33 protein-coding genes, 1 tRNA gene and 10 pseudogenes (1 of these 44 running past the window's edge) are annotated in these 57,671 nt (G+C 61.8%); 33 read left to right on the top strand and 11 right to left on the bottom strand.

Going from position 1 to position 57,671, the window contains the following annotated elements:
* The 6 genes and pseudogenes from ACFXS9_RS01200 to ACFXS9_RS01175 form a co-directional block, all read left to right on the top strand.
* Positions 1-493, top strand: partial view of a TetR/AcrR family transcriptional regulator gene (locus ACFXS9_RS01200; protein WP_392684216.1) — the 3' portion only. The gene continues 236 nt to the left of window position 1, outside the view; 493 of the gene's 729 nt are visible here — the last part of the coding sequence; its start codon lies off the left edge, out of view; it ends in the stop codon at positions 491-493.
* A 47-nt stretch (positions 494-540) separates the two neighbouring features.
* Positions 541-1,410 (top strand): amidohydrolase family protein, encoded by an 870-nt coding sequence (locus ACFXS9_RS01195; RefSeq protein WP_392684213.1) that lies wholly within the window; start codon positions 541-543, stop codon positions 1,408-1,410.
* A 13-nt stretch (positions 1,411-1,423) separates the two neighbouring features.
* Positions 1,424-2,119 (top strand): annotated as a pseudogene (locus ACFXS9_RS01190) (Bug family tripartite tricarboxylate transporter substrate binding protein); the annotation flags it as partial.
* Positions 2,120-2,246: 127 nt separating this feature from the next.
* Entirely contained in the window at positions 2,247-2,429 is a 183-nt protein-coding gene (locus ACFXS9_RS01185; RefSeq protein WP_392687155.1) for a hypothetical protein, read from the top strand.
* A gap of 55 nt (positions 2,430-2,484) precedes the next feature.
* Positions 2,485-3,210: a PIG-L deacetylase family protein gene (locus tag ACFXS9_RS01180; RefSeq protein ID WP_392684211.1), complete on the top strand. Its 726-nt coding sequence runs from the start codon at positions 2,485-2,487 to the stop codon at positions 3,208-3,210.
* Positions 3,207-3,899 (top strand): 4-carboxy-4-hydroxy-2-oxoadipate aldolase/oxaloacetate decarboxylase, encoded by a 693-nt coding sequence (locus ACFXS9_RS01175; RefSeq protein ID WP_392684209.1) that lies wholly within the window; start codon positions 3,207-3,209, stop codon positions 3,897-3,899. The genes ACFXS9_RS01180 and ACFXS9_RS01175 overlap by 4 nt, the downstream gene beginning before the upstream one ends.
* On the opposite strand, the gene ACFXS9_RS01170 is transcribed toward ACFXS9_RS01175, so the two are convergent.
* Positions 3,868-4,374, bottom strand: coding sequence for a hypothetical protein (locus ACFXS9_RS01170; protein ID WP_392684206.1), 507 nt, complete (start codon positions 4,372-4,374; stop codon positions 3,868-3,870). The genes ACFXS9_RS01175 and ACFXS9_RS01170 overlap by 32 nt on opposite strands.
* 13 nt (positions 4,375-4,387) lie before the next feature.
* Between ACFXS9_RS01170 and ACFXS9_RS01165 the strand changes: the two genes are divergently transcribed.
* The 4 genes from ACFXS9_RS01165 (at position 4,388) to ACFXS9_RS01150 (ending at position 8,561) form a co-directional block, all read left to right on the top strand.
* Positions 4,388-4,753 (top strand): hypothetical protein, encoded by a 366-nt coding sequence (locus tag ACFXS9_RS01165; protein ID WP_392684203.1) that lies wholly within the window; start codon positions 4,388-4,390, stop codon positions 4,751-4,753.
* 13 nt (positions 4,754-4,766) lie between these two features.
* Entirely contained in the window at positions 4,767-5,717 is a 951-nt protein-coding gene (locus tag ACFXS9_RS01160) for a catechol 2,3-dioxygenase (RefSeq protein WP_392684200.1), read from the top strand.
* A gap of 120 nt (positions 5,718-5,837) precedes the next feature.
* Positions 5,838-7,046: a cytochrome P450 gene (locus ACFXS9_RS01155; RefSeq protein ID WP_392684197.1), complete on the top strand. Its 1,209-nt coding sequence runs from the start codon at positions 5,838-5,840 to the stop codon at positions 7,044-7,046.
* A 297-nt stretch (positions 7,047-7,343) separates the two neighbouring features.
* Entirely contained in the window at positions 7,344-8,561 is a 1,218-nt protein-coding gene (locus tag ACFXS9_RS01150) for a transporter substrate-binding domain-containing protein (protein ID WP_392684194.1), read from the top strand.
* 217 nt (positions 8,562-8,778) lie between these two features.
* Here the strand turns inward: ACFXS9_RS01150 and ACFXS9_RS01145 are convergent.
* Both ACFXS9_RS01145 and ACFXS9_RS01140 read right to left on the bottom strand, forming a co-directional pair.
* A tRNA-Gln gene (locus ACFXS9_RS01145) sits at positions 8,779-8,852 on the bottom strand.
* A 111-nt stretch (positions 8,853-8,963) separates the two neighbouring features.
* Positions 8,964-10,184 carry a hypothetical protein gene (locus ACFXS9_RS01140; protein ID WP_392684192.1) on the bottom strand — a complete coding sequence of 407 codons (1,221 nt, stop codon included), beginning with the start codon at positions 10,182-10,184 and terminating at the stop codon, positions 8,964-8,966.
* 1,330 nt (positions 10,185-11,514) lie between these two features.
* On the opposite strand from ACFXS9_RS01140, the gene ACFXS9_RS01135 reads away from it, so the two are divergent.
* The 4 genes and pseudogenes from ACFXS9_RS01135 to ACFXS9_RS01120 all read left to right on the top strand — a co-directional run bounded on the left by ACFXS9_RS01135 (position 11,515) and on the right by ACFXS9_RS01120 (position 33,078).
* The gene (locus ACFXS9_RS01135; protein ID WP_392684189.1) at positions 11,515-23,352 is read left to right on the top strand and encodes a cadherin domain-containing protein; all 11,838 of its coding nucleotides are present in this window, start codon (positions 11,515-11,517) and stop codon (positions 23,350-23,352) included.
* Entirely contained in the window at positions 23,255-24,295 is a 1,041-nt protein-coding gene (locus ACFXS9_RS01130; protein WP_392684187.1) for a beta strand repeat-containing protein, read from the top strand. The genes ACFXS9_RS01135 and ACFXS9_RS01130 overlap by 98 nt, the downstream gene beginning before the upstream one ends.
* A pseudogene (locus tag ACFXS9_RS01125) lies at positions 24,292-24,360 on the top strand (hypothetical protein); the annotation flags it as partial. The gene ACFXS9_RS01130 and the pseudogene ACFXS9_RS01125, both read left to right, overlap by 4 nt.
* 15 nt (positions 24,361-24,375) lie before the next feature.
* The gene (locus ACFXS9_RS01120) at positions 24,376-33,078 is read left to right on the top strand and encodes a cadherin domain-containing protein (RefSeq protein ID WP_392684184.1); all 8,703 of its coding nucleotides are present in this window, start codon (positions 24,376-24,378) and stop codon (positions 33,076-33,078) included.
* Between the two features lie 647 nt (positions 33,079-33,725).
* Here the strand turns inward: ACFXS9_RS01120 and ACFXS9_RS01115 are convergent.
* The gene (locus ACFXS9_RS01115; RefSeq protein WP_392684182.1) at positions 33,726-34,724 is read right to left on the bottom strand and encodes an alpha/beta fold hydrolase; all 999 of its coding nucleotides are present in this window, start codon (positions 34,722-34,724) and stop codon (positions 33,726-33,728) included.
* Between the two features lie 165 nt (positions 34,725-34,889).
* Here ACFXS9_RS01115 and ACFXS9_RS01110 point away from each other — a divergent pair, with 165 nt between their 5' ends.
* Positions 34,890-35,180, top strand: a complete 291-nt coding sequence (locus ACFXS9_RS01110; RefSeq protein ID WP_392684179.1) for a hypothetical protein — start codon at positions 34,890-34,892, stop codon at positions 35,178-35,180.
* A gap of 377 nt (positions 35,181-35,557) precedes the next feature.
* Here the strand turns inward: ACFXS9_RS01110 and ACFXS9_RS01105 are convergent, their stop codons facing one another.
* The 4 genes and pseudogenes from ACFXS9_RS01105 to ACFXS9_RS01090 form a co-directional block, all read right to left on the bottom strand.
* On the bottom strand, positions 35,558-36,025 hold the full coding sequence (locus ACFXS9_RS01105; RefSeq protein ID WP_392684177.1) for a hypothetical protein: 468 nt from the start codon (positions 36,023-36,025) through the stop codon (positions 35,558-35,560).
* Between the two features lie 240 nt (positions 36,026-36,265).
* A pseudogene (locus ACFXS9_RS01100) lies at positions 36,266-36,443 on the bottom strand (integrase); the annotation flags it as partial.
* Between the two features lie 1,538 nt (positions 36,444-37,981).
* Positions 37,982-38,425, bottom strand: a pseudogene (locus ACFXS9_RS01095) (hypothetical protein); the annotation flags it as partial.
* Positions 38,426-38,470: 45 nt separating this feature from the next.
* Positions 38,471-38,677: pseudogene (locus ACFXS9_RS01090) on the bottom strand (hypothetical protein); the annotation flags it as partial.
* Positions 38,678-39,256: 579 nt separating this feature from the next.
* Between ACFXS9_RS01090 and ACFXS9_RS01085 the strand changes: the two are divergent.
* Together ACFXS9_RS01085 and ACFXS9_RS01080 are read left to right on the top strand one after the other, a co-directional pair.
* Positions 39,257-41,275, top strand: a complete 2,019-nt coding sequence (locus tag ACFXS9_RS01085) for a ParB/RepB/Spo0J family partition protein (RefSeq protein WP_392684174.1) — start codon at positions 39,257-39,259, stop codon at positions 41,273-41,275.
* Positions 41,276-41,975: 700 nt separating this feature from the next.
* Positions 41,976-42,128, top strand: a pseudogene (locus tag ACFXS9_RS01080) (DUF736 domain-containing protein); the annotation flags it as partial.
* Between the two features lie 135 nt (positions 42,129-42,263).
* Here ACFXS9_RS01080 and ACFXS9_RS01075 read toward each other — a convergent pair.
* Entirely contained in the window at positions 42,264-42,566 is a 303-nt protein-coding gene (locus ACFXS9_RS01075) for a DUF736 domain-containing protein (protein ID WP_392684172.1), read from the bottom strand.
* Positions 42,567-42,956: 390 nt separating this feature from the next.
* On the opposite strand from ACFXS9_RS01075, the gene ACFXS9_RS01070 reads away from it, so the two are divergent.
* The 6 genes and pseudogenes from ACFXS9_RS01070 (at position 42,957) to ACFXS9_RS01045 (ending at position 48,775) form a co-directional block, all read left to right on the top strand.
* The gene (locus tag ACFXS9_RS01070) at positions 42,957-44,183 is read left to right on the top strand and encodes a tyrosine-type recombinase/integrase (RefSeq protein WP_392684169.1); all 1,227 of its coding nucleotides are present in this window, start codon (positions 42,957-42,959) and stop codon (positions 44,181-44,183) included.
* Entirely contained in the window at positions 44,177-45,091 is a 915-nt protein-coding gene (locus ACFXS9_RS01065; protein ID WP_392684166.1) for a tyrosine-type recombinase/integrase, read from the top strand. Before ACFXS9_RS01070 ends, ACFXS9_RS01065 begins: the two co-directional genes overlap by 7 nt.
* Entirely contained in the window at positions 45,088-46,095 is a 1,008-nt protein-coding gene (locus ACFXS9_RS01060; protein WP_392684163.1) for a tyrosine-type recombinase/integrase, read from the top strand. The genes ACFXS9_RS01065 and ACFXS9_RS01060 overlap by 4 nt, the downstream gene beginning before the upstream one ends.
* A gap of 483 nt (positions 46,096-46,578) precedes the next feature.
* A complete protein-coding gene (locus ACFXS9_RS01055; RefSeq protein WP_275200839.1) occupies positions 46,579-46,875 on the top strand; it encodes a DUF736 domain-containing protein in 297 nt (98 codons plus the stop codon).
* A gap of 171 nt (positions 46,876-47,046) precedes the next feature.
* A pseudogene (locus ACFXS9_RS01050) lies at positions 47,047-47,211 on the top strand (DUF736 domain-containing protein); the annotation flags it as partial.
* 373 nt (positions 47,212-47,584) lie between these two features.
* On the top strand, positions 47,585-48,775 hold the full coding sequence (locus tag ACFXS9_RS01045) for a DUF932 domain-containing protein (RefSeq protein ID WP_392687152.1): 1,191 nt from the start codon (positions 47,585-47,587) through the stop codon (positions 48,773-48,775).
* Between the two features lie 189 nt (positions 48,776-48,964).
* On the opposite strand, the gene ACFXS9_RS01040 is transcribed toward ACFXS9_RS01045, so the two are convergent.
* The gene (locus ACFXS9_RS01040; RefSeq protein ID WP_392684159.1) at positions 48,965-49,213 is read right to left on the bottom strand and encodes a helix-turn-helix domain-containing protein; all 249 of its coding nucleotides are present in this window, start codon (positions 49,211-49,213) and stop codon (positions 48,965-48,967) included.
* 183 nt (positions 49,214-49,396) lie between these two features.
* On the opposite strand from ACFXS9_RS01040, the pseudogene ACFXS9_RS01035 reads away from it, so the two are divergent.
* From ACFXS9_RS01035 to ACFXS9_RS00995, 9 genes and pseudogenes are all read left to right on the top strand, one after another.
* Positions 49,397-49,691 (top strand): annotated as a pseudogene (locus ACFXS9_RS01035) (DNA -binding domain-containing protein).
* A gap of 131 nt (positions 49,692-49,822) precedes the next feature.
* A complete protein-coding gene (locus ACFXS9_RS01030) occupies positions 49,823-50,011 on the top strand; it encodes a transcriptional regulator domain-containing protein (protein ID WP_392684156.1) in 189 nt (62 codons plus the stop codon).
* A 139-nt stretch (positions 50,012-50,150) separates the two neighbouring features.
* Positions 50,151-50,591, top strand: coding sequence for a DUF2285 domain-containing protein (locus ACFXS9_RS01025; RefSeq protein ID WP_392684153.1), 441 nt, complete (start codon positions 50,151-50,153; stop codon positions 50,589-50,591).
* Positions 50,592-50,722: 131 nt separating this feature from the next.
* The gene (locus tag ACFXS9_RS01020; RefSeq protein ID WP_392684150.1) at positions 50,723-51,001 is read left to right on the top strand and encodes a helix-turn-helix transcriptional regulator; all 279 of its coding nucleotides are present in this window, start codon (positions 50,723-50,725) and stop codon (positions 50,999-51,001) included.
* Between the two features lies 1 nt (position 51,002).
* Positions 51,003-51,905, top strand: coding sequence for a replication initiator protein A (locus ACFXS9_RS01015; protein ID WP_392684147.1), 903 nt, complete (start codon positions 51,003-51,005; stop codon positions 51,903-51,905).
* A gap of 226 nt (positions 51,906-52,131) precedes the next feature.
* Positions 52,132-52,596: a DUF2840 domain-containing protein gene (locus ACFXS9_RS01010; RefSeq protein WP_392684144.1), complete on the top strand. Its 465-nt coding sequence runs from the start codon at positions 52,132-52,134 to the stop codon at positions 52,594-52,596.
* 23 nt (positions 52,597-52,619) lie between these two features.
* Positions 52,620-53,105, top strand: coding sequence for a S26 family signal peptidase (locus ACFXS9_RS01005; protein ID WP_392684141.1), 486 nt, complete (start codon positions 52,620-52,622; stop codon positions 53,103-53,105).
* Positions 53,106-53,597: 492 nt separating this feature from the next.
* A pseudogene (locus ACFXS9_RS01000) lies at positions 53,598-55,351 on the top strand (relaxase/mobilization nuclease domain-containing protein).
* Positions 55,352-55,596: 245 nt separating this feature from the next.
* Positions 55,597-55,665 (top strand): annotated as a pseudogene (locus tag ACFXS9_RS00995) (hypothetical protein); the annotation flags it as partial.
* 15 nt (positions 55,666-55,680) lie between these two features.
* Here the strand turns inward: ACFXS9_RS00995 and ACFXS9_RS00990 are convergent.
* The gene (locus ACFXS9_RS00990; RefSeq protein ID WP_392687339.1) at positions 55,681-56,013 is read right to left on the bottom strand and encodes a hypothetical protein; all 333 of its coding nucleotides are present in this window, start codon (positions 56,011-56,013) and stop codon (positions 55,681-55,683) included.
* A gap of 265 nt (positions 56,014-56,278) precedes the next feature.
* Here ACFXS9_RS00990 and ACFXS9_RS00985 point away from each other — a divergent pair, with 265 nt between their 5' ends.
* A complete protein-coding gene (locus ACFXS9_RS00985; protein WP_392684138.1) occupies positions 56,279-57,478 on the top strand; it encodes a nitrate/nitrite transporter in 1,200 nt (399 codons plus the stop codon).
* Positions 57,479-57,671 lie beyond the last annotated feature (193 nt).

Raw genomic sequence — 57,671 nt, 5'->3', positions numbered from 1 at the left:
GCGCGACATTCAGGACCGGCTGGAAGCAATCGTGCGCGCCTATGTGCAGCCGGCGTTTTCATCGAGCAGCGACCTTGCCGGCGGCGGGGCGCGATTCACGCGACTGCGCGCGGTGATGTCGGCCGAAGGCAACGCGGTGGTGGGACGCATCATCGCGGAAATCTTCGACGACACCACCAACGCGTTCATCGATGCCATCGCGGAAAGCCTGCCGCATCTGCCGCGCACGACGATCGTGTGGCGATCGCAGTTCCTGCTCGGCGCGCTCTATTACACCCTCGTCAATCCGGAGCGGGTGACGCGGCTCTCCCGCGGCGAAGCCGATGGCGCCGACATGGCGGAAGCGATCGAGCAGCTCGTCTCGGCAACGGTCGCCTCGCTGCAGGCATCCGACGTCGATCACATCATCGATGGCGCATCACGCCGTGCCAAGCCTGTTCAACCACGCGTCGTGGCCGCCGTTCGAAAGCGGAAAGAAAGTCCGACCGATTAGGTATCGCGGAAATTATCAAGCGCGAGCCAAACACTGCAGAAGGCATCATGCACAAGCCCACGATTCCCGGACCCGATCCCGACACGCGAACGCCGAAGTTCAAGCTTCCGGCGCAGGCGTGTGACGCGCATACCCACATCTTCGGCCCCGGCGACAAATACCCTTACGCATCCGGACGGCCCTATACGCCCCCGGACGCGCCGCTCGAGGATTTCCGGGCGCTGCACAGCAAGCTCGGAATCGGCCGCGCCGTCATCGTCAATGCCAGCGTGCACGGCACCGACAATCGCGTGGCGCTCGATGCCATTGCCGTCAGCAACGGGACTTTTCGCGCTGTCGCCAATATCGACGATACCATCACCGAGCGCGGCCTTCGCGAGCTGCACGAGGGAGGTTTCCGCGGCTGCCGCTTCAACTTCGTCCGCCATCTCGGCGGGGTGCCCGACATGGCGGCGTTTCACCGTATCGTCGCGATGGTCGCGCCGCTCGGCTGGCACATCGACCTGCATTTCGACGCGATCGACTTGCCTGAATATGCCGAGATGCTGGCAAAATTGCCGGTGCGTTACACCATCGATCACATGGGGCGCGTCAAGGCATCCGACGGTCTCGACCAGCATCCGTTCCGGACGCTGATCGACCTGATGAAGCGTGACGAGAAATGCTGGGTGAAGGTGTGCGGTTGCGAGCGGGTGTCCTCCAGCGGACCGCCGTTCCAAGACGCGGTGCCGTTCGCGCGCCGCATCATCGAGACAGCGCCGGACCGCGTCATCTGGGGAACCGACTGGCCGCATCCCAATGTGAAGGTGATGCCCAACGATGGCGATCTGATCGATCTGATTCCCCTGTTTGCACCGGAACCGGAACTGCAGCAGAAGATTCTGGTCGATAATCCGGCGCGGCTGTTCGAGTTTTGAAGGAGCGCGTGCGATGGCGAGCAAACGAAAGCAGTATGGCTTGAGCCGGCGCAGCGCATTGTTCGCCGGCATGGCGGCGCTGGCGGCAGCGCTGTTGCTGCCGCAATTCGCTGGCGCGCAAAGCTATCCGAACCGACCGGTGCGGCTGATCCTGCCGTTCGGCGCGGGCGGCGTCGCCGACGTCACGGCGCGGCTCGTTACCGAAAAACTCGGCGAAAAGCTCGGCCAGCGCTTCGTCATCGAGAACATGCCGGGCGCCGGGGGTATCAACGCAGCGCGCGCTGTGCTGTCCGCGCCCGCGGACGGCCACACGCTGGCGCTGTTCAGCAACGGCACCGCGATTTCCGTATCGCTGTTCAAGAACCTGACGTTCAATCCGGTGACCGATTTCGTGCCGGTTTCGAGCATGGGCTATTTCGACTTCATCTTCGTCACCCAGGCTGGCTCGCCGTATCCGACGCTGGCTGACTTCATCAAGGCAGCGAAGCAAAAGCCCGGCACGCTCAATGTCGGCACCATCAATGTCGGATCGACCCAGAACCTCGCCGCGCAATTGTTCAAATCGACCGCCGGCGTCGATGTTACGATCGTGCCGTTCCGCAGTTCGCCCGAGGTGCTGATCGCGCTGTTGCGTGGCGATATCCAGATGGCGATCGAAAATTACAGCGCGGTGCGATCGCATATTGCCGACAAGGCGGCGATTGCCGTGTCGTCTTCAGGGCCCGTGCGCACCACGTTCCTGCCCGACGTGCCGACCGTGAAGGAGGCGCGCGGAGGGGGATTTCGAGGCGCGGTCCTGGAACGCGATCTTTGCGCCGAAGGGCACGCCGCCGGAGGTGATCAGGACGCTCAACGCCGCGCTGCGCGAGGTGCTCGAGATGCCCGACTTGAAGAAGCGCGCGCTCGATCTCGGCATCGAGGCCAAGGCCAGCTCGCCCGAGGAAATCCAGGAACGGCTGAAGGCCGATATCGACAAATGGGCTGGTGTGATCGAGCGGGCGGGAATTGCCAAACAGTAGTCATGCTGCCGGCGCGGCCGGCAACGTGCAACAAGCGAAGGAGGAAATCCCGATCATGAGCAATGCTGGAAAAACGGGCCTTGTGGTTACCGCGCATCCCGGTGATTTCGTCTGGCGCGCGGGCGGCGCGATCGCGCTGCACGCCAGGAAAGGCTATCGCATCAAGATCGCTTGCCTCTCGTTCGGCGAGCGCGGCGAAAGCCAGTTCGCCTGGAAAGAGCCCGGCGCGACGATGGAGAAGGTGAAGGCCGGAAGGCGCGACGAGGCGCAGCGCGCGGCGGAGATGCTGGGCGCGGAAATCGAGTTCTTCGACGCGGGAGATTATCCGCTGCGGCTGACGGAGGCGCATTTCGACCGCATGGTCGATATCTACCGCGAGCTCAATCCGTCCTTCGTGCTGACCCATGCGCTTGAGGATCCCTATAATTTCGATCATCCGAACGCGGCGCACTTCGCGCAGGAAACCCGCGTGGTCGCCCAGGCAATGGGTCACAAGCCCGGCGCCAAATACACCTATTCGGCGCCGCCAGTGTTCCTGTTCGAGCCGCATCAGCCGGAGATGTGCAACTTCAAGCCGCAGGTGATCCTCAACATCGACGAGGTCTGGGATATCAAGCGCAAGACGTTCGAAATTCTCGCCGCCCAGAAGCACCTGTGGGCCTATTACGAACGGGTCGCGCTGCAGCGGGGCGTGCAGGGTGGCCGCAACACCGGCAAGCCGATGACCTATGGCGAGGCCTATCAGCGGCTGTTTCCGATGGCGATGGAGGAGCTGGCATGAAGACGGTTGTCGTCCGCAACATCAAGCGCACCGAGCCTGATATCGTGAAACGGCTCGGCGCACTCGGCGTAGCCACCGCGCATGAGGCCTACGGCCGCTTCGGGCTAATGAAGCCCTATATGCGCCCGGTGTGGAGCGGGGCAGAGACGGCAGGCACCGCCGTGACCGTGCTGGCGCAGCCCGGCGACAACTGGATGATCCATGTCGCGGTGGAGCAGTGCCAGCCCGGCGACATCCTGGTGGTCGGCTGCACGACCGACAACACCGACGGCATGTTCGGCGATCTGCTGGCGACCTCATTGATGGCGCGCGACGTCAAGGGCCTTGTCATCGATGCCGGCGTTCGCGACGCCAAATCGCTTCGCGAAATGGGTTTTCCGGTGTGGTCGAAGGCGATCTCGGCCAAGGGGACGGTGAAGGCGACGCTCGGCGCCGTCAACGTTCCCGTCGTTTGCGCCGGGATCAATGTGGTGCCGGGCGATGTGGTCGTTGCCGATGACGATGGCGTCGTGGTGATCGGACGCAAGGACGCCGCCGATGTCGTCGTCAAGGGCGAGAAGCGCGTCGCCGACGAAGACGGCAAGCGCAAGCAACTCGCTGCGGGCGTGCTCGGGCTTGATATGTACAAGATGCGCGAGCCGCTGGCGAAGGCCGGTCTCATCTATGTCGACGAGCTGGAGGAGGACTGAGGTGGCGATGCGCCTGCGCACCTTGCTCGGCGACCATCCCGGCACGACCGCGCTCAAGAACGGATCGATCAGGTCGGACCTGGTCGAGTTCGATTTCGCGCCGTACTCGCCGACCAACAAAGGCTTCAAGCCGATGGTCCGCGAGGGGGCGTTCGATGTCTCGGAGATGGCGATCGTCACTTATCTCATGGCAAGATCGTTCGGCAAGCCGATGGTGCTGCTGCCCGATGTCGTGCTGGCGCGATTTCAGCATGGGCATGCGCTTTACAATGCAAAGGCGGGCAAGCTTACGCCACGCGACCTCAGGGGCAAACGCGTCGGTATTCGTTCCTTCACCACCACGACCGGCGCATGGCTGCGCGGCATTCTCGCCAACGACTATGGTGTCGATCTCGATCTCGATCGAGTGGGTGACGTTCGAGGAGGCCCATGTCGCCGAATTCGTCGATACGACCAGGCGGGCGCCCGCGAGCAAGCAGATTGTCCAAATGCTGATCGACGGCGAACTCGATGCCGTGCTCGGCGAAAAATCGGATCATCCGGATTTGAAGCCGCTGTTTGCCGACGTTGCTGCTGAAGAGAAGGCTTGGTTTGGGAAGCAAAGGGTGGTGCCGATCAACCATATGGTGGTGGTGAGCCGCAGATTGTCAGAGGAACACCCGGACGCTGTGCGGGAGGTGCATCGGCTGCTTGCCGAGTCCGCCGCGGTCTCGCCGGCAGCGCCGCGCTTCACCGCGGATGAGATGCAGCGCTCACTAGAGCTGATTATCGGTTATTCAGCCCAGCAGAAGCTCATTCCACATGCGCTCAGCGTGAACGAACTGTTCGACGACGTGACGCGGGCGCTGCGCTAGGATGGAGACGACAATGACCCCCGAGCCGATCTTCGATCTCGCCCATCTCGGACACATGGAGCTGCTGACGCCGAAGCCGGACGAGAGCCTGAAATTCTTCGTCGACGTCATGGGCATGACCGTCAGCGGCCAGAAGGGCGAGTCGGTCTACCTGCGGGGCTGGGACGACTACGAGCGCTATTCGCTGAAACTGACGGCCTCGAAAACATCAGGCATGGAGCACATGGCGTTGCGCGCGCGCAGCCCGCAGGCGCTGGAGCGTCGCGTCGCCGCGCTGAAAGGCTCGGGATTCGACATCGGCTGGATCGATGGCGATATGGGGCAGGGGCCGACATTCCGCTGTCGCGACCCTGATGGTCATATCGTCGAGCTCTACTACGAAACCGAATGGTATCAGGCGCCGCCCGAACTCAAGCCGGCGTTGAAGAACCAGGCGCAGCGCTTTCCGGCGCGCGGCGTCAATGTCCGCCGGCTCGATCACCTGAATTGCCTGGCCGTCGACATCAAGGCGAACCGGCTCTTCTTCGAAAACTATCTGGGCTTGCGCACCACCGAGCAGATCGTGCTGAACGACGGTACAGAAGCCGCGATGTGGATGACGATGTCGAACAAGAGCTACGACTTCGCCTATACCCGCGATCACTATGGCAAGGCCGGCCGCTTCCATCACGTCACCTACGCGCTCGACAGCCGGGAGGAGATTCTTCGCGCTGCTGATATTTTTCTGGAGAACGGCGTCCACATCGAGACCGGTCCGCACAAGCACGCAATCCAGCAGACCTTCTTCCTCTACGTCTACGAGCCCGGCGGCAACCGTGTCGAAGTCGCCAATGCTGGGGCCCGGCTCATTCTCGCGCCCGACTGGAAGCCGATCGTCTGGACCGAGGAGGAGCGCAAGAAGGGGCAGGCCTGGGGACTGAGGACGATCGAGTCGTTTCACACCCACGGCACGCCGCCGGTGTAGGCGAGGTTTGCCTGCCATCGGCCAGCGGACGTCTAGAAAATGGGGAAGATGACCGGCCTTGCGGCCGCGATGTTACGCACCACCTTGATGCGAACGTGCGAATGACGTCGTGGGTGGTCGATGGCAGAGCTTGTGGATTTCTCCAGCGAGACCTTTCTTCGTGATCCCCAGAAAGGCGTGGCCCTGTTGCGGTCATCCGGACCTGTCGTCGCGACAAAGTTTCCCATTCTAGGCCGGCTCTGGGTCACCACGACCTATGAGGCGACGGCGCGCGTGCTGAAGGACAGCACGACCTTCACGCTGCGCAAGGAGGGTGGCTCGCTCGTCGGCTTGCCCTGGTGGATGCCGAAGCTAATCGGGGCACTCGCCAACAACATGCTCACAATGGATGAGCCGGATCACACACGGCTGCGCGACATCGTCGACGAAGCGTTCCGTCGCCGAGCCGTGATGGACATGGAACCACACATCCGCGCCATCGCCGATCGCCTCGCCGATGAGTTGTTTGCGGCGGGCAGCCCCGCCGATCTGGTGCAGCGTTATGCACGGATGTTGCCGCTTGCGGTGATCTGCGAACTACTCGGCCTGCCGTCGGCTGACCGGCCGAAGTTCATCGCCTGGGCCGATTCAATCGGGAATCTCAACAACGCGTTCGGCTTTCTGCGGTTGATCAGCGGAATGATGAAGATGCGGCGCTATCTGAAAGCGCGTCTGCAGGTTGCCCGGGAACAGGGCGGCGAAGGATTGATTGCCGAGCTTGTGCGGGTGGAGAAGGAAGGCGGGCGCATCACGCCTGACGAAATGGTCTCGATGGTATTTCTCTTGCTGGGGGCAGGCTCGGAGACCACCACCCATCTGATCAGCGGATCGGTGTTCGAATTGCTGAAAGATCCTGCGCGGCGGGATTGGCTGGTCGCGGACTGGAGCCGCGCTGGCCTTGCGGTGGAAGAATTTTTGCGCTTCGTCTCGCCGGTGCAATTTTCAAAACCGCGCTATGTGCGTCATGATGTCGATGTGGACGGCGTGAAGTTGAAGAAGGGTGATCGGGTCATGGCGATGATCGTCGCGGCCAATCTCGACCCGCAGGCGAACGAGGGTCCCGAACGCCTCGATCTCGAGCGGCGGCCGAACCGGCATCTCGCGTTCGGGACGGGAATACATTTCTGCCTCGGCCACCAGCTTGCGCGGATCGAAGGAATGTGCGCGCTGCAGGCGCTGTTCACGCGCTGGCCGCGGCTGAAGCTGGCGGTTGAGCCTGCGCAGATTCATTGGCGGAGACGGCCGGGCATTCGCATGATTGCGGAGTTGCCGGTGGTGGCGGGCGGGTGATGCGCGCGCCGTCGAGCACTGCGGTTCGAGATCGGAAAATCTGCTCCCGTCACATGCGCACCGACTCGTTACTGAAGGTAGGTCATCCGCTTGCCTCAGGCATGCGGTCCAGACAGCGCGTCTAAGTCATCGCGAACTTCCAGCACTGTTGCGCATGGTAGATGCCAGCAGGTGATCGCGGGGAAGGTGCCAAGGGGAAGGTTCCGCAATGGGCTAGCTGGTCGGCGCCCGCCGGCAGACGAAATGCCGCCAAATAGCAATGCTTTCGTCGGTCGATCTCGATAATTGAGGTCCGCTATGAGTTCGTTCGAGGAACCTGCTGCAGTTTCGCACCGCGGCGCATCTGACCGGCTGGATATCGCTCAAGAATCCGTTGGACGTTTTGAGCAGCGAGATCGGGCCTCTCAAGGCGAACCAGCGATCTCGTCACTTCGACCGGTCCTGCTATGCCTTCTGTTGCTGGCGGTGCTTGCACTCGGCTGCGGCGCGGTTCGAGCCCAAGGCACAATCCCTGACAGAGAGTTGGTAGTGGCGACCAAGGAAGCGCCGCCCTTCGCGATGAAGCAGCCGGACGGGAATTGGAGCGGTATCAGCATCGAACTCTGGAGAAAGATCGCTGCTGGAGCGCATCTACGCTTTCGCCTGGTCGAGACCCAGAACGTGCAGGATCTGCTGGATGAAATCGCGAAGGGCACCCTCGACGCTGGTGTCGCAGCGGTAACTGTGACCGCTGCGCGCGCACGCAGCGTCGATTTTACCCAACCCTTCTACAACACCGGACTCGGGATTGCGGTGCCGATCCATGAAAGTGCCTGGGTGTCGATCGGGAGGGCGCTTCTTTCCTTCGGGTTCTTCCAGGCTGTCACGGTACTGCTTTGTTTTGCGATGGCGGTCGGCTTCCTTATTTGGCTGTTGGAACGCCGGAAAACGGAACATTTCAGCGGGGGAGCCAAGGGGCTCGGCTCCAGCTTTTGGTGGTCGACCATTGCCATGACACAGGCAGGCGCCGCCCAGAATGCGCCAGCAACGCTTCCAGGGCGGATCGTCGCAACCGGGTGGATGATCGCTTCCGTTATCGCCATAGCTGTGTTCACCGCAGGCATCACCTCCACGCTCACGCGCCGAGGGCTAGAGGGCGCCGTTCACGGCTTCAACGACCTGCGATCCGTGCGCGTCGGCGCCGTCGCCAATTCTGCGACGACCGACTACCTCACTCGTCAGCAGCTTTCCTTTCGAGCGTTTCCAGACCTTCAAAGCGGCCTATCTGCATTGAGCCGTGGCACGATCGATGCCTTCGTCCATGACAAGCCGCTTCTGACCTGGGTCGCGCGGAAAGACTTCTCCGCCTCGGTTCGTATTGTCGACACCAGCTTCAGCAGCGAGAGTTATGCGATCGTGCTGCCGAAAGGCAGCACGTTGCGGCCCACGCTCGATCTCGCCGTGCTCGATCAGATCGAAAGCGATTGGTGGCGACAAACGCTATTCCAAACCCTTGGAAATGCGCGATCTCCCTAGGTGCCCCGTTGTGACCCCATCGGCTCTCTGTGGTCTCTCAACTTCCGCGCTGGCCTTATCCGACCGGAACAGTCGCATGCGTGAAGGGCCGTTGAGGCTGCCTCACCGGCGAGATAGGCGAGCGTGGTCCACGAATGTGGTCCACGATCAACTCGACGGTCCATCGTCTGCGGCGAAAAGCCCGTTCGGATCTAATCGTTGGTGGGATTGCCGAGTCTGGCTGGGGAACTAGGATTCGAACCTAGACAAACAGAGTCAGAGTCTGTTGTGCTACCGTTACACCATTCCCCACCTAAGACACTGATTTAGCATAACTTTTTCTGGAAGTTTTGCAATCAGAGCCAGGAGTTTTGCAAACCCGGCGATTTGCAGGGCCCATATAGCCGGGCCTGCGTTCGCGGTCTAGTCCTCCTTGTTGACAAGACGAAGTCGCTTTTGGCCGTCGGCGCCGACCTTCATCTGGTCGCGGAACCGCATGTAATGCTCGACGTTCTGGCGGGACATGCCGATGTCGTTGGCGATCTGGTCAATCTCATAGCCTTCCTCGGCGCGGGCGAGTATTCCGGTCCCGCGCAGCCCATGGATGGTCGGATGGTCGGCGTCATCAGGATCGATGTCCCAATCGTATTTCTTGACCTGGGCGCCAACCCATTCCTTCCACCGGCGGCAGACGACGCGGCCTTCGGGTGTATCGGCGAGCCATCGCCCCCAGCGCGCGCGAAGACCGTCGGCCGTGTATTGCGCGCCCTTGGGAGAGTAGAGATACAGATCCTTGCGGAAACGATCGATCGGCTTCAGCCAGCGGGAGTTCGTGAACGTCATCGGCGTTTCGGCCCAGCGGTCGATTTCGAGCGCGTCGGCGGTGGCAAGCGGAATGTGAAAGGCGCGCCTGCGCTTGCGGGTTTTCTTTGGCCGGCACCATAGGCCGTTGCGATCGCGATGCTCCGGACCCATGCGGATCAGATCGCTCCCGCGCTGGCAGGTCATAACCCCGAGCCGCGTCATGCGGACTAGGTCCGGCCACGCGTGCGCGCGAACGTGATCGATCACCCAGGACGGCCACGGCACATGCCCGCGGTCGGGGATGTCAAAGTCCTTCACCTTGTCGAAGGGATTGATTTTGGCGAGGTCGAGGGGGATGGCCCAATCCCAGATCGAGCGCCCGACCGACAGCATCTGGTTTGCCATCACCGGCGTTTCCTTCATGGCATCACGCGCAGTTTGGACTGCGAGCGGCGTCAGGTCTTTGACGGCCACCATGCCCCAGGTATCATGCGCCTCGAAGCGACGCATGGTCACTTCGTAATTCGATCGGGTGCCTTCCGATAGTCGCCTGAACTCGTCGCTGCGGCGGTAGCGCGCAATGAGATCGCCGATGGAGCCTGGCGGATATGTTGTCGGTTCTGATGTTTGGCGACGTTCGACTTCGGCCCAAAATGCCACCGGCTGAGTGTCGGCGTTCGGTAGTTTGACGCGCTCTCCCTCGCGATCGGTGCCGCGTCCGGGATTCCAATAGTAGTACGTGTAGACCTTGCCGTTCGGCTTGCGAACGCTGGTCTTCTCAACGCCCTCAGGCAGCGTTACGCCGGATTCCTTTTTCTTGCCAAAGTTCGCTGTCCCCAATACGGCCGCGTCGGTGTCCGCCGCTTTCTTCCCAGACAGTTTACGGTCTACGTCTTCCCAGCGCCAGCGGGGGTGCCCGAAGGGAACGTGTCGCACGGTGGGGGTAGGCGACCATCCTTCACCCATTGATCCCAAGTGTCTGTCGAAATTAGCAGTTCGGCCGCTCCGGTTTCCCGGTCGACATAGGCCGGCGTCCGATCGCCCCGCAGCAAGTTGTCCGACTTGCGCACTGTCATTCGAGCTTGTCCCCAGCGTTCGCGCTCAGGTCACCTGCGACCAGACGAGGTACATGCACTTGCGTTTTCGCCAATCGAGAAAATGTCGGACGTCTTGATCATCCCGAACATCATGCTCGGGCGAGACCGGAGTGGAACGGCGGCTACAAATTCATGGTACGATAGGGTGCCACAGCGAACAAAAAGGAGAGAAGCCGCCCGCGATTTTTGATTGTCGAATTTTTCGGCGTTAGGGGCGATGCGCGCAGCCCGCTCTGACCATGAAGGCACTTTCTCCGATACTTGAGGCGAGAGCCCACCGCGACCGCAAACAGGGTTTTGAACGGCTATCGATTTCGTTGTTTGTTTGGACAGCACTCGAACCTGCAGTCAGACCGTTATGAGCGGCAGCATATCAATTAGGTTCATTGATTTTGCTGCCTTTTCGTTTGAAATCGATCGCGTCCGTTGCGCTTTGGTCGGGACGTTTCTGGTGCGAAACTGGTGCGGTGACGCCTCGCTCGCGCAGAGGAGCCGGGATTGGCGTCCGCAGGTCTTTTACTGACTTCTCACTAGTGAGGCAGCCGACCCTTAATCAGCGGGTCCCAGGTTCGGAGCGGCCGCCAAGCCTTTTAAGCGCTTAGCGATGTTCGCCTTTGAGAGCCCTCAACTAGCAGACTGAGTCGGCATTCCCTGCCCGATCGTTGACTTAGGCGCGCGTCTCTTAGCCGTCCCATATTTGCGTATTGCTGGTCTAAAGCCGCCAAAGCCGGAATCAAGACGGTGTGGAGTGCAAGTGCGTGGGCCGGGCACCTGACGGAGCGGCCAAATTTCCCCTCGGAGTTCTCACCCGTATGGGTGTTAAATGTTCTGGAGCCTCCGAGATTGGGTCGGCGCATGAAGGTTAATCGAGGATATTCATGAGGATCGCTTGACGGTGCATTCGCGAGTCCCGTACCATCACAAAAATAGAAAAAAATTCATTTAACTTCATATTGGGTCAATTTCGGCCCGGGGGCAGTCGCCTAGTCTGATCATTCCCTCAGATCGCTCGCTTTGTCGTGCACCGTGTACGTGCACGGCGCGCTTTGTCATGCCTATTGCAGGAGCTTGAAATGGCAATCATCAACGGCACCAACGGAAACGATACGCGTAACGGGACAGCCGGTGATGATCAGATATTTGGCCTTGGGGGCAATGATGTCCTTGCGGGCTTGGGCGGCGCGGACCTGTTTGACGGTGGGGCCGGCATCGACACGGCGACCTATGCGGCCTCGCTGGCGGGGGTCAATGTCAGCCTGACGACGGGGGTTAGCAGCGGCGGTGACGCTGAGGGCGACACGTTTGTCAGCATCGAGAACCTGACAGGTTCAGGCCAGAACGACACGCTGGAAGGCGACGGCGGTAACAACGTGCTTGCCGGCGGGGCCGGTATCGACACGGTGTCCTACGAGCACGCCGGCGCCGGCGTGACGGTCAGTCTCACGCTGACCAGTGCGCAGAATACGGCAGGTGCCGGCACCGACACGCTGAGCGCCTTTGAGAACCTGACCGGCTCCGCGTTCGACGATAACCTGACCGGCAACACCGGCGCCAACGTGCTGACCGGCGGCGCGGGCAACGACATCCTGAACGGTAGAACGGGTGCGGACACGCTGATCGGCGGCACCGGCAACGATACCTATGTTGTCGATAACGCCGGCGACGTGGTGACGGAGGCCATGGACGAGGGGACCGATACGGTCCAGTCAACAGTCAGCTACACCCTGGGAGACAATGTTGAGAACCTGACCCTGTTGGGATCGGGCAATCTGAGCGGTACCGGCAATGCCGCCGACAATGTCATCACCGGCAATAGTGGAAACAACGTCCTTGCTGGTCTCGGCGGAGCCGACACACTCATTGGCAACACGGGCACCGACACGGCGACCTATGCGGCCTCGCTGGCGGGGGTCAATGTCAGCCTGACGACGGGGCTCGGCAGTGGCGGCGACGCCGAAGGCGATGCACTCGCCAATATCGAGAACCTGACGGGATCTGCGTTTGACGATACGCTGGAAGGCAATGGCGGAAACAACGTGCTTGCCGGCGGCGCAGGCACTGACACGGTGTCCTATGAGCACGCCGCCGCAGGCGTGACGGTCAGCCTGGCGCTGACGAACGCGCAGAACACGGGAGGCACCGGCAGCGATACGTTGAGCGGCTTCGAGAATCTTACCGGCTCGGCGTTCAATGACACATTGACGGGCAATGCGGGTGCCAACGTCATCGCCGGCCTTGACGGCAATGATGTTCTTGCCGGTCTAGGCGGTGCGGACGTCCTTGACGGTGGTTCCGGCATCGACACGGCGACCTATGCGGCCTCTTCGGCGGGGGTCAATGTCAGCCTGGTGACGGGGGTTGCCAGCGGTGGCGACGCCGAGGGCGATACGCTCATCAATATCGAAAACCTGACGGGTTCGGGCCAGAGCGACACCCTGGAAGGCAATGGCGGGGACAACGTGCTTGCGGCCGGTGCCGGCAACGACACGGTGTCCTATGAGCATGCTGACGCTGGCGTAACGGTCAGCCTGGCGCTGACAACCGCACAAAACACCATTGGCGCCGGCACCGATACGCTGAGCGCCTTTGAGAACATCACCGGCTCTCATTTTGACAATTCGCTGACGGGCGCGTCTGGGGCGAACGTTCTTACCAGCTTTGAAGGCAACGACACGCTGGATGGCGGTGCCGGTGCCGACACCCTGATCGGCGGCGCGGGCAACGATACCTATGTCGTCGACAACGCCGGCGATGTGGTGACGGAAGCGGCGGACGAGGGGACCGATACGGTTCAATCCTCGATCAGCTATACGCTCGGCGCCAATGTCGAGAACCTGATCCTGACGGGAGCGGGCAATCTCAACGCAACGGGTAACGCGGCCGACAACATCATTACCGGCAACGTCGGCAACAACGTCCTCGCCGGACTTGGCGGAGCCGACACGCTGATCGGCAATATCGGTACCGACACGGCGACCTATGCGGCTTCGCTGGCGGGAGTCAGTGTTAGCCTGGCGACGGGAGTCGGCAGCGGCGGTGATGCCGAAGGCGATACGCTCGCCAATATCGAGAACCTGACCGGCTCGGCCCAGAACGACACGCTGGAAGGCGATGGCGGCAACAACGTGCTTGCCGGCGGCGCTGGCATCGACACGGTGTCCTACGAGCACGCCGCCGCCGGCGTGACGGTCAGCCTCGCGCTGACGAGCGCGCAAAATACAACAGGCGCCGGCAGCGATACGCTGAGCGCGTTCGAGAACCTGACCGGGTCCGCCTTCGACGATACCCTGACCGGCAACACCGGCGCCAACGTGCTGACAGGCGGTGAGGGCAACGACGCCCTGAACGGCGGAACCGGTGCTGACACCCTGATCGGCGGCACCGGCAACGATAGCTACGTTGTCGACAACGCCGGCGATGCCGTAATCGAAGCCGTAGATGAGGGCACCGATACGGTCCAGGCGTCGGTCAGCTACACCTTGGGCACCGATGTCGAAAATCTGACCCTAACGGGAACGGGTGGTCTGACGGGCACCGGCAACTCTGGTGACAACCTCATCATCGGCAACAACGGCAGCAACGTGCTTGCGGGTCTTGGCGGTGCGGACGCCTTGGATGGCGGAGCGGGCACCGACACGTCGACGTATGCGGCGTCGGCGGTGGGCGTCAACGTCAGCCTCACGACGGGCCTTGGCAGCGGCGGTGACGCCGAGGGCGACACGCTCGCCAATATCGAGAATCTGACGGGATCTGCATTTGACGATACGTTGGAAGGCAATGGCGGCAACAATGTCCTCGCGGGTGGTGCTGGGACGGACACAATCACGTATGAGCGTGCGCTGGCTGGCGTCGCGGTCAGCCTTGCGCTGACGAACGCACAAAACACGACGGGCGCCGGCAGCGACACGCTGAGCGGATTCGAGAACCTGACGGGCTCGGCGTTCAATGACACATTGACGGGCAACGCAGGTGCCAACGTCATCGGCGGTCTTGACGGCAGTGATACATTAACCGGCCTCGGGGGTGCGGACGTCCTTGACGGCGGTTCCGGAACGGACACGGCGAGCTATGCGGCCTCCTTGGCAGGGGTCAATGTCAGTCTCGCAACGGGTGTCGGCAGCGGTGGCGATGCCGAGGGTGATACGCTTTCCAATATCGAGAACCTGACCGGTTCGGGCCAGAGCGACACCCTGGAAGGCGACGGTGGCGACAACGTACTGGCCGGCGGCGCCGGCAACGATACCGTGTCCTATGAGCATGCCGCTGCTGGCGTGACGGTCAGCCTTGCGCTGACGACGGCTCAGGACACGGGAGGCGCCGGTAACGACACGCTGAGCTCGTTCGAGAACATCACCGGCTCTCATTTTGACAATTCGCTGATGGGCTCGTCCGGCGCGAATGTCATTACCAGCTTCGAAGGCAATGACACGCTGGATGGCGGTGCAGGCGCTGACACGTTGATCGGCGGCACCGGCAACGACACCTATGTCGTCGACAACGCCGGCGACGTGGTGACGGAAGCGGCGGACGCGGGGACCGATACGGTTCAATCCTCGATCAGCTACACCCTCGGCGCCAACGTCGAGAACCTGACTCTGACCGGCGCTGGTAATCTCAACGGCACCGGCAATGCCGTCGACAACATTATCACCGGCAATGTCGGCAACAACTTTCTTGCTGGACTTGGCGGAGCCGACTCGCTGATCGGCAATTCCGGCACGGACACGGCGACCTATGCGGCCTCGCTCGCAGGGGTGAATGTCAGTCTGGCGACGGGCGCCGGTAGCGGCGGCGATGCCGAGGGCGATACGCTCGCCAACATCGAGAACCTGACGGGCTCGGGGCAGAACGACACGCTGGAGGGCGATGGCGGCAACAACGTGCTTGCCGGTGGAGCGGGTACCGACACAGTGTCCTACGAGCACGCCGTTGCCGACGTGACGGTCAGCCTCGCGCTCACGAGCGCGCAAAACACGGTGGGTGCCGGCACTGACACGCTGAGCGCGTTCGAGAACCTTACCGGGTCCGCGTTCGACGATACCTTGACCGGCAACACCGGCGCCAACGTGCTGACCGGCGGCGCGGGCAACGACGCCCTAAACGGCGGAACCGGTGCAGACACCCTGATCGGCGGCGCCGGCAACGATAGCTACGTTGTCGACAACACCGGCGATGTCGTTATCGAAGCCGTAGATGAGGGCACCGATACGGTCCAGTCGTCGCTCAGCTACACCTTGGGCAACGATGTCGAGAACCTGACGCTGACAGGGACGGGCGCTCTGACGGCTACCGGAAACGCAGCCGACAACATCATCGTCGGCAACAACGGCAGCAACGTGCTGGCGGGTCTTGGCGGCGCGGACGCATTGGATGGCGGGGCCGGCACGGATACGGCGACCTATGCGGCGTCGCTTTCAGGGGTCAATGTCAGCCTGACGACCGGTCTTGGCAGCGGCGGTGACGCCGAAGGCGATACACTCACCAATATCGAAAATCTCGTCGGCTCGCATTTTGACAATTCGCTGACGGGCTCGTCCGGCGCAAACGTTCTTACCAGCTTTGAAGGCAACGACACGCTGGATGGCGGTGCGGGTGCGGATACGCTGATCGGTGGTCTCGGCAACGACAACTACGTTGTCGACAACACCGGCGATGTGGTGGCCGAAGCAGCGATCGAGGGGACCGACACGGTTCAATCGTCGATCAGCTACACCCTTGGCGGCAATGTTGAGAACCTGACCCTGACCGGATCGGATAATATCAACGCGACGGGCAGCGCGGCTGATAACGTCATCACCGGCAACGTCGGGAACAACGTCCTTGCCGGGCTCGGCGGCGCGGATGTTCTTGATGGTGACGTCGGAACAGACACGGCGACCTATGCGGCCTCGCTGGCGGGAGTGAATGTCAGCCTGAGCACAGGTGTCGGCAGCGGCGGTGACGCTGAGGGCGACACGCTCGTCAATATCGAGAACCTGACGGGCTCGGGCCAGGATGACACGCTGGAAGGCGATGGCGGCAACAACGTACTCGCCGGCGGTGCCGGCATCGACACGGTGTCCTATGCGCAGGCCGCTGCGGGCGTGACGGTCAGCCTTGCGCTGACGACGGCGCAGAACACGGCGGGCGCCGGTAGCGATACGCTGAGCGCTTTCGAAAACCTGACCGGATCGGCGTTTGACGATACCCTGACGGGCAACACTGCCGCCAACGTGCTGATTGGCGGCACTGGCAATGACGCCCTGACCGGCGGAGCCGGCGCCGACATGCTGGTCGGCGGCACAGGCAACGACAATTTGACCGGTGGTACCAGCGCGGACACGTTTGTGTATGCGACAGGCGGCGGGTCGGATTTTGTCAGCGACTTCAATCGCGGTCAGGGCGACCGGATCGACGTCACCGGCATCAGCGGCATCTACAGCCTGGCGGACATCCAGTCCCGCGCGTCCACGCAGGGTTCGAACACCCTGATCGACTTCGGCAATGGCGATACCATCACGCTTGCGAACATCGCGGTGGGCAGCCTCGTTGCCAGCGACTTCATCTTCGCGGCCAACAGCACGCCGACCGACATTGCGCTGTCGAACACGAGCGTGGCCGAGAACAGCGCGGCCAATACGGTGGTGGGTTCGCTGTCGGCGGTTGATTCGGACGCAGGCGATACCGCGAGCTTCACGCTGGTCGACGACGCCAATGGTCTGTTTGCCATCAGCGGCGGCAATCTGGTGGTGGCGGGCGCGCTCGACTACGAGACTGCGACCTCGCATCAGGTGACGGTGCGGGTCACGGATTCCGCCAACCACACCTACGACAAGGTGTTCACGATCAACGTCTCCGACGTTGCCGGCGTCACGCTGACGGGCGACGACAACGTCAACACGCTGGTCGGCACCGGCGAGGCCGACACCCTGAACGGAGCGGGCGGCAACGACCGCCTGCAGGGCCTTGGTGACAACGACCAGCTCAATGGCGGGCTCGGCTTCGACCGGGCGGACTACAGCGATGCCACCGGCGGCATCACCGTTAACCTGGCGGCTGGCACGGTTACGGGTGCCGGCGTGGGCAGCGACACCTTGACCGGCGTCGAGGGCGTCATCGGCAGCGACTTTGCCGACACCTTCAATGCAGCCGCCTTCACGGGCTCGGCCGGCGTGTCGGGTATCGTAACTGGCCAGGACGACTTCGAAGGCCGCGGCGGCGATGACATCATCATCGGCACCGTGAATGCCCTGGGTCAGGCAGTTACCCGGGCCAACTACCTCAGCGCGACGGGTGCGGTGACGGCAGATCTTGCGGCCGGAACGGCAGACGGCGATGCCTCGGTGGGCCACGACACATTGTCCAATATCTCGACCCTCTGGGGCTCTGCCTACAACGACACGTTCTACGGCAGCAACAACGGCTTTGGGACCTATGAGACGTATGAAGGCCGTGGCGGTGACGACTACATCGACGGTCGCGGCGGCTTTGACCAGGTCAACTACAACAACGATCCGGCGACCACGTCGGGCGTCGTGATTCACCTGGCAGCGGGAACGGTGACGGGCGATGCCTCGGTCGGCACCGATACCATCCGCAACGTCGAAGCGGCGCGCGGCACTATCTTCGACGATATCTTCGATGCGACTGGCTATGGCGTGGCCGGCGCTCTCAATATCAGCACCACCAACGGCAACTTTAACGACTTCGGCGGCGCGGGCGGCAACGATACGGTGATCGGTAATGGCAACACCCGCCTCAACTACCAGAGTGCCGCGAGCAGCGTCAGCGTCGACCTCGAGACCAGCGCGATCGGCACGACCAACGCCGTTACTGTCGCAGGCATTGCCACGAGTGTCACCGAGGGAACCGACAGCCTCACCGGCGTCAACGCCGCGCAGGGCTCGATGTTCGGCGACACGCTGCGGGGCAGCAGCTTCAACAATACCCTTATCGGTTTGGGCGGTGACGACTTCATCGACGGCCGCGGCGGCTTCGACACCGCGGGCTACAACAGCCTCAGCACCGTTACCAGCGGGATCAGCGTCAATCTTGCGTCTGGCACAGTGGCGGGCGATGCCTCGGTCGGCACCGACACGCTGCGCAACATTGAGGGTGTCCAGGGCACCATGCTGGCCGACAGCTATGATGCGACCGGCTACGGCCAGCAGGGCGCACTCAACGTCAGCACCAGCAGCGGCAACTTCAACCAGTTCGAGGGGCTTGCCGGCAACGACACCATCACCGGCAATGGCAATACGCGGCTTGTCTATACCAACGCCACCTCCGGGGTGACGGTCGACATTGCGGCGGGCACCGCCACCGGCGATGCCTCTGTCGGCACCGATACCTTCAGCGGCGTCAACAGCGCAACCGGCTCGGCCTTCGCCGATACGCTCTCCGGAAGCGCGAACGGTGAGAACTTCACCGGCCTCGCCGGCAACGACGTCATCGACGGCCGGGGCGGCTTCGATACCGCCATCTATAACGCGTTCAATACGACCGGCGGCGTCAGCATCGACATGGCTTCCGGCATCGTCACCGGCGATGCGTCGGTCGGCGCCGACACCCTGCTGTCGATCGAGTCGATCCAAGGCACCAACTTTGCCGACACTTATGTCGCAACGGGCTTTGGCTCTTCGGGAGCCAATGTCGGCAACAATGGCACGTTCAACCAGTTCCAGGGAATGGGTGGCGACGACATCATCACCGGTAACGGCAGCACCCAGATCCAGTTCAACAACGCAACCGCAGGCGTAAACGTCAATTTGGCTACCGGCATTGCCACCGGCGACGGCTCGGTCGGCACCGACACCATCACCGGCGGTGTCAACAGTGTCTTCGGATCGAACTTCGGCGACACCATCATTGGCAGCAACGGCAACGACTCCCTGAACGGCGGCAACGGTGGCAACGACACGCTGAATGGCGGCGGGGGAGCGGACAATCTCTTCGGCGGCTTCGGTGCGGACACGTTTGTCTATGCGACAGGCGGCGGGTCGGATTTTGTCAGCGACTTCAATCGCGGTCAGGGCGACCGGATCGACGTCACCGGCATCAGTGGCATCTACAGCCTGGCGGACATCCAGTCTCGCGCCTCCACGCAGGGTTCGAACACACTGATCGACTTCGGCAATGGCGACACCATTACGCTTCAGAACATTGCGATCGAAAGTCTCGTCGCCAGCGACTTCGTATTCGCCGTGTCATCAAATGAAGCGCCGACCAATATTAACTTGTCGAACGCTTCGGTGGCCGAGAACAGCGCGGTCAATACGGTGGTTGGTTCGCTGTCGGCGGTCGATCCGGACGCAGGCGATACCGCGAGCTTCACGCTGGTCGACAACGCCAGCGGCCTGTTCGCCATCAGCGGCGGCGATCTGGTGGTGGCCGGCGCGCTCGACTATGAGGGCGCGACGTCGCACCAGGTGACGGTGCGGGTGACGGATTCCGCCAACAATACCTATGACGAGACGTTTACGATCAACGTCACCGATGTCGCCGGCGTCACGCTGACGGGCGACGACAACGTCAATACGCTGGTCGGCACCGGCGAGGCCGATACGCTGAACGGTCTTGGCGGCAACGACCGGCTGCAGGGCCTGGCCGACAACGACCAGCTCAATGGTGGGCTCGGCTTCGACCGGGCGATCTACAGCGACGCCACCGGCGCCATCACGGTCAATATGGCCGCGGGCACCATCTCGGCGTCCGGCGGCGGTAGCGACACGCTGAGCGGCGTCGAGGGCATCGTCGGCAGCGACTTCGCCGATACCTTCGATGCGACTGGATTCACCGGGAATAGCAGCATACCGGGAACGCCTATAGGCTTTAACGAGTTCGAAGGCCGGGGTGGCGATGACACCATCATCGGTGCCGTCAATGGAATTGGCGCCGCTTTGACCCGGGTTTCCTATGTCAACGCGACCGCGGGCGTCACTGTCGATCTCGCCGCTGGAACAGCGGATGGCGACAGCTCGGTAGGCCACGATACCCTGGTGGGGCCAGGCTTTATCGCCGCATGGGGTTCGGCATTCGACGATACGCTTAGCGGCAGTAACAACGTATTTGGCACTATCGAAGTATTCGACGGCCGCGCCGGCAACGACACGATCGACGGCCGGGGCGGCTTCGACCGGGCAGACTATAACAATGATCTGGCGCCTACGTCGGGCATTGTCGTCAATCTGGCGGCAGGCACCGTCGCGGGCGATGCCACGAGTGGCACCGACACACTCGTGTCAGTCGAAGCTGTCCGCGGCACCAACCTCGCCGACACGTACATCGCGACGGGCTACTCCAGCGGCTCGTTCGGCACCTTCAATGAGTTTACCGGCAACGGTGGTGACGACAGCATTACGGGTAATGGCAACACGCGCCTGGGCTTCAACAATGCGACCGCAGGAGTCGTTGTCGACATAGCTGCCGGCTTTGCCAGCGGGGATGCGTCGGTAGGAAACGACACCTTCACCGGTGTCAACGCCGTTCAGGGTTCGATGTTCACCGATACCCTTTACGGGAGTGGTTTCAACGACACGTTTACCGGCATTGGGGGCGATGACCTTATTGACGGTCGCGGCGGCTTCGACACGGCGGGCTACAACAACATCTATCTTTCCACCGGTGGAGTGACGGTCGACCTCGCAGCCGGCACGGCGACCGGCGATTCCTCGATCGGCACAGACACGCTGCGCAGCATCGAAGGCGTTCAGGGCACCATGCTGGCCGACACGTTCGATGCTACGGGCTACGGCCAACTGGGTGCACAGAACGTCAGCAGCACCAACGGCAGCTTCAACCAGTTCGAAGGTCTGGGCGGCGACGATAGCGTCACCGGCAACGGCAGTACGCGGGTGATCTACAACAACTCGACGGCGGGGGTGACGATCACGATCGGTGCCGGCGGCACCGGCTCGGCGCATGGGACGGCAGCCGGTGACACGGCCACTGTCGGCAACGACACCTTTGTCGGCGGCGTCAACAGCGCGATCGGCAGCAACTTTGCCGACGTCTATGACGCGTCCGCCTTCAACAACGGCTACAACTCGTTCCAGGGAAATAGCGGCAACGATCAGATCACCGGCAACGGCAGCACGCAGGTCCAGTACGGCAATGCCACTTCCGGCGTGACGATCGCGCTCGGCGCCGGCGGCGCCGGCTCGGCGTCCGGCGATGGCTCGGTCGGCAACGACACCTTTACCGGCGGCGTCAACAGCGCGATCGGCGGCAACGGGGCCGACGTCTATGACGCGTCCGCCTTCAACAACGGCTACAACTCGTTTCAGGGTAATAGCGGCAACGACCAGATCACGGGCAATGGCAGCACCCAGATCCAGTACGGCAGCGCGACCAGTGGCGTAAACGTCAACCTCACATCCGGTATTGTCACAGGCGATGGCTCGGTCGGCACCGACACCATCACCGGCGGCGTCAACAACGTCATCGGATCGAACTTCGGCGACACCATCATTGGCGGCAGCGGCAACGACTTCCTGAACGGCGGCAACGGCGGCAACGACACGCTCAGCGGCGGAGGGGGAGCGGATAGTCTGTTCGGCGGCTTCGGAGCGGACACGTTTGTCTATGCGACAGGCGGCGGGTCGGATTCTGTCAGCGACTTCACTCGCGGTCAGGGCGACCGGATCGACGTCACCGGTGTGAGCGGCATCTACAGCCTGGCGGACATCCAGTCCCGCGCCTCCGCACAGGGTCCGACGAACACCGTGATCGACTTCGGCAATGGCGATACCATTACTCTGCAGAACATCACGCCGGAAAGCCTGGTTGCCAGCGACTTCATCTTCGCGGTCAACAGTGCACCGACCGACGTTGGCCTGTCCAGCACCAGCGTGGCCGAAAACAGCGCGGCCACCACTATCATTGGTTCGCTGTCGGCCGACGATCCGGATGCGGGCGATACGGCGACCTTTACGCTGGTCGACGACGCCAGTGGGCTGTTCGCGATCAGCGACGGCAACCTGGTCGTGGCCGGCGCCCTCGACTACGAGACCGCAACCTCGCACCAGGTGACGGTGCGGGTGACGGATTCTGCCAGCCACACCTACGACAAGTTGTTCACGATCGACGTGACTGACGTTGCCGGCGTGACGCTGACGGGAGACGACAACGTCAATACGCTGGTCGGCACGGGTGAGGCCGACACGCTGAACGGCCTTGGCGGCAACGACCGGCTGCAGGGCCTGGCCGACAACGACCAACTCAACGGCGGCCTTGGCTTCGACCGGGCGATCTATACGGATGCTACTGGCGCCATCATGGTCAATCTGGCGGCCGGCACGGTCTCCGGCGCCGGTGTCGGCAATGACACGCTGAGCAGCGTCGAAGGCGTCGTCGGCAGCAACTTCGCCGATACGTTCAATGCAACGGGCTTTGCTGGCGTGAACGGCATCCCGGGTTCGACCATCGGCTTTAACGAGTTCGAGGGCGGCCGCGGCGACGATGTCGTCATCGGTGGCATCAATGCGCAGGGCCAGGCGCTGACGCGGGTTTCCTACCTCGGTGCGACGGGCGCAGTTGCGGTGGATATCGCCGCCGGAACAGCGGATGGCGACGCCTCGGTCGGCCATGACACGATCTCGAACATCGCCGCGATCTGGGGATCCGGTTTCAACGATACCTTGCTTGGCAGCAACAACGCCTTTGCCACCTTTGAGTTGTTCGAAGGTCGTGGCGGCGATGATTTTATCGATGGCCGCGGCGGTTATGACCAGGTGACCTACAACACCGATCCGACGACCACGTCGGGCATCACCGTTCATCTGGCGGCGGGGACCGTGACCGGCGACACCACGGTCGGCACCGACGCGATCCGTCGTGGAGGCTGTGCGCGGCACCCACTTCGACGACGTCTTCGATGCGACTGGCTTCGGCAGTGCAGGTGCTCTCAATGTCGGCTCGTCCGGGACCTTTAACGACTTCGGCGGCGCAGGCGGCAACGATACGGTTATCGGCAACGGATTTACCCGTCTCAACTATTCGAACGCGATTGGGGCCATCACTGCCGACCTTGAAATCAGTACCATCGGCACCACCAACGCGATTACCGTTATCGGCACCGCCACAGGAGCCGGCGAGGGGACCGACAGCCTGACCGGCGTCAACGCGGTGCAGGGATCGGTATTTGCCGACACCCTGCTGGGAAGCAGCTTCAGCAACACCTTTACCGGCTTGGGCGGCGACGACTATATCGATGGCCGCGGCAGCTTCGATACGGCAAGTTACAACAGCCTGGGCCTGGCGACAGCCGGAGTGAGTGTAAATCTGGCCGCCGGCATTGCAACCGGCGATGCCTCGGTCGGCACGGATACGCTGCGCAACATTGAAGGCGTCCAGGGCACCAACTTCGCCGACACCTTCAACGCTACCGGCTATGGCCTTGGAAGTGCGCTCAACGTCAGCACCAGCAACGGCAACTTCAACCAGTTTGAAGGATTGGGCGGCGACGACAGCATCACCGGCAACGGCAACACGCGGCTGATCTTTACCAACGCGACTGCCGGGGTGACGGTCGATCTTGCCGCCGGCACCGCGACCGGTAATGCCTCGGTCGGCAGCGATAGCTTCACCGGCGTCAACAGCGTCCAGGGCAGCAATTTTGCCGACACCTACAATGCCTCCGGCTTTGTCGGGTTCAACTCATTCACGGGGCTGGGCGGTGACGACACCATCACCGGCAACGGCAACACGCAAATCTTCTTCAACAACGTCACCGGAGGCGTGACCGTTAATCTGGCCACCGGCAACGTCAATGGCGATGCATCAGTCGGTCATGACACCATTACGGGTGGTGTCAACAACGTCCAGGGGACGAACTTCAACGATACGTTGGTTGGCGGCCTTGGTAACGACTCCTGAGCGGCAACGGCGGCAACGACACGATTCACGGCGGCGGGGGAGCAGACAGTCTCTTCGGCGGCGCCGGTGCGGACACGTTTGTGTATGCCACGGGCGGCGGTGCGGACTTCGTCGGTGACTTTAACCGCAGTCTGGGCGACCGGATCGACGTCAGCGGCGTCAGCGGCATCTACAGCCTGGCAGACATCCAGGCTCACGCCTCGCAACAGGGTTCGAATACCTTGATCGACTTCGGCAACGGCGACACCATTGCGCTTCAGAACATCGCGCCGGAAAGCCTGGTTGCCAGCGACTTCATCTTCGCGGCCAACAGCACGCCGACCGACATTGCGCTGTCCAACACCAGCGTGGCCGAAAACAGCGCGGCCAATACGGTGGTGGGATCGCTGTCGGCGGTCGATCCGGACGCGGGCGATACCGCGAGCTTCACGCTTGTCGACAACGCCAATGGCCTGTTTGCCATCAGCGGCGGCAATCTGGTGGTGGCCGGCGCGCTCGACTACGAGACGGCCCAGTCCCGTCAGGTCACGGTGCGGGTCACGGATTCCGCCAACCACACCTACGACAAGATATTCACCATCGCGGTGACCGACGTTGCCGGCGTAGCGCTGACGGGCGACGAAAACGCTAACACGCTGGTCGGAACGGGCGAGGCGGACACGCTGAACGGGCTTGGCGGCAACGACTGGCTGCAGGGCCTTGGTGACAACGACCCGCTCAATGGCAGTCTCGGCTTCGACCGTGCGGTCTATACGGACGCTACCGGCAGCATCACAGTCAATCTGGCGGCTGGCACGGTTACGGGCGCCGGCGTCGGCAGCGACACGCTGGGCGGCGTCGAGGGTATCGTCGGCAGCGACTTCGCCGACACCTTCAATGCAGCCGGATTCACCGGCTTGACCGGGCTGCCCGGTGTGGCTGCCGGTCAGAACGAGTTCGAAGGCCGCGGCGGTGACGACCTCGTCATCGGACAAACCAACGCCCTGGGTCAATCGGTGACCCGGGTAAACTATCTCAGCGCGACGGGTGCGGTGACGGTGGATATCGCAGCCGGGACGGCAGACGGCGATGCCTCGGTCGGCCACGACACGTTCTCGGGAGTCTCGACGGTCTGGGGCTCTCAACATAATGACACGATCTACGGTAACGACAATGCAGCCGCTACCTATGAGACCTATGAGGGGCGTGGCGGCGACGACTACATTGATGGTCGCGGCGGCTATGACTCGGTGACCTACAACAACGATCCAACGACCACGTCGGGTATCACCGTTCATCTGGCGGCGGGAACGGTGAACGGCGACGCCACCGTCGGTACGGACACCATTCGTAACGTCGAAGCGGCCCGCGGCACGAACTTTGATGACGTGTTCGATGCGACTGGCTATGGCCTTGCCGGTGCTCTCAATGTCAGCACCACCAACGGCAACTTCAACGACTTCGGCGGCGCGGGCGGCAACGATACGATCATCGGCAACGGCAATACCCGCCTCAACTACCAGATTGCGGCTGCAAGTGTCACAGTCGATCTCGAGAACAGCGTGATCGGAACGACCAATGCGGTGACCGTTGCCGGTAGCGCTGTGGGAGCCACTGAAGGGACCGATACCTTTACCGGCGTCAACGCCGCACAAGGTTCAATGTTTGGCGATACGCTGCTGGGAAGCAGCTTTAGCAACTCGCTTATTGGCCTGGGTGGCGACGACTACATCGACGGCCGCGGCGGGTTCGATACCGCGGGCTACAACAGCCTCAGCACCGTCACGGGCGGGATCAGCGTCAATCTTGCGTCCGGTACCGTGACAGGCGATGACTCGGTCGGCACGGATACGCTACGCAACATTGAAGGCGTCCAGGGCACGGGCTTTGCGGACACCTTCAACGCCTCCGGCTACGGCCTTGGAAGTGCTCTCAACATCAGCACCAGCAACGGCAACTTCAACCAGTTCGAGGGACTTGGCGGCGACGATGCCATCACCGGCAACGGCAATACGCGGGTGCTCTACAACAACGCGACGGCTGGGGTGACGATCATGATCGGTGCCGGCGGCGCCGGTTCGGCAACGGGCAATGGCTCGGTCGGCAACGACAGCTTCACCGGCGGCGTCAACAGCGCGATCGGCAGCAACTTTGCCGACGTCTATGACGCGTCCGCCTTCAACGGCGGCTACAATTCGTTCCAGGGCAATGCCGGCGACGACCAGATCACCGGCAACGGCAGCACGCAGGTCCAGTATGGCAATGCCACCTCCGGCGTGACAATCGTGATCGGCGCCGGCGGTGCCGGCTCCGCATCCGGCAATGGCTCGGTCGGCATCGACAACTTCGTCAGCGGCGTCAACAGTGCGATCGGCGGCAACTCGGCCGACAGCTACAATGCCTCCGGCTTTGCTGGGTTCAACTCGTTCCAGGGTCTTGCCGGCAACGACACTGTTACCGGCAATGGCAGCACCCAGATCCAGTACGGCAGCGCGACCAACGGCGTAAACATCAACCTCACATCCGGTATTATCACAGGCGATGGTTCGGTCGGTACCGATACCGTCACCGGCGGCGTCAACAACGTCTTCGGGTCGAACTTCGGCGACACCATCATTGGCGGCAGCAGCAACGATTTCCTGAACGGCGGCACCGGCGGCAACGACACGCTGAACGGCGGCGGGGGAGCGGATAATCTCTTCGGTGGCTTCGGAGCGGACACATTTGTTTACACGGACAGTGGCGGGGCGGACTTCGTCAGCGATTTCAACCGCGGTCAGAGCGACAAGATCGACGTCACTGGCGTCAGCGGCATCTATAGCCTGGCGGACATCCAGTCCCGCGCCTCCACGCAGGGCCCGAACACGCTGATCGACTTCGGCAACGGCGACGCCATTACGCTTCAGAACATCGTGCCGGAAAGCCTCGTTGCCAGCGACTTCATCTTCGCCGCGGCTCCCACCAACAGTGCTCCCACGGATATTGCGCTGTCGAACGCCAGCGTGCCCGAAAACAGCGCGGCCAATACGGTGGTGGGATCGCTGTCGGCGGTTGATCCGGACGCGGGCGATACCGCGAGCTTCACGCTTGTCGACAACGCCAATGGCCTGTTTGCCATCAGCGGCGGCAATCTGGTGGTGGCGGGCGCGCTCGACTATGAGACCGCGACTTCGCACCAGATAATCGTGCGGGTGACCGATTCGGCCAACCACACCTACGACGAGGTGTTCACGATCGGGGTGACCGACGTTACCGGCGTGACGACGGGCGACGACAACGCCAACACGCTGGTGGGAACAGGCGAGGCCGACGCGCTGAACGGGCTTGGCGGCAATGACCGGCTGCAGGGCCTGGCCGACAATGACCAGCTCAACGGCGGCCTCGGCTTTGATCGGGCGATCTATACCGACGCCACCGGCGCCATCACCGTCAATCTGGCGGTCGGCACGGTCACCGGCGCGGGCGTCGGCAGCGACACGCTGACCGGCGTCGAAGGCGTCATCGGCAGCGACTTCGCCGATACCTTCAATGCGGTGGGCTTTATGGGATCGACCGGCAATCCCGGGGTAGCTATCGGCCAGAACGACTTCGAAGGCCGCGGCGGAGACGACCTCATCATCGGCCAAATCAACGCGCTAGGTCAGTCGGTGGCCCGGGTAAGCTATCTCAGCGCGACAGGCGCGGTGACGGTGGATGTCGCCGCCGGGACGGGAGATGGCAATGCCTCGGTCGGCCACGACACCTTCTCGAACGTCGCTGCGGTCTGGGGATCTGCTTCCAACGACACGTTCTACGGCAGCGACAATGCGTTTGGTACTTACGAGGCATATGAGGGTCGCGGCGGCGACGACTACATCGATGGTCGCGGCGGTTATGACACGGTGACCTACAACAACGATCCGACGACCACGTCGGGTATCACCGTTCATCTGGCGGCGGGAACGGTGACTGGCGATGCTACCGTTGGTACCGACACCATTCGTAGCGTTGAAGCGGCGCGCGGCACTAACTTCGATGACGTCTACGATGCGACCGGCTTCGGCAGTGCAGGTGCACTCAACGTCGGGTCGTCCGGGACGTTCAACGACTTCGGCGGCGCGGGTGGTAACGACACGGTCATTGGCAACGGCAATACGCGTCTCAATTACCAGGTTGCGGCTGCCAGTGTCACCGTTGACCTCGAGACAAGCGCCATCGGCACGACCAATGCGGTAACCGTTGTCGGCATCGCTTCGGGCGCGACCGAAGGAACCGACAGCCTGACTGGCGTCAACGCCGCACAAGGTTCGATGTTTGCCGACACGCTGCTGGGAAGCAGCTTCAGCAACACCTTTACTGGCCTTGGCGGCGATGACTATATCGATGGCCGCGGAGGGTTCGATATCGCGGGTTACAACAGCCTCAGCACCGTCACGGGCGGGATCAGCGTCAATCTTGCGTCCGGTACCGTGACAGGCGATGCCTCGGTCGGCACGGATACTCTGCGCAACATTGAAGGCGTCCAGGGCACGGGCTTTGCGGACACCTTCAACGCCTCCGGCTATGGCCTTGGAAGTGCGCTCAACGTCAGCACCAGCAACGGCAACTTCAACCAGTTTGAAGGATTGGGCGGCGACGACAGCATCACCGGCAACGGCAACACGCGGCTGATCTTTACCAACGCGACTGCCGGGGTGACAGTCGATCTTGCCGCCGGCACCGCGACCGGTAATGCCTCGGTCGGCAGCGATAGCTTCACCGGCGTCAACAGCGTCCAGGGCAGCAATTTTGCCGACACCTACAATGCCTCCGGCTTTGTCGGGTTCAACTCATTCACGGGGCTGGGCGGTGACGACACCATCACCGGCAACGGCAACACGCAAATCTTCTTCAACAACGTCACCGGAGGCGTGACCGTTAATCTGGCCACCGGCAACGTCAATGGCGATGCATCAGTCGGTCATGACACCATTACGGGTGGTGTCAACAACGTCCAGGGGACGAACTTCAACGATACGTTGGTTGGCGGCCTTGGTAACGACTCCCTGAGCGGCAACGGCGGCAACGACACGATTCACGGCGGCGGGGGAGCAGACAGTCTCTTCGGCGGCGCCGGTGCGGACACGTTTGTGTATGCCACGGGCGGCGGTGCGGACTTCGTCGGTGACTTTAACCGCAGTCTGGGCGACCGGATCGACGTCAGCGGCGTCAACGGCATCTACAGCCTGGCAGACATCCAGGCTCACGCCTCGCAACAGGGTTCGAATACCTTGATCGACTTCGGCAACGGCGACACCATTACGCTGCAAAACATCACGGTGGGCAGCCTTGTTGCCAGTGACTTCGTCTTTGCCGCACCACCCAATAATAGCACGCCGACCGACATTGCGCTGTCCAACACCAGCGTGGCCGAGAACAGCGCGGCCGCTACGGTGGTGGGTTCGCTGTCGGCGGTCGATCCGGACGCGGGGGATACCGCAAGCTTTACGCTGGTCGATGACGCCAATGGCTTGTTTGGCATCAGTGGCGGCAACCTGGTCGTTGTCGGCGCGCTCGACTACGAGACCGCGACCTCGCACCAGGTGACGGTGCGGGTGACCGATTCCGCCAACCACACCTACGACGAGGTGTTCACGATCGCGGTGACCGACGTTACCGGCGTGACGACGGGCGACGACAACGCCAACACGCTGGTGGGAACAGGCGAGGCCGACACACTGAACGGGCTTGGCGGCAATGACCGGCTGCAGGGATTGGCCGACAATGACGTGCTGGACGGCGGCGCTGGCTTCGACCGCACGGTCTATGCGGATGCCACGGGTGGCATCACAGCCAATCTTGCCGCAGGCACAGTGTCGGGTGCAGGTGTTGGCAATGACACCTTGGTCAATGTGGAGGGCATCGTTGGTAGCGCCTTTGCCGACATACTGAATGCGGCAGGGTTCGCTGGCGATACGGGTATTGCAGGCACCCAAGTGGGCTTTAACGAGATCGAGGGCAGGGGCGGAGATGACACCATTACCAGTGCCCTCAACAGCCAGGGCGCACTGCTGACCCGCATTTCCTATGCCAACGCAACGGGCAGCGTCACTGTCGACCTCAACGCGCACACTGCGACCGGCGCCGATGGTAATGATACCCTCGTCGGTTTGGGATTTGCAGGCGTCATCGGCTCGGGATCTGCCGACCAGCTGCTCGGCAGCAGCAACGGTGCCGGAACGGTTGAGGTATTCGAAGGCCGCGCCGGCGATGATTTCATCGACGGACGAGGCGGCTTCGATCGCGCCGACTATGCACTCGATCCGGCGGCGGTGGGCGGTATCTCCGTCAGTCTGGCCGCGGGAACCGTGACAGGCGATGCCGCCACGGTCGGCACGGATACGCTTCGGTCGATCGAATCCGTCCGCGGTTCGAGTAGCGCCGACAGCTTCGATGCGACCGGCTTCACCAACGTCAGCACCAATGCCGGTTCCAACGGTACCTTTAACGAATTCAACGGCATGGGAGGTAACGACAACACCATCGGTAACGGCAATACGCGGCTGGCCTTCGTCAACGCGACCGGCGCCGTTACCGTGGACTTGCAGACAGGCGCGACGCCCGGCACCGGCACTGCGACCGGTGATGCTTCGACCGGCAGCGACACCTTCAGTGGCGTCAACGCCGTCCAGGCGTCGATGTTCAATGATACCTTGCGCGGCAGCAACGGCACCGTCACCGAGACCTTCATTGGCCTGGCCGGTAACGACTCCATCGATGGTCGCGGTGGTTTCGACGTTGCAAGCTACAACAACATCTACTTCTCGACTGGACCGGTCACCATCGACTTTGCTGCCGGTACAGCCACGGGTGACGCATCGATTGGAAGCGATACGCTACGCTCGATCGAAGGCATCCAGGGCACCAATTTCAACGACGTCTTCGTCGCCACCGGCTTTGGTATCGGCGGAGCCCTCAACGTCGGCAGCATCGGTAACTTCAACCAGTTCGAAGGTATCGGCGGCAACGACACCATCACCGGCAACGGCAACACGCGCATTATCTACAGCAGTGCGGCCGACGCGGTAACGATCAACCTGCAGGCAGGAACGGCCTCCGGCGGCAGCACGATTGGCAACGATACTTTTGTCGGCGTCAACAGCGCGATCGGCAGCAACCACAACGATACCTACAACGCTTCCGGGTTTACCGGGATCACCTCGGCGGGAACGTTCGGCACCTTCAACCTGTTCGAAGGACTTGCCGGCAACGATACCATCACCGGCAACGGCAACACGCGTATCTCCTACTCCCAGGCCGGCGGAGGCGGGGTCAACGTCAATCTCGCGACGGGTGTCGTGAGCGGCGTGGCCGGCGCTGATGTCATCATGGGCGGCGTCAACGGCGTTCAAGGGTCGAACCAAGGCGACATCATCACCGGTAGTTCCAACGATGAGTTTTTCTTCGGTGGCGGCGGCGGCGACAGCATCAATGCTGGTGGCGGCAACGACGGTATTACCGGGCAGGGTGGTAACGACAGCATCGACGGTGAAGCCGGTACCGATATGGTGAGCTTCTCAGGGACTCAATCCCAGTACACGGTTACAACGCCCGGAGCCGTGCAGGTTCTGGACAACAACGCAAATCGCGATGGCACCGACACGCTCACCAACGTCGAAGTGCTGCAGTTCAGCGACGCTATCCTGCTGTTGTCGTCGGGCACAGCAGGAATCCCGATCGACATATCCACCCAACAGCTCGCGGGCGGTGCGTCCGTGATCGGGACCACGGGTGACGACTACCTCCGCGTTGGCGGCAACGTCTTCGGTCGCCAGCTCAATCTGGGCGGCGGGACGGCGGATACGGTCGTCCTGAACAGCAGCAGCTTTGGCAATTTCTTCTCGCTTAGCCTGGTCGGTGTGGAGAACTTGACCGGTAGCAGCAGCGGCGATAACGCCAACTTGAACAACGTCGCCGATGGGCTGGTCGTCGATCTCGGCGATGGAAACGACTCGCTGGTTTTGGCTGCAGGCAGTAGTTCGATTTCGCTATTCAACACGGAAAGCGTGGGCTTTGGCGATTTTGGAGTTACTTCCTCGAACGATACGTTGACTCTGCTGAACACCGTGACCGGCGTATCCGTTAACCTCGGAAACGGTGACAACACACTGAATCTCGCGGCCGGAACAAACTCATTGAATACGGTTTTCAGCGCAAACCACATCAACGGAAGTTCGATCGACGACACGCTGACGATGAGTGGGTTCGTTGGAAGTACCGGTGGCATGGCGATCAATCTGGGATCAGGCAACGACACGTTGAACTTAACCTCGGGTCTGTTCGGCGATGGGGCCAACTCGGTCGACCTCGGTGACGGTACGGACACGCTCAACCTGAGCACCGGACAAGTTTTGACCGTAACCAATGCCGAGACGATCAACGCCAGTGCGGAACAGGACATCCTTGTGATCGGCAACACATCGGGGAATACGACTGTCACGGCCGGTGCGGGCTACGATGGGATTACGGCGAGCGCTGGACATGACAATTTCCGCTTCACGAGCGTCGCCGACTCCGTCGTTGGTGGCCTCGCTGACCAGATTACCAACTTCAATGCCGACGATGATACCTTCACGTTCTCCGGCATCGCTGTTGCCGGAGGTGATATCGAATACGTCGGCAGCGGCGACTTCACCGCTTCGGATCAGGCTTCGGCTCGTCTGTTGGGTAATGGCGTTCTGCAGATCGACATCGACGGTGACGGCGCAATGACATCATCCGACATGGAAATTGGTCTCAATAACCTCACGGGCGTGCTGCACAACTCCAATTTCATCATAACCTAAGGGCGCCGCACCTAGGCGAGGTCGATGTTGCACGCATCGATAAGGGCGCCTGCACGCCGAAACAAATTCTGCGCGCAGGCGCGCGCCGATGTTCAACACTCCACCTTCGCACAACCTTATGATTTCGATCGCGTTCGTTGCGCTTCAGTGCGGTCGTTTCTGGTGCGAAACTGGTGCGGTAGCCTTGGAGGTTGATTATCCTGGATCTCTGTCTGAGACTTCCGCTTTCAGACCAGAACCCCCACTTGCGCCGATGATCCATTGGCGGGCTTTCATCTCAAGCGATTGTTGAACGGCGCCAGGGGTGTCCGCATGCAATTGGAATAAGGCAGGAGAACCCAGAATGATACGCGGGCGCTCAGCTTAGCGCGCGGACCATGGACAATGATGTCTTCCACCAAACCGTCGGCAAATAAAATCCTGCTCGGGATCGGCAGCTTACTCGCGCCGGCGAGGGTGATCCAATAGGCTGCTAGTTCCTGCGGCGGATGTGTCCGGTTGTGGCACCTTTGAGACATGTCCGCCTATCCTCAGAATGTCCGTTCACCCGGGAAGACCGGAAGTCGCCGTGGTCCAGTCAAACCGACGCGATTGAGCCTAAGCTGCCGTTCTAACAGGTGGCTCAAGGAGCGGCCGTCAGCTTGAGCTTAGGCCGCTTGCACAAGCAAATCGGTCACGCGTTCCGGCCCATCAAGCATGGCCATATGGCCGGTGTCGGCAAGTTCGAAAGTCGCCCATGACTTGTCGGCCTTGCATTCGGCTAGGGCTTTGTCCAAGGCGGGGTGCGGAAACCTCGGTGTGCGGATGAAGGTCTTCTTGGCTACCTTCTCGCGCGCGCCAGACAGCTTGATCGCCTGCAGATACGTGCCGATCGGTTGCGGCGTCAATTTTGACCGAACAAACGATTCATCAGGCTCGGCGACGAAGATGGCCGGAACCTTACTGCCGCTTGCGCCGAAGCCCGCTTCGCCCTTCTCCTGCGCCGCCTGTAGCATTTTTCGGAAACCTTCATTTGTCACATCAAGCGGCTTTTGACCATCGATCGGTATAAAGGCGTCTAGCCAAACGGTCGAGGAGACGAGATTGCCGATCGCTTCGAGCGCGCCCGATCCGACAAATCCGCCATAGGAATGAAGCACAAGGCAGACGTCATTGAGGCTTTCCCATTTGATGAGATTGACGACATCCGCGATGTGGGTATCGAGATCGATGTCCTTTCTCAGCAGATGTGAGCGCTCGCCGAGGCCGGTCAGTGTCGGCACAAATACTTTGTGTCCCTTCCCTTCGAGCAGGTCCGCAACTCGGCGCCACGTCCAACTGCCGCAAAATGCGCCGTGAACAAGGACGAAAGTCTTGCGCGCCGACTGCGCGCGGGCCGGGCTGAGGATGCGCGCGGAGGCTGCGATGGATGCGAGACCGCCAGCTGCCGCAGCGCCGCGAAGCAGGCGACGACGAGTAAGTTCACTTTTGGTCATGATGAAACTCCCCCAATCTAAAGCAACGCACGACTGAATGGAGTACAAGCCTTTCGACAGTATAGCGTGGGCCAGACCCTTCAAAGGGGCTTTGACAGAAAATCGCGTCGTCTCGGCTGATGCGTCGCTGCGGATGTCGTCGAATGTCCGGAAGTGGTACTTTTGAAACATGCCGACGGTCCGCGATTATGTCTGCTTGTGGGGTTAGACCGGAAGTGGGCTGCACGAGGTCAAAAGCAACACGAATGACCCATCTCGGAAAATAGGCCCTAGTCCAGCAGCGGCCCAATATGCTTTGATGCCTTGGGGCTCGAACTCAGACGTATGGGTGGCCTCATGTACATGTTCATTCGAAAGTACACCAAGGTTCGTTCGGTTGCGGATGCTGCCCGCCGCGCCAAAAGCGGCATCGGTCAGATCCTAAGGGACTCGCACGGATTCAGATCTTACTATGTACTGGATGGGGGCGAAGGCATCGGTGTCGCTGTGATGATATTCGAGGACCGCGAAAGCGCCAATGCGGCGAACGATAAGGTACTGGAGTTTGTTAAAGCGAGCCTGCTTGACCTTAACCTTGGAGATCCCGAAATCATCGCCGGGGAAGTTTTGGTCAATATAGCTCCATAGGCAGCGGCCATAGCCAACGAAACACAAGCAAACCTATTTAAAAGTCTTATGACAAAGGCCGTCTCAGCGGCCTCTTTCGTCCTCGGTCAACCTGCCCATGTTGCCTGTGGCCCCAGGCCGAAGGAGCGCGATATTTCATGCACGTCCACTGTCACAGCGAGATCGGACCTTTCTTGCGCGGGCGTCTGCCGCCGCTTGTGACCCAGAGCAGAACTCGCACCCCCGCTCTTGCACCCCGCTGAGGAGTGGTCGACGTCGTATCGCAAAAAGACATTCCGAGGTCGCAAAACGTATACTGCACGAGACCGCTCTCGCGGTATCGAGTGCGCCACGGACGGCGTACCCGAACCTGGAACAGCCGTCGGCATGCAGGAAACCTACGACGAAGAAATGGTCCGCATCAACGTCGCGGAGTTGATCTGATACGCCACCGCGGTTTGCGCGAGGTTGATCAGTGTGAGTAGCAAGAACTCGGTATTGTCAAAAATGCCGAGAACCTGGACCTTGGCGGCGCCGAGAGCAAACAGCAATAGCTGAATGATTGCGATCGCTCCCATGAGAAGGACCTCGGTAGTATTGTTTATGCCGGGTTTGGCGACCTTGATCTGCTCGGCCATCGCGACGATGGCGGCGGCGAGCAAGAGGACTTCGACCCATGAGAGCCGGTAACCCAAGACATCGAAGAGAGTTGCCCTCGGATCGGAGAAGACAAACCTCCCGATGACGTACAAGATCAGGATATAGAGAAACCCCGGCACGTAGCGGAGAATGCTTGGCCGTCTGGGGCGGGCTCTGTCCGAGCCGCTTACGACTGCGGCGTTAACATGGTCTGCACCTTCCGCCATCCATTTATTCCTTCTGAAGTCGTTGAACTGTATGGCTCTTACTTAAGAATAACACGCTGGCAACGATTTTATGATGGCAAATGAGTCGGGAATGGCTCAACCAAGCCATTCTCGATACGTCGCACAAGATTACTTTCTGCGACACAGAGATAGTCTGCTCGCGAGCGTGTACGACTTCCGGTGTTGGCACAAACCGGCGGTGAGAAGGCGGGCAGAGCATGTCCGCTCTGCCCGGGCACTTCAGACATCCACTTGTTCCGCTATTACCAGGGCTTCCTCGACCTCAATGCCGAGATATCGGACCGTGCTTTCGATCTTGGCATGCCCAAAGCTGGACGGCCCTGAGATTACCAGTCCGCTGGTAGATTAGGGTAGCCTTCGTTCGCCATAGTGAATGCGTTCCGAACAGCCTTGGGTCCTTGGCGACATCTGTTACCGTTGAACCTCGGACGCTCCGGGAACCGAAGGCAACGTGAGTTGCCGTCAGTGGTCACACTTATTGGAGTTGGAGGATGGTCGATGAAGCTCTTCGAAAGGCGGTCGACACGGCTTGGACCGTCTATCTGGCGACGCATCGCTACGTTGACGTTGCGGACGGTCGACGATGCCTACTGGAGCGCCATTTGCAAGGGAGGTTGGAGGTCAGCCAAAAGCGACTGAAGAACTCACGTGTTCTGGACTCGCCTATCTTGACCGGCTTCCCAAGGACGAATGATGAAGCGGATAGAGTTACTGCTCGGACAGATAACAGCAGGATGCGCGAGACAGGATTGGACGTTGCTCGCCCTTTCGTCGCTGCTTTCAGCGACGCTGGTCTTGGCGATGCAATCCATTAGTAGGTGAGCCTTCGCTCGCGATCTGCCGTGTACGAATTAGGCAACTCACCGGCTCGATCGTGAAGAGCGAGGAATAGGCCGAAGCGCTCAACCAACTCGCGCGATTAGACAGAAGAAAAGTGCGCCAGCGTTTCGAAGAGCTCTTCTGAGCGCACCGGATGGTGCGTGCGTATGAGAGCAATTACCGGCAGGCGGTGCAACCGTGTAAGCGAGGATCGCCCCCTGCGGGAAAACCGACCTCCGGGGCAGACCGTTTGAATGCATTGGCTAGTTACTTGCGCCGGCGCCCGAGCAGAACACCGACCAAGAACGCTACAGCGACTGCGTGTAGGGGCACTTCTTGAGCCCAACGCGCTAAGCGGTCGAGAGGCGCACTTGGGTGCCTGCCTGCTTCGATGGCGTCAGCGATGGACTGAGTGGTTTCCTTGACCGCCTGAGTAGCTGCCTGAACGGCCTCCTTGGCCTGGTCGAGCTTGTTTGGGCCATCAATACCTTCCCCGATCATCTGACTTCTCCACAGCAACGCGGAAGATCGACGCCTGGAACGGACAATCGTTCCCAGACGCCTTGAGGCGAATGAACCTGCTAAATAGCGCACCAGTGGTTTGGGCGACTCACGCTATCCCATTATTTAACCACCTCACTGCACAAAAGGAATGAAATGGTTGCAGCCACCCGTGAACTGCCGACCTCTTGGTTACGCGCTTGAAGTGGACGGCCGACTCAAAGCCGAATTTGCGACCAAAGACGGGGCCAGGGCAGGTGGAGAAGAACTAAAGAAGCGTTTTCCCATGCTTCAGATCAGGATCTATGACGCGCCGACGAATGTGCGCGAGGAAATTTAGTCAAAGCGAATTCTGCTTGTGCGCATCCGCTAGCCGCGGACCGGGTTCTCGTGAACCGAGCCACTGACGCGTCTCGGCCGTCCAGCTTCGATCCCTTGCGCGATACGGTGTCGCTCGCCGGAGGCTCTCGCGTTAGGGGCCGCCGTCATTGAATGCCGGCGCCGCTATCACTGCCCTTCGTCGGCCGCCTTCTCTTGGCCTCCGCTTCGCTTCGGCGTCGAAGGGACGGCGCTGACCAGTCGTATGGCAACTCCGCGCGTGTCAAGGGTGTGCTCCGTCTTCGGTTCGAGGTGGCGTGGCTGGCAGGCTAATTGTAGCGGAGTCGCGCATGGACGCCGGCCTGCTTTGGCGCATTTGCGGCAGCGCAGCCGGCTGGCGAGATCGTGCACGAAGGTGGTCGGCGGGTGCTTCATCGCCGCTAGGTTAACGTCGCTCGGCTTCTTGCAACGCGCGCACCTGATCTCCAGCCAGGGGAAACCTCCATTCACGGCCTGGTCTATGGGCGACGGATCGATCGGTTCGCCGTCGCTCCACATCCGCTCGTTCCAGCTTTCGCAAAGCAGCCGGTCAGCTTGCTGGATCATCGCCTCGCCCTTGGCCCGCATCTCCGCCGATTGGGCGGCCAGGATGTTGGCCATCGCGCGTGCCTTGCCGAGCTCTTTCGTCAGAGCCTTGCGGTCGCCGCCCGACAGGGGCGTGGGGTGATACTTTGGGGCCATCCAGACATTCGGCGCAAAGAGATCTGATCGGCAATCCGGAGCAGGCTACGGCATCCCGAACGCTGGACAGCACCCGTCTTCTTCATGCCAGCCGGTGCGCTGCTGGCAGGTGTTGTCGAGCAGCCGCTGCGCGACGTCCTTCCAGACCGCGTTGCCGCCATACAATCGGACTGCATCGGCCGTCTGGATTTCCACGGTCCGCTCGCAGCGACGGCAGGAGACGCGCAGTACGTGGCGCTGAATCTTGGAAAGTGCCGCACCGGGCTCTCGTGAACCGAGCCGCGCAGCGTCTCGGCCATCCGGCTTTGATCCCTCGCGCGATCATGAGTCGCTCGCCGGAGGCACTCGCCTTCGGGGCCCGCCGTCATTTCATGCCGGCGTCGCTATCACTGCCCCTCTGCTGGTGCCTTTTTAGCCGGTCTCGCGACTGCAGTCGGTCCCGCGTCCCGCCGCGTTCCCGCGTCGGCGCTATGCTGACGCTCCTGCGGCTGCCTCTTTTGTTTTTGTCGGACGTTGGCGACTTCGGTCGCACTGCGCGAGTCCTCCATTGAGAGTCTAAGGGGCGCAGCCCCTCGCGCGCGCCAGGGTAAAGCGCCGGAAAGCGCCGTCGCCGACCCGAGCGGTCTCCCCGGTCTTCCGCGCTTCTCGGATCTCCTCCACGCCCGAACTCGTGGCACCCGCTTGTGCAGACCCGCTCTTCGAGCGGCCCTGTCAGGGCGGGCGATCCCCCTCCGCCCGGGTCGCCCTGGCACTTGCTACCCCGGTCTCGCCGACGGGCAGGGGCGCAGGCGCGGAGTGCGCCTGCACCCATGAAAGCAAAGGAGATTGATCATGTCGGCCAAGCACGTTGAAACCACCCCTGAGAACGGGACCGAAGTTCTCATTCCGCTCAACAAGCTCAAGAAGTCGCCGAAGAATGCGCGCAAGACGCCGCATAGCGAGGCAGCAATTGAGGCCTGTGCGGCGAGCATCGCCGCCAAGGGCATATTGCAAAATCTTGTCGTCGAACCGGAGCTTGATGGCGAAGGGGCCGCGACGGGGTTCTATTTCGTGACCATCGGCGAGGGCAGGCGGCTTGCCCAGCTTCTGCGGGTGAAGCGGAAGGAAATCAAGAAGACCGAGCCGATCCGCTGCATCGTCGACACTGAAAACGATCCGCATGAGATCAGTCTGGACGAGAACGTCACCCGCGAAAACATGCACCCTGCCGACCAGTTCGAGGCCTTCAAGAAGCTCGCCGATGAACGCGGATTCGGTGCGGAAGAAATCGCAGCCCGCTTCGGCGTTACGCCCCATGTGGTGCGGCAGCGCCTGCGGCTGGGCGCGGTTTCTCCAAGACTGATGCAGGTCTATCGCGAGGGCGAATTGACTCTTGAGCAGTTGATGGCCTTTGCCATCACCGCCGATCACGCTCGCCAAGAGGGCGTCTTTGAACGGCTGTCCTACAATCGCGATGCCAGCACCATTCGCCGCCTGCTCACCGAAACCCACGTCCCCGCCACCGATCGCCGCGCGCGGTTTGTCGGGACCGAAGCCTACACCGAGGCGGGTGGCAAGATCCTTCGCGATCTTTTCACGGAGGATCGTGGCGGCTATCTGGAAGACGTGGCCCTGCTTGATCTTCTGGTTACCGCCAAGCTCGGGCGCGAGGCGGACACGTTGCGAGAGGCGGAGGGCTGGAAATGGACGGAAGCCCATCTGGACTTCCCGCACGCCCACGGCATGCGCCGGACTTACCCGCATCCGGTTGATCTTTCAGCAGAGGATCAGGCTGCCCTTGGCGCGGCGAGAGCGGAGTTCGACCGGCTCAGCGAACAATATCAGTCGGCGGAGGAACTTCCCGATGACGTGGATGCGCGGTTCGGCGAACTTGAAGCCGAGATCGGGCGTCTGGAGGGAAGGCGTCAGGCTTACGATCCCGAGCACATCGCGCGCGGTGGTGCGTTCGTCATCCTCAATCATGACGGCACGGTCCGGATCGAACGCGGGTTCATCCGCCCCGGGGACGAACAGTCCCAAGCCCAGACCGAAGAAGCTGGCGACACATCGGGGCCGGATGGTGCCGAGGGTGTCGACGACGGCCAAGCCAGAGAGCCGGGGGAAGGGGAGCAAGAAACCGGCGATGAGGAAGAGGAAGACGGCCCCTTGTCCGACATGCTGGTCCGTGATCTCACCGCGCATCGTACCTTGGGCCTTCGGCTCAATCTGGCTGAGCAGCCGGAGGTCGCCATTATCGCGGCGACCCATGCCCTTTCGGCGCAAATCTTCTATCTCGGCGCGGACGCGCATGTCGCCGGTATCCAGCCGGTCAAGACCGACTTGGCCGCGCATGCCGACGGGATCGAGGATACCCCCACCGGCAAGGCATGGGCAGATCGTCACGCCAATTGGGCCAGGCAGATGCCCCGCGACGTGAGCGGCTTGTGGACATTTTTGGTCGAACTCGATCACGACAGCCGAATGGCGCTATTCGCGCACTGCGTCGCGCTGACCGTCAATGCCGTCAGATTGCCGTGGGACCGCAGGCCCCGGGCGATTGCGACCGCGGATCGTCTGGCGGAAGCCGTATCGCTCGACATGACCGGCTATTGGCGGCCGACCGTGCGGAGCTATCTCGGGCGCGTCACCAAGGCACGCATTCTGGAAGCCGTGCGGGAAGGTGTCAGCGACGAGGCGGCCGAGCGGATGGCCGACATGAAGAAGTTCGACATGGCGGAAGCGGCCGAGCAATTGCTGGTCCCAACGGATTGGCTGCCTGCGTTGCTGAGGACGGCCAAACCCGCCGCAGAGCAGGTCGAAACGCCGACCGATATTGGAAGCCGCGAATCCTACTCGGAGGCCGCCGAGTGAATTCCAGCCGGGGCCGCATTAGCGGCCCCGGCTGATTGCGAAAAATTCGGCCGCGCGCCGGACAGGCGCGCGGCCGATCCAACTGCTTGCAAAGCTGTCACCGGCTAGGATCATCCGAGCAAGTGCGCGCGATTCCTCTTCGACGCCGTTTGTCGCGGAAGCGGGGATGGCCCTATCGCAGGCCGCTCATCCGCGAGGCGAGGTTTTGCCAAGCGTTCCGTTGTCGCAAGATTTCGATTGTCTTTCAACGGAACCTCTCCGGGGCAGCGCCGTCGGTGCCGTGCGATAGAATGCGAAGGTGTTTGCTTGCATTTGCCCCAGCGCGTCGTCGTGGCCGTTAATGCGCGTCTGTCAGCATGTACTCGACCGATCAGGCCGTGACCTTGTGCTGTGGCGATACCGGCAGCCATGGTTGTCTCCGTCAGTTCGTTCATGGTTTGCGTCCACCGCAACCTCGAATGGCTGATCAGGCCCGAGGGGCGGCCAAAAGGCCTCGATCGCCTTCCCGCAACGGCTCCGCCTGCTTTTTTCCCCTGCCGCGAAAGACGCGGCATTCCTCGCGGGAAGTCAAAAAAAGCATGCTCACGCCGTCCTCCGCTGACGCTGCGGGCCCAAGGGCTGCGGGCCGATCGCTCCCCGGGCCGAAGATCGCCATCGAGGCCGCGATGGGCGCGGCCCGAGAAAACCAACGGAGATTACCATGGCTACCATCGGCACCTTCACCGCGTCGGACAACGGTTACATCGGTTCGATCAAGACGCTGATGCTCAACATCAAGGCAAAATTCGCCCCGAGCGATAAGGAGAACGACAAGGCACCCGACTATCGCATCTTCGCCGGCGCCACCGATTATGCGTAGCGCGGGATTATGCGGAGTCGTTGGCTGGTAGCCGCGGTTTTCCCGGGCTTTTGTGGCTGTGCCGCTCCGCATAATAACGAGGGCTCTGTCCGCGGCGTCCCGCGATGTTGCGAGACGCCGCGGTGTAGGTCAGCGCGACCAGATCAGTGCAAACTCGCCATTGTCGCCTTCGAAGAGGTTGGCGTAGATGGGCGCGGTGAAGGACGGATCGTCGAGCTTGACTGAGTGGTAAGTGCGGTCGTCCTTCGAAGTCCGGCGCCAGGCGGCACCGATCTCGACACCTGAGACGATCACGCGCAGGTCTGGCGCCTTCTCGCTGGTGGAGGCGGGATCGCTGGGGACGAGGCGCGCCTTGGCATCGATCGCGAGCGTCTTGATGGTGCCGGTATAGGTGCCATCGTTGCTGCGGGTGAACGAACCGATCTGGGACATGGTGGATCTCCTGTGCTGTGTTCAAGCCCGCGACCATCGCGGCCTTGTGGCGATCGAGAGCCCCGGGACGGCCGACCCGCACCGTCAGGCCGCAGCGCATGCGGAGGACGGCGTGCGGCGATCTTGTTGCTGCGCGAGGAGCGGCGCAGCCGCGGGGAAGAAGATCGCCGACACGCTGTTGCGGGGAACAGGCCGGGTCGCAGACCGCATCTCGGGGCAGATCCGCCCAGCAAGGCCCGTCGGTCGCAGGGCATCACAGCACGACCGGAGAACCATCACGCTCCAGTAGGGTAGCGTGTGGCCGAGTATGCCCGGCACAACCGCTGACTGACGTTCCGAACGACAACCACCTCGACCATAGTCCTGCCTCAACATCCAGAAGGGGGCGACATGCCGACAGGTGTTTATGTCCGTCAGAACGCGGTCTGGGACCGATTGAAGGCGGGAATGGCCGCAGACCACGCGGTCGACTTTACTCGATGGCTCCGTGAGCGCCGATATACGCCACTTACCATCGTCGAGAGGATGCGGCTGCTTGCGAGTTGGACGCACTGGGCGCGCGGGGAAGGTTACACGCTGGCTGCAATCCGTGAGGCGCACGCGGCCTCGTTCTCCTTGATCGAAGCGGGACATCGGCCGCGCTTCCGCGGCGACCTCAACAAGGACGCGGTCGAGTGCGCCAAGCTGTTCATCGCCTACCTTGAGGATCAAGGGGTGTTGACGCGATTACCGACCAAATCGGCGGCGCCACTGGTTCTCGAATTTGCGGCTTGGGCCCGCGAGCAGCGCGGCCTGGCTGAAACGACGCTGGCCACGTATCTCGGGACGATCACTCGCTTTGTCGATGCGCTGGGGGATATCCCGACGGCCTACGACGCCGTGACGATCCGAGCATACATGATCGAACGTGCGAAAGCCGTATCGGTCGAGCGCATGAAGGGCATATCGGTCGGCATCCGCGCATTCCTGCGCTTCCTGATCGCGACAGGACGATGTCCGGCTGGGCTCGACCACGCCATGCCGAATGTTGCGGGATGGCGGCTGGCATCAATCCCCCGGTTCCTGCCTGATGCCGATATCGCACGGATCATCGGTGCGTGCGACGGGGAGCGTCGCCTGCGCGATCGGGCCATCATCCTGCTCTTGGTCCGGCTTGGGCTTCGGGCGAGCGAGGTGGCGCGGCTCAGCTTCGACGATATCGACTGGCGGCAGGGTACCATCCGCCTGTGCGGCAAAAGCCGGCGCGAGGAACTGCTGCCGCTTACCCAGGAGATCGGCGATGCGCTGCTCGCCTACATAGAACGCGGACGGCCGGCACTGGCCATACCGTCCCTGTTCATCACCGAATATGCGCCGCTGCGGCCAATCGACCGCATCACGGTCAAATGCCTGGTCAAGCGTGCGCTCAAGCGCGCGGGCGTCGAGAGCCGTTACAAGGGTGCGCATATCCTGCGCCACTCGGCGGCTACGGCGATGCTCCGCCACGGCGTCAGCCTGCCAGGCGTGAGCACGGTGTTGCGCCACCGATCGCAAGCAATGACGGCGCATTACGCCAAGGTCGATATCGCGCTGCTGGCGGCCATCGCGCAGCCCTGGCCGGGGAGGTCGCCATGCTGATCGATGATGTTGATCGCTACATCGAGCTGCGCCGCTCGCTCGGCTTCAAGCTCGCAAAGACGGCCCGACACCTCACCGCGTTCGCGCGTTATGCGGTCGACCGGGGAGATACTCACGTTCGCCGCGAGACCGCGATCGCCTGGGCGGCGGCCGTCTCGTCGACCCCGCGCAGTCACCAGCGGCGGCTTCAGGAGATCGCGCTCTTTGCCCGCTTCCTCTACGCGGAGGATCGCGAGCATGAAGTGCCGCATCATCCCCGCAGCCCTGCAACACGTCCCGCGCCTTATATCTACACGCCAGAGGAACTGGCGCGCATGCTCGACGCTGCGGGCAATCTGCGGCGCCAGAAGCCCAGCCCGCTCAGGCGCCACATCTATGTGATGCTGATCGGGCTGCTGGCGTCGACGGGTCTGCGGATCTCCGAGGCTCTGAACCTGAGGTTAGACGATCTGCTGCCCGACGGCGTGCTGCACATCCGCCTGACCAAGTTCAACAAGAGCCGGCTCGTGCCAATGCACCTCAGCGTGGTCGAGGCGCTGCAGGCCTATCTTGCGATACGGCGGCGGTTCGCCGGGATGGATGACCATGTGTTCCTGTCCGTGGATGCCAAGCCGATGTCGCTTCGGACCGCCCAGAGCAACTTCAATGTGATCCTGCGCAAGGCTGAAGTCGGTCAGAATCGGTCGCGACGTCCGCGTATCCATGATCTGCGCCACACCTTCGCGACGCGCGTGCTGGAGCAATGCGCGACGCGTCGTGATGACGTTGCGCGCGACTTCGTCGCTCTCGCCACTTATCTCGGTCATGCAGACATCCGGCATACCTACTGGTATCTGGGAGCCACCCCGGACCTCATGGCCGATATAGCGGGTGCTGCCGAGGCGCTGATCGCCGGGGAAGTCGCATGACGCCGATCGCCCCGCTCATCACCAGCTTCATGCGCGAGCACATGCCGCAGCAGCGCGGCTACAGTCCGCACTCCTGCGAGACCTATGCGTACAGCTTCCAGCTGTTGTTCGCCTTCGCCGCCCAGCGCCTGCACACGCGCCCCTCTCTGATCCAGCTCGAGCAGATCGATGCAGACATGGTGGTCGCGTTCTTGCATCACATCGAACATGATCGCGGCAATAGTCCGGCGACTCGCAACCTGCGGCTCGCCGCAATCAAGTCGTTCATGCGCTACGTCGAGCTGCGGCATCCCGGCGCCTTGGAGCAGGTCGCCCAGATCAGTGCGATCCCAGGCAAGCGTCACGACCAGAAGCTCATCCGCCATCTGACCATGGACGAGATCCGCGCCGTGCTCAATGCGCCCGACGCGACGACACGCCTCGGACTACGGGATCGGGCGATGTTGCATTTGTGCTTCGCCGGCGGCCTGCGCGTCTCCGAGTTGATCGGCCTCACCCTGGAGAACGTCACGCTGCAACCGAGGCCAAGCATCCTGGTGTTCGGCAAGGGCCGGCGCGAACGCAGCCTTCCGCTATGGAAGGAAACCGCTCGCGACCTGCGCGCTTGGCTATCAGTGCGAGGAAAGCCGCCAGCGACCGAGCTGTTCGTCAACGCCCAAGGGATGGCAATGACCCGCGCCGGCTTTGAGTATATCCTCGAAAAGCACGCAAAGGCCGCCGCGGCTCGATGCCCGACCCTGAGCGGCCGCACGCTATCGCCACATCTTCTGCGGCACAGTTGTGCGGTCCTGATGTTGCAGGCCACACGCGACATCCGCAAGGTCGCGCTCTGGCTTGGCCACGCCGATATCCGCACCACGGAGATTTATCTGCGCATGGATCCCTCTGAAAAGCTGGAGGCGGTGGAAGCGGTCATTCCGCCGGCGCTGCGCCGTGGACGGTTCAAGGCACCAGACGCGCTGATTGCCTCGCTGTTGGAGAAAGCACCGCTGCCTTCAGGGTGAGAGACGTCGGGCAGCCGATCGTTACGACGAAATACCTTTGATGCGCTGTGACGTCGCGGCATCACCGCGCCGTGCCGCACGAGCAATCGAGCGCCTCTCCATTGGGTTGGGATCGGCGAAGCAAAGCGCTGTGGCTCAATCGCGCTTGCCGTGATGGTGGCGCCGTCGCGGCGGTGGTGAAGCCTTTGAGCCGTTACTCTCCTGTCGGGCTGTTTGGCCCACGTCCATACCGGCCTTTTGCTGGCGGATCACGCGCCACAATACGCTCACTGCGCTCGCCGACCTTTACCCGCAATGGCTTGTTCGCGATCTTCTTCCCCTGCCGCCAAGCGGCGGCATTCCTCGCGAGGCAACAAGATCGCTCCGCCCGCCATCCTCCGCTGCGCTGCGGGCCAGAGGCTGCGGGCCGGTCGTTGCGGCGCTCAGAGATCGCCATCAAGGCCGCGATGGTCGCGGGCTTGGGAACAGCAACAGGAGATCACCATGGCTCAGATTGGCACCTTCACCCGCGCCGAAGACGGCTCCTACACCGGCACCATCAAGACGCTCTCGCTCAACTTCAAGGCGCGCTTCCTTCCTGCCGAACCCTCCGAGAACGAGAAGGCTCCGAACTTGCGCGTGGTGGTCGGTAATGTCGAGATAGGTGCCGCGTGGCAGCGGACCTCCAAGGACAACACCGTCTACCACTCGGTCAAGCTCGACGACCCGTCCTTCCCGGCGCCGATCTATGCCAACCTCGTCGCGGTCGACGACGGCTACGCGCTGGTCTGGTCGCGCTGACCCGCGCCGCTGCGGCGCCTCACCTCGTGCGAGGCGCCGCGGCTTCTCTCCACGGGATTATGCGGAGCGGTGCAGCCACAAAAGCCCGGGAAAACCGCGGCTACCAGCCAACGACTCCGCATAATCCGGCGCTAGGCATAATCGGCCTTATGCGGTGCACCGCATAAGGCCGAATTCGGTGCTGCCTGGAAGAAGACCGCGCGCGACACCGATCGCGAATACCTCTCGGTCAAGCTCGACGATCCGAGCTTTCCGGCACCGATCTATGCCTCGCTGGTGAAGGTCGAGGGCGACGAGGGCTATACCCTGATCTGGTCCCGCCGCAGCGGCGACTGATCCATTCGGGGACCGCGCCCCGCCTCCTCGGAGGCGGGCTTTTTTTGCGTTCTGGCACCGCTCTTGCGTGGAAGAGTGCATTTCTTGTTTGAAGGACTGCTAAGGGCTCCGCCCTCGCGCGGGCAAGGGTGAAGCACGCCATGCGTGCCGGCCGGACGGGTTTCCCCGGTCTTCCGCGCCGCAAGGATCTTTCAAGGACGATTTGCTCATCAGGCGCGTGCAGACGCGCGCTTGAGAAGCGCGCCCCTTTGGGCGGGTGATCCCCCTCCACGTCCAGCCGCCCTTGCCCTTGCTACCCCAGGTCTCGCCGACGGGCAGGGTTGCAGCGCAGCGCTGCGCTTCAACCTCAGCCCAAAGGAGAACGACCATGAACATGATGACCTTGACCCAAAGCGAGATGCCTGTTTCCAGCGGTTTTCGCGTGGATGTATCGCGTGGCCAGCGGATTGGCCGCGTTTCCTCGGAGTGGTTTACGCGTCCGGATGACGAACGTTTCTTGAACCTCTCTGATCTCTATGAATCGGTGCGGGGCAGGGCTGAACGCGCGCAGGCGCGGACGGTGGAAAGCCGAGCCATTCGGGTGGAGGCGAACCGGGATAATTCAGAACGACTTGCGTTGATGGTGCCGGGACGTGACGAGCAGGTCATGCCGACCCATTGGAGTTTTGGCCAGTTGTGCACGCTGGTCGGCGCTCCAACCTCTTATTTGCGGCAGCTTCCCGCGGCCTTGTCCGCCATCAACCTGCAACACGGCTTGCTTTCCCATCGCGCCGAACTTGTGAAAACCCTGGAAGCCGATAACGGGCGCGTCGAGCTTCGCGCCGTGACCGGGCCGGATTACGGCCGTATTTGGGACCATGAATTAGTCGCCGCCGTCATGAAGATTGCAGGCAATGGCACCGGCGATACACGTTGGAAAGTGCCGGGCGTGATGGATTGGAGCACAATGACCCACAACCCCTTTGTGGACGTGACCAAGGACACGACGACGCTTTACGCCAGTGATCGCGACGTGTTCCTGTTCTTGGTCGATGACACTAACCCCATAGAGGCAGGGCGTTTGGCTGACGGATCACCGGATTTATATTTCCGGGGATTTTACTGCTGGAATAGCGAAGTCGGCAGCAAGACGCTCGGAATTGCGAGCTTCTACCTTCGCGCCGTCTGCATGAACCGCAATCTGTGGGGCGTCGAGAACTTCGAAGAAATCACGATACGGCACAGCAAATTCGCGGCTCAGCGTTTCGCGCATGAGGCGGCACCGGCCTTGACCAGCTTTGCCAACTCTTCGCCGGCGCCATTCGTTGCCGGCATCAAGGCCGCGCGTGGTCGGGTCGTTGCCCGAACCGATGAGGATCGCGAGAGTTTCTTGCGCAAAGGAGGGTTTTCAAAAGCCGAGACGTCGAAGATTATTGAAACGGTGCTTGGGGAAGAAAATCGGAAACCCGAAAGCGTCTTCGACTTCGTGCAAGGGATCACCGCGCTGGCCCGGACCAAGTCCCATCAGGATGCGCGGCTGGAGCTGGAGGGGAAGGCGAAACGCTTGATGGAACGCGCCATCTAGAAGTATGAGCCGCGCAATTTGAGAGGATTGCGCGGCCACTTTTCGTTTTCCAGACCAGGCGCCAGGTGCGCCGCCGCCGATCCGGCAAGCGGATCGGCGGCGGCGACGCGTGTCCGCGCCGGGGCTCGCCGGACCTTGCGGTCCGGCTCGCGGAAACGACTGGCTCCAACTATTCTACTCGCTTAGAACTCAACTATCAGCGGGGGTGCGATTCTTCTTCGTTGCGGTTGGTGGCCGCTTCAGAAGATCACTTGCTTCAACCCCCAGAACGCGCGCGATCCTATCCAGAACATCGATACTGGCAGCGTAAAGGTTACGCTCGAGCGAGCTGATGTACGTCCGGTCGATCTTGGCACGGTGCGCGAGCTCTTCCTGCGAGATGCCTCTCATCCGCCGAAGCTTTCTTAAATTGAGCGCCAATATCTCTCGGATATCCATACCCGGGAGCGCAGCGGCTTGAAGAGTATTTCACCACGGAGTATTCTCTACAAAACGCAGAACGACAGAAATGCCGTTTGGTAATTGCTGCTTTCGCAAAGCTTGGCTGCGAACTGCCTTGAATAGGACTAAACTAGGGCTATGAGCTGGCAGGCGCAGTCCCATAGCTCTCGAAGGAGTCTTATGCCGTCACCCCCGCTGGACCCTGATGTTGCGGACCTGGCACCGGATAGCCCCGTGTTGACGGCCTATGACGAGCAACATGTCGTCGCCTATCTCCGGCTGCTGGATGCCGACGCTCAGAATGCCGATTGGCGAGAGGTCGCGCGCATCGTCCTCCACATCGATCCGGACCAGCATCCCGAGCGCGCGCAAAGCCTTCGACAGCCATCTAGCTCGCGCCAAATGGATGACAAGTCGCGGCTACGGCCATTTGCTTCGCGGTGGTACCGCCAACGAGCCGGGCAAGGATCAGTAGAAGAGACGTAGAATATTTCTTGGTTGCGGAATATTTCGCGTAACCAAACGGTTCATTACGCATTGCAACCACAAATGGTTCACAATTTTCGTGCTGCAATGCCGCACCGTATTGCGTGAGGATCAAGTACAATGCCGGAATTCGATTGGCGCTCGCCCGAGGCCTATTCAAAAGTGCAGAACGCCGATCTGACGGGTCTCGCCTGGGAATGCCTCCGTCGTAACCCCGAATACCGAAAACATTATCGTGCGCTTGCGAATCCGCGCGCCGGCGCTCCGGTCGAATTCCGGAATAAATGGGGCCTGTCTTTTCGCGGCTGATCCGCAAAAGGCCTGTCACGAGCAGATCGTTTTTTGGGCGCCTGAAGTTCTGCCAACGGTATTGTCCGTAGGAGCTTCGTCGTCGCAAATTTCAGCTCAACCGATCTCTCTGGATCTAACCAAACTGTCGCCGGCCGAGTTGCGGCAGAACACGGACGGCTGGCATGCCGTGCTGGGTGTCGGTGGCGCCACGCATCGCTTGTGGATGAAGGAATTGCCAGCCGCCGACGCGCCGCAAGCGATTGAGTTGCCACTCGACTCGTCGTTTGAGCTCCGCGCCCAGGCTGCCCAATCGCTCTGGCGTACGCTGAGCGGCCGTTCGCCGTGTCTACCGCTGTCCGGCCTTCCCCCGCAACGGCGCCAGCGGTTTGCGCTGGTCTTGCGTGCACTGGACGGACGCAATGAGGGCAAGACCTATCGCGCGATCGCCGAAGGTCTTTTTGGCAAGAAGCGTATCCCGGAGCGCGCCTGGACGACGCATGACTTGCGCAATCGTACCATCCGCCTCGTGCAGCGCGGCCTTGCCTTGATGCGGGGTGGCTATCGCGAGCTCTTGCGTCCACGGCGCAAGGACAAATAGCCGCTCGCTGGGGGTATCGAAAATCCACCCCTCGATCTTCGGCATCCCCCTCAGCACTTCTACTCCGCGATCGTGACCGTCGACGCGCAGCGAACCTCGCTTGCGCTCCAGACGATCACGGAGCTTCTCAAATGTCCGATTCGAACGCAGATGCGCCGCCGCGATACCTGCGTACATCCGAAGCCGCACGCTTCCTGAGCTTGTCAGGCCGCACGCTGGAGAAGCACCGGACGTACGGCACCGGGCCCGACTATCACAAGATCGGCGGGCGCGTGGTCTATTCAGTGGCTGACCTGACGGCATGGGCCAAACTCGGCAAGAAGAAATCGACCTCTGACCCAGGCACCGGCACCGTGTTGCCCGCTAAGCGGCACACGCCGCTCCCCTACGCGGGCAAGGAGCGGCGCTGACATGTCGGACAGCAAATCATCTGCCCGCGGGCGGCGGCATTCCGAGCGTGACCAGCTTGATCTGTTTCGCGCGCTGCCCGGCGATCTGTCGCCGCGCGACGCGCAAGACTTGATGGCCTATCCGTTCTTCTCGCTGGCGAAATCCAAGCGAATTATACCTATCGATTTCCGTGCGGGTGCTATCTCCATTCGTGTGGAGGCCGTGCCGGAGCATGGCATGGCGACGATCTGGGATGCTGACGTTCTGATCTGGGCCGCTTCCCAGATTGTCGAGGCGCGCGACGCCGGGCTGAAGACCTCCCGTCTGATGGCCGCAACGCCTTACGAAATTCTCACCTTCGTTGGCCGCGGCACCAGCGCGCGCGACTACGATCGCCTCAAGGCGGGCCTCGATCGGCTGCAGGCGACATCGGTGCTGACATCGATCCGACAGCCGGCCGAACGGCGGCGGCATCGTTTCTCCTGGATCAACGAATGGAAGGAGACGGCCGACACCAACGGGCGCCCAATGGGCCTCGAATTGATAGTGCCAGACTGGTTCTATGCCGGCGTTATCGATAACGCGCTCGTGCTGACTATCGACCGCGCCTATTTCGGTTTGACCGGCGGACTCGAGCGCTGGCTTTACCGGCTTGTCCGCAAGCACGGCGGTCGCCAGCAGGGCGGCTGGAGTTTTGATTTTGTGCATCTTCACGCCAAGTCCGGCAGCCTCTCGCCGCTCAAACACTTTGCCTTTGACCTCCGCGAAATCGTCCGCCGGCAGACCTTGCCCGGCTATCAGCTCGTGATCACGCGCGACCGAAATGGCCTCGAACGTTTGAACTTCGCGCCCCACTGCACCGATCCATTCGCGGAGCGGCTTCGCCAGCGCGGGCTCTTACCCCAGGCTGGAGACAAGCTGTGAATCAACTCGTGCTATCGGGGACCGCAACCCTCGTGCCATCGGGGACCGGATCCTCGTGCTATCGGGGACCGGAATCGGTCTTAAGCGTTTGTAATCAGGCGCGTTCGAGCCGCCGTAACTTTACTAACCAGAAATCCTTCGGATTTCTTCTAACGTACCCAGCCGTTTTCCTGGCTGTGCATAACCCGCGCGATCTATGTGCGCGCCAGGTAGACGGAGCGGCGGCATGAGCGATCTCACGCAGGTCGAGCTTCTGTGGCTTGAAAAGCGCATCGAGAACCGAATTCGTTTCGGCCGCGTGGCCGAGGAGAGAATTCTCGACCGTAACAGGCGTATCCTGTCATTCGCACCCGGTAGCATCTTTGCGTTCGTACGCTGGATGTCGAACGATTTTGGGACTGTTGTTTCGCGCATCGACGTATTGCGATCAGTTGCAGCCGGCCAACGCTGCTCGACCGTCCCTTATGTCAAACCCGGCGGCGAGAGCCTTTTGCGCCTGTCAGGCTGGCCAAAGGTCGAACGCGTGCTGCAGTTGATTGATGCCGTCGAGGCGCTCGGAATTGATCCTGCCGACGCAGCGCCCGACTATTGGCATCACGTCCACAATCGCCTGTCCGTCAACGAAACCCCGCGCGCCTACACAAAGTCACGCCATCAGGCCTGGCTTCACCGGCGGAAGGTTGCGCCGTGACGCTCCGAAACCGAACACTCGCCATGACGATCAGCGCAGTTGCCATCCTCGCCGGGACGATCGTAGCAAAGCCGTCCCCAATCGACATCTGGAACAGTTCTGAGAGCGTGCCTGTCGGACTCTATCGCTTGCATCCGGCCAGCAAATACTACGTCACCGAACTCGTCGCCGTTCAGCCGCCCAGGCCGCTGGCGACCTATCTGGACCGAAATGGCTATCTGCCGACTGCCGTTCTGATGTTGAAGCGTGTGCTGGCGCTTCCCGGACAAACAGTGTGCAGGAACGGGCACACTATTTCGGTCGATGGCATCGAGATAGGCGAGGCGAAGGAGCGCGACGGACGTGGCCGACCGTTGCCAGTCTGGGAAGGGTGTGACGTCGTCGAAGACGGAAAGCTCTTCCTCATGAACTGGCGAGCCGCGGACTCCCTCGATGGACGTTACTTCGGAATGATATCAGCGACAGCGGTCATCGGACGCGTAGTTCCTGTGTGGACATGGAGGGATTGATCGTGCGTTCCTTGTGCAGCCTGTCTGCCATTCCTCTGTTAGATCGGGGGCGGCACCATTCCTCCGTCCCGACCGAGGCTGTCGCAGCCGCCGCGCGCAGCGGCCGTCCAGGGCGGCCGAATGGCCGGCGCGAAGCAGCTTCACCCTGGATGGTCGCGAGCACGGTGGCACGCTCGTCTTCTGTTGGGACTGCTGCTTGTGGCGCTGTGGCGGACGTCTTGTTTGCAGTTCTGATGGTCGCCTCCGGTCACAAAGGGGATCAATCGCATTCTGTCGAAGCTCTTCGCATTCTTGGTCAGTAGGTGGTTGTGAGCAGGGGCAGAGCGACCACGGACGGCAAGGGAAAAGCGCCGCCTTCGGTCGGACGCATGTGGTTGGTGGGGTTGAGGTTTTGAGAGGCGTCGAGAATGATCAAGCCGTCGCCGCATTCCAAATGGTCAAGGAAATCAGCGCAGCGAGAGCCGTCGGCCTAAAGTTTGCGGTGAAGCCATCATGAGCCAGCGCGACAATGACGTTCGTGTTCGCCCTGGCCGCATTCGCGACCGCGGACACAGCTTCTCGCGTCCGACGAGCTTTGTCGGCCAGGTCATGCGAGCGGCCAAGAGGGCCGGGCATGTCGGCGACAGTTTCGGCCGCGGTAAAGGTGGAGGGAGCCGGTCGCACTTTGGACGAGGCCGGCGTGCCGCGCTCTCACTGTCACTCCGCTCGACTTCGCGGCGCGTGGTAATGAAGGCGCGCGTGGTCCGTCACCACGGCACGCGCTTTCGCTCGGCACCGCTGACCAAGCACATCACCTATTTGAAGCGCGAGGGCGTGACACGGGACGGGGCGGAAGCCCGGATGTTCGACGCGAGATCGGATGCGGGGGATGAACGCGCCTTTGCCGAGCGCTGCGAGAATGACCGGCACCATTTTCGATTTATTGTTTCTCCGGAGGACGCCGCCGAGCTCGGCGACCTCCGCACCTTTACCCGCGAGCTGATGACCGACGTCGCGCGGGATCTCGGAACCAAACTGGACTGGATTGCGGTCGACCACTGGAACACCGACAATCCGCATATTCATGTCCTGATCCGCGGCGGCGCGGAGGATGGCCAGGATCTGGTCATCAGTCGGGATTACATCTCTCGCGGGTTTCGGGATCGCGCCGCCGAGCGCGTCACGCTCGAGCTCGGCCGCGCAGCGAGCGGGACATCCAGTCCACCCTGGAACGGGAGGTTACGGCCGAACGCTGGACCAGCCTCGATCGGGCGCTGCGTGTCGCCGCCGACGAGGGCGCCGGCGTGGCGGACCTTCGGCCAAATGCGTCAGGCGAAGACTTAAGCCTCCGCCGCCTGATGGTCGGCCGGGCAGCCAGGTTGGAGCGTCTCGGTCTTGCCGATCAAGTTGCACCCGGCTGCTGGACGCTGAAGCCTGGTATCGAGGACAAGCTGCGTGACCTCTCGATTCGCGGCGATGTCATCAAGACCATGCATCGGGCGACGAGCGTTCGTGGCCGCGAGCCGGATGTCTCCGGCTTTGCCTTGCACGGCGAGGAACCGACAGATCCTGTGCTCGGCCGTTTGCTCGAGCGCGGGCTATATGACGAACTGAAAGGCTCGGCCTATGCGATCGTTGAGGGGATCGATGGACGAACGCATCACATCAGATTCACCGATATCGAAATGACCGGCGATGCCGCGCCCGGCGCGATCGTGGAGGCGCGGTCTTACGATGATGCGCAGGGCCGAAAACGTCTCTCGCTCGCCACCCGATCGGATCTCAGTATTGAGGCCCAGGTCACGGCGCCAGGAGCGACCTGGATTGACCGGCAGTTGCTCGCGCGGGATTCGACCGTCGCGAGCGGTGGTTTTGGATCCGAAGTGCGCGAAGCCATGGACCGAAGGCTTGACTATCTCGCAGGCGAGGGGCTTGCGCGGCGGCAGGGGGCGAGGGTCATCTTTGCCCGCGATCTCCTCAACACGCTAAGGCGGCGGGAGCTCGATGCTACGGTTGCAAGACTCTCGGCCGAGACGGGGTTACCGCACACTCCTTCGTCGGAGGGCGAACGCATCGTGGGCGTCTATCGTCAGCGCGTAACGCTGGCGTCAGGCCGGTTTGTCATGATTGACGACGGACTTGGATTCCAACTCGTCCCCTGGCGGCCAGCATTGGAGCAGCATCTCGATCGACAGGTATCCGGGGTCGCGGCACGCGGAGGCGGGGTGACCTGGAGCTTTGGAAGGAAAATTGGCCTGGGAATCTGATTGGTGGGCTGCCCGGCACTTCCGCGCCAGCGGACGAGGCGCTTGATGTGAAATCGGTTGAACGCAATCGCACTTCGCGCTGCCGGCAATCTCGATCGGCTTTTGTACGACAATCTATCCGAATACACGATGGTTGCGATTGAGCGGTTGCTCAGGGTCGCGAGGAACCCTTTGATGGCCAACGTTCAGCGCGTCGGGACTACTTCAGAGCCGCACTGCTGGAAGCAACGTTAGAAGGTCCAACGATGAAGCCCAGAATTGGCGTCTACCTCTCCGAGCAGATGGCCGCGCGGCTAGCGGCAGCTGCCAAGCGTCCCGGCGCCACCAAATCAGCGCTCGTTGAGGCCGCCCTCGCTCAGTTCCTCGGCTCGGATGATGAAACCGACAACATCCCGGTAGACCGTCGCCTTTCCCTGATGAGCCGCCAACTTGAAGAGCTCGATCGCGGTCTTAGAATCGTTAATGAGACTGTGGCCCTTCAGGCGCGCTTCCATCTCGCCGTAACGCCAGTGCTTCCCGCAGCGGACCAACGTGCTGCCTGCGTACTTGGGTCCGAGCGTTTCGACGAATTTGCGGCGCAGGTCGGGCGACGCGTTCGGATGGGGACATCGCTCATACAGGAGACGATGGATCGGCTCAGTACACCGAAACGCGAGGCTCATTCGCGTGGCCCGTGCGAGGGAACATCGGAAAAGTGCTCCTCAACCCATGAGCCAGATTTCCGCACATCAAGCACGGTTGGCATCGAATTAGAGCACTCCACTGCCGTCCGGGAGGGCGGCAGCCTGTTCAACTTTCCAGGGAAGGCAGGACTGCCTCTGCACTAGACCTGTTGCAAGGCAGACAGCTGCTCACCAAGGATCGGTCGAACAGCAACTACGGTCTCGATCGCCCAGCCATGCGACTCGACGCCGACTTGCCGGCGACTTGACAAAAAACTGGCGCCTGATTCTGCGGGTGTTCCTGCCGTTCGTTGCCGCTTACTATCTCTCATTTCTGTTCCGGACTATCAACGCGACGGTCGCCGGCTCCTTGACTTCGGAATTTGGCCTCGGCGCTGGCGATCTAGGTCTACTTACGTCTGTGTACTACCTGACCTTCGCGGCTGCTCAGATTCCGATCGGCATCCTGTTGGACCGATATAGTCCGGGCTTGATCCAGGGTGCCGTGATGGTTGCCGCGGCTGTGGGTGCAGCGCTATTTGCCGTCTCGGACAATTTTTGGCTGCTCCTCGGCGGCCGAGCACTGATCGGCCTTGGTGTGGCCGCATCATTGACGGCCGGCTTGAAGGCCCTCGTGCTCTGGTTTCCCAGCGAACGTATCCCACTGCTCAACGGCCTGATGATTATGCTGGGAGCCCTGGGCGCGCTGACGGCAACTTTGCCTGCGGAATTTCTGCTGGTCTCGATGGGCTGGCGAGCATTGTTTGTGCTGCTCGCGATTGCCTCGGCCGGATGCGCTCTTATCATCTATTTTGTCGTCCCAGAGGTGTCGGCAGCTATGTCGGTGGCGGGCGGACCAACGCCTAACAGTTTAAGGACGATTTATGCCGACCCACGCTTCTGGCGCTTGGCTCCACTTTCGGCCACCTGTATCGGGACGGCATGGGCGTTGCAGGGACTGTGGGCGGCGCCATGGCTCAGCGATGTCGAGGGCCTCGACCGGTCGGGACTACTCTGGCATTTGCTCATCATGGCTATCGCATTGAGTTTGGGCGGGCTTCTGTGGGGCATTGCGGTCGATCGGGTGCGCCGACGTGGGATTGGACCGCGGCCGCTGTTGGGTCTTGTCGCCGTGATGTTCATCGCGGCTCAGTTGGCATTGATCCTGCGATGGCCGCTCCCCTCGTATGTCCCGTGGATCGTCGTGGCGGCAGTCGGTGCTGGAACTGTCCTCAGTTACGCGATCCTGGCCGAGTATTTCCCAAAGGAGCTGGCGGGCAGGGCCAATGCAGCGCTGAACGTCTTCCACATCGGCGGCGCGTTTGTCGTGCAATATATGACGGGGTTATTGGTTCAGCTCTGGGCTCCCACAAATGGGCACTATCCTGAGATAGCTTACCAGACTGCGTTTGCTTTCAACGTAGGGCTTCAGATCGTAGCTGGGGTTTGGTTTGCGCTAACTTGATTCTGACGCGACGAGGCGAGGGGAATGAACTTGATGCATTCTCCCTCAAGCCGCTGCACGCATTCGAACTTGGGGTAGGCGCGAGAGCACGCGATAAGAGAACGGCGCCGCCGATCAGTCTGAGCCGCACAAAACGTAGCGGTATGACGTGCCAGGAACGACCGGGGCATCTTGAGCAGGTCCGTTCCTAAGG

Source organism: Bradyrhizobium sp. RDI18 (genome assembly GCF_043203335.1).
GTDB classification, from domain to species: Bacteria; Pseudomonadota; Alphaproteobacteria; order Rhizobiales; family Xanthobacteraceae; genus Bradyrhizobium; species Bradyrhizobium retamae.
The sequence above is the reverse complement of the archived record's forward strand: the minus strand, read 5'-3'. Positions and strand labels throughout refer to the sequence as shown.

Coding starts and splice junctions, on each gene's coding strand:
- ACFXS9_RS01195 (WP_392684213.1), top strand. CDS start 541: ATGCACAAGCCCACGATTCCCGGACCCGATCCCGACACGCGAACGCCG.
- ACFXS9_RS01180 (WP_392684211.1), top strand. CDS start 2,485: ATGAGCAATGCTGGAAAAACGGGCCTTGTGGTTACCGCGCATCCCGGT.
- ACFXS9_RS01175 (WP_392684209.1), top strand. CDS start 3,207: ATGAAGACGGTTGTCGTCCGCAACATCAAGCGCACCGAGCCTGATATC.
- ACFXS9_RS01165 (WP_392684203.1), top strand. CDS start 4,388: ATGCTGATCGACGGCGAACTCGATGCCGTGCTCGGCGAAAAATCGGAT.
- ACFXS9_RS01160 (WP_392684200.1), top strand. CDS start 4,767: ATGACCCCCGAGCCGATCTTCGATCTCGCCCATCTCGGACACATGGAG.
- ACFXS9_RS01155 (WP_392684197.1), top strand. CDS start 5,838: ATGGCAGAGCTTGTGGATTTCTCCAGCGAGACCTTTCTTCGTGATCCC.
- ACFXS9_RS01150 (WP_392684194.1), top strand. CDS start 7,344: ATGAGTTCGTTCGAGGAACCTGCTGCAGTTTCGCACCGCGGCGCATCT.
- ACFXS9_RS01135 (WP_392684189.1), top strand. CDS start 11,515: ATGGCAATCATCAACGGCACCAACGGAAACGATACGCGTAACGGGACA.
- ACFXS9_RS01115 (WP_392684182.1), bottom strand. CDS start 34,724: ATGTTTCAAAAGTACCACTTCCGGACATTCGACGACATCCGCAGCGAC.
- ACFXS9_RS01110 (WP_392684179.1), top strand. CDS start 34,890: ATGTACATGTTCATTCGAAAGTACACCAAGGTTCGTTCGGTTGCGGAT.
- ACFXS9_RS01105 (WP_392684177.1), bottom strand. CDS start 36,025: ATGGCGGAAGGTGCAGACCATGTTAACGCCGCAGTCGTAAGCGGCTCG.
- ACFXS9_RS01085 (WP_392684174.1), top strand. CDS start 39,257: ATGTCGGCCAAGCACGTTGAAACCACCCCTGAGAACGGGACCGAAGTT.
- ACFXS9_RS01075 (WP_392684172.1), bottom strand. CDS start 42,566: ATGTCCCAGATCGGTTCGTTCACCCGCAGCAACGATGGCACCTATACC.
- ACFXS9_RS01070 (WP_392684169.1), top strand. CDS start 42,957: ATGCCGACAGGTGTTTATGTCCGTCAGAACGCGGTCTGGGACCGATTG.
- ACFXS9_RS01065 (WP_392684166.1), top strand. CDS start 44,177: ATGCTGATCGATGATGTTGATCGCTACATCGAGCTGCGCCGCTCGCTC.
- ACFXS9_RS01060 (WP_392684163.1), top strand. CDS start 45,088: ATGACGCCGATCGCCCCGCTCATCACCAGCTTCATGCGCGAGCACATG.
- ACFXS9_RS01055 (WP_275200839.1), top strand. CDS start 46,579: ATGGCTCAGATTGGCACCTTCACCCGCGCCGAAGACGGCTCCTACACC.
- ACFXS9_RS01045 (WP_392687152.1), top strand. CDS start 47,585: ATGATGACCTTGACCCAAAGCGAGATGCCTGTTTCCAGCGGTTTTCGC.
- ACFXS9_RS01040 (WP_392684159.1), bottom strand. CDS start 49,213: ATGGATATCCGAGAGATATTGGCGCTCAATTTAAGAAAGCTTCGGCGG.
- ACFXS9_RS01030 (WP_392684156.1), top strand. CDS start 49,823: ATGCCGGAATTCGATTGGCGCTCGCCCGAGGCCTATTCAAAAGTGCAG.
- ACFXS9_RS01020 (WP_392684150.1), top strand. CDS start 50,723: ATGTCCGATTCGAACGCAGATGCGCCGCCGCGATACCTGCGTACATCC.
- ACFXS9_RS01015 (WP_392684147.1), top strand. CDS start 51,003: ATGTCGGACAGCAAATCATCTGCCCGCGGGCGGCGGCATTCCGAGCGT.
- ACFXS9_RS01010 (WP_392684144.1), top strand. CDS start 52,132: ATGAGCGATCTCACGCAGGTCGAGCTTCTGTGGCTTGAAAAGCGCATC.
- ACFXS9_RS01005 (WP_392684141.1), top strand. CDS start 52,620: ATGACGATCAGCGCAGTTGCCATCCTCGCCGGGACGATCGTAGCAAAG.
- ACFXS9_RS00990 (WP_392687339.1), bottom strand. CDS start 56,013: ATGAGCCTCGCGTTTCGGTGTACTGAGCCGATCCATCGTCTCCTGTAT.